We start from the raw sequence: 57,671 nt of genomic DNA, 5'->3' as shown, positions 1-57,671 counted from the left end.
TCTCGCCATTGATGTCACCTGCAACTGCATCACGTACTACACTTTCCAGATCAGAGATATCTACCTCAGCCGCACTGCTGTCATCATCAGCCTGTGAAGACGAACTGCTGTCAGCTGCCGCGCTGGAAAGGTTCGGGTCAGCGTAGTTGACTGCGCTGCTGTCGCTTTCAGCCGCCGATGACTCAGGGGTATCTACAGACCTCTGCGAATTTGTATTAACATCGCTCTGCGACTCTGTTTCACTGCCGCTCTCGCCGTTTGCCGCACTTTCAGCAGCCGATGTCGGCTCGGTCTGTACAGGCAATGCCGCGCTCTCGGTAGGCTGTACCTGCTCGGACTGTTCCTCTGTTTCAGCCACACTTTCTTCTGCCGCCTGACTTGCAGCAGGCTGTGCTGCTACCGCGCTGTTTGTCTTGTTTTCGCCGCCCTTTTTGCCGAAGAGCCTCATACCTATCAGTATAGCTGCGATAACAACTATCAGTATACATATCGTTATGACTGCCGTAATGATGAACAGGCGCTTTCTCGCAGCATTCTCATCGTCCTCAGTGTCATAGTCATATCCGTCATCATCGGGATAATCGTCATCATCATAATCATCGAAGCCGCTGCCCGAAAAGACATCATCAGCGCCCGCATCAGCGATCACAGTGCCATTTTCATCATCATCGGTGTCAGGCAGCTTGAAGCGCTTGGTCTTGTCGTCATCACCGGAAGTGCTGAACACTTTGGTCATGCCGTCATCAGCCTCAGAAGATGTCATATTGCCTTCCTCATCTATAAGAAGATTATGGCAGTACTTGCACAGCACCGCCTCGCCCGACAGCTCTTTGCCGCAGTACGGACATTTTTTTGTTTTCATTATATAACCATTCCCCTCAATTAGATACTCAAAAAACAGCCCCCGCAGAGGCATATAATAATGATAGCACAAATCTCCGCAAAAATCAACTGTTTTTAACAAAAAAATCTTAATTTTTTAACAGAACGTCATATCACACAAATTTAAGTTTATTTTCGAGCGATTTTCGCAAAAGAGTACAACAAAATACACTTATCCGCGCGCATACGGGCGCGCGGGAAAGCATGTATGTACGGACAGATATCCGCGCTGTAGGTTTATCAGCTTTTTCTGCGCCTTATCTGTATGCCGCCGAGATTTGAGCCGAGCGATTCGCTGATATTCCTGTTATCGCGCTTGTTCTGCTGTTTTTTCTTATCCTTGCCGCCGCGCTTTCTTTCGGGCTTGGGTGCTGCGGGCTTTGAGGGGTCGAGCATGGTCAGCGAAACTCTGCCGCGTTCCATATCTACATCAAGCACCCACACCTTTACCACATCACCGACTTTTACGACCTCCAGCGGGTGTTTGATGAACTTGTCGCTTATCTGCGAGATATGCACAAGACCGTCCTCATGCACACCGATATCAACAAATGCGCCGAAGTCGATGACATTTCTTACAGTGCCCATCAGTTCCATGCCCGGTGTGAGGTCTTTGAGTTCCATGACATCGCCGCTTCTCATAAGGGGAGGAGGCAGTTCGTCACGGGGGTCACGACCCGGCTTTTCCAGTTCCTTGACGATATCTGTCAGTGTGGGCAGACCTGTGTCAAGCTCTTTAGCCAGCGCTGAAAGGTCAATATTTTTCATGGCTTCGGTGAGTTTTTCGGTGTTGCCGACTTCACTTTCATCTATTCCGCACTTATCCAGCAGAGCCTTAGCCGCCGCATAGCTTTCAGGGTGAATGCCTGTATTATCGAAGGGATTCTTAGCTTCGGGCACACGCAGGAAGCCTGCACACTGCTCGTAAGCCTTAGCGCCCAGCTTCTTTACCTTGAGAAGCTGTTTCCTGTCGGTGAAAGCGCCGTTCTCTTCACGGTAGAGCACGATATTCTTAGCAACTGCCGAGTTTATGCCTGCTATATATGAAAGCAGTGAATATGACGCGGTATTGACATCAACGCCCACCGAGTTAACGCAGTCCTCGACAACTCCCTTGAGGGCATCGTCCATGCGTGCCTTAGGCATATCATGCTGATACTGACCGACACCTATCGCCTTAGGGTCGATCTTTACCAGTTCTGCCAGAGGGTCCTGCAAACGCCTTGCGATGGACACCGCAGACCTCAGCGAAACATCGTAATCGGGGAACTCTTCCGCCGCCAGCTTAGAAGCCGAGTAGACCGATGCGCCCGCTTCGGATACCACCATGTAGCTGACACCGCCCTCCATGCCGCGTATCATATCTGCGGTGAACTCTTCGGTTTCGCGGGAAGCTGTGCCGTTGCCTATCGCTATGGTGGTGACATTGTACTTCTTTATCATGCCGCTGAGCTGTTTTTTAGCTTCTTCCCTGCGGCGTTCGCTCTGGGTAAGATAAACGATGGTGGTATCCAGCACCTTGCCTGTTTCATCGACCACTGCGCACTTACAGCCGTGAGCATATCCCGGGTCAAGACCGAGAGTGACGGTATTCTTGACAGGAGGTGCCATGAGAAGCTGACGCAGGTTCGAGGAGAACACCTTTATAGCACCTTCCTGCGCGTTCTGCGAAAGTTCAGCCCTTATCTCGCGCTCAACACTGGGGGCGATAAGTCTTGTGAAGCTGTCCTCACACGCCGCCGCGACCAGTTTGCCGCAGGCAGAGTCATTCTGCACATACTGCGCCTTGCATATCTCTTCGCCCATACCTTCGGGGACGCTTATGCTGACTTTCAGCGCGCCCTCCTTCTCACCTCTGTCCAGTGCCAGTACACGGTGACCTGCGGTCTTCTCCACGCCCTCGCTGTACTCGAAGTAATTCTTGTACACCACATCTGCGTCTTCAGCGGCGGCAGAAGAAGATATCTTGCCCGACTTGTTATAGGCTTCACGCAGTTTCTTTCTCAGTTCTGCGTTATCGGAAACATCTTCCGCGATTATATCCATAGCGCCCTGTACAGCGGCGGCGGCATCTTCAACGCCCTTTTCTTCGCTGATGAAAGCCTCAGCTTCGGCGTTGGGGTCGGTATTTTCAGCCTGAGCCATGATAAGTTCAGCCAGCGGTTCAAGACCCTTCTCCCTCGCAACCGAAGCGCGGGTCTTTCTCTTTGGCTTGTAGGGTCTGTATATATCTTCTACCTCCACCAGTGTAACAGCTTTTTCGATGGCGGCGGCTATATCATCTGTCATCTTGCCCTGTTCGGTGATGGTGTTTGAAACTTCTTCCTTACGCTTTTCGAGATTGCGCAGATAGGTCAGTCTGTCGAACAGTTCACGAATTACCTGGTCGTCCAGCGAACCTGTTTCTTCTTTACGGTAACGCGCAACGAAAGGTATAGTCATGCCCTCGTCCAGCAGTGCAACGGTATTGTCTACCTGTTCCTGTCTTATGCTGAATTCCTGCGCGAGCATTTTGTTTATTTCCATTATCTTACTCTCCTTTTACTGTTTTTACAAGCAGATATTATCCTTATGAAGTTTTATTATAACATATCTTCACGAATTTTGCAAGCAAAAAAAGCACTCCCATCGGGCGGAAAATTTCGTCAAATCAGGCAAAAACAGTGCTTTCCCAAAACGCAAGACGCCCCCTGCCGTTGCCGACAGGGAGCACCTTGCAATACGTTATTTTAGGAGGACAATCTTTAATTCAATTTTTTGATGCCCTTTACATGGGCTGCCACCTTTGAAAGGTCGGTGACATTGATCTTGCCGTCGCCGTTGATATCTGCATCGATATCCTCGCCCAGCGGCTTTATGCCCTTGATATGGGCTGCCAGCTTGGAAACATCGGAAACGTTCAGCTTGCCGTCGCCGTTCATATCGCCCTTTTCCTTCGCTGCGGGAGGTTCGGTGGTGTCAGCATCGCCTGTGGTGACATCATCGGTGTCGTCAGGTTCATCGGGGACAACGGGAATATCAGGCTCAGGTTCAGGTTCGGGCTGACGGTCGATAGCTACGAAAGCTATGTCGCTCTTCTTGGCGAGTTTTTCAGCATATGAACCCTCATAACCGTAAATGGTGAATATCGGCTTGATATCCGGCTGGTTGAAATCGAACGCCCTTGTACCGAAGCCTATCTTTTCCGAAAGCAGAGTCAGTTCGGTCAGAGTGGGGCATTCAGCAAAAGCGTATGAACCCACTGCGGAAACATTCTCAGGAAGAGTCACAGCATGCAGGCTGCCCGCTCTGTAGAATGCGTAATAAGCAATGGTCGTAAGGCTCTTCGGGAAGTTTATCTCGGTCAGTGCGGAGCATTCCGAAAAAGCGTAAACACTGATGGTATCAACGCCCTCCATCAAAGTGAGGCTCTTCAAACTGCTGCACTTGTTGAACGCATACATGGGTATCTCTTTGATACTGCCTGGTATGGTCACTTCTTCAAGAGCCGAACAGCAGGTGAATGCCATATCGCCTATTTTTTCAACACTGTCGGGTATCTCGACAGTCTTCATGCTGGTGCAGGAGTTGAACGCTTCATCACCGATGGTGGTGACGCTGTATGGTATAGTCATATCGTGCAGACCCGAAGCAAAGTAGAAAGCGCGCTTGCCGATGGTCTTTACAGTATCGGGTATCCTGACACCCGTGACCATGCTGTTGCCTGCAAAAGCATTCTCGCAGATGAGAGTCGCGCCGTAGGGTATATCAACATGACCCGAAGCATTCTTGCCGTCGATGACCATGTTGTTGACCATTACAACAGGGTACTCAGCCACTTTCTTTTCAAGCCACTTTGTACCGAAGAAAGCATCGCCGCCGATATATGAAACGCTCTTGGGTATGGTGATATTTTCGAGGTTGTCACAGCTCTTGAAAGCGTCATAGTCGATGGTTGTGACACTGCCGGGTATATTGACGCTCTTAAGACCGTGACAGCAGCCGAATGCGAAAGAACCTATGGTGGTCAGGCTGTTAGGCATGCTTACTTCGGTGATATCGGTACATCTTTCAAAAACGCTGTCGCCTATGACCTTGACACCGTTCGGTATAACGACCTTGCCTTTGCACTTCTGACCGTTTATAACAACGCCGTTAAGCACAACGAGGGGGTTTTTAGCCTGCTGAGCGGTCATCCATTTTGTACCGTCAAACACCTTGCCGCCGAAATCGGTGACATTAGATGGTATGTTTATCTTATCGAGTGCGGAGCAGTAGATGAACGCGCCGTAGTCGATGCCTGTGACACTTGACGGTATGTCAACGCTTGTAAGTGACGAGCAGTAGCAGAAAGCATAACTGCCGATGAAAGTGACAGTGTCAGGTATGCTGATGCTCCTGAGGCTGTAGCAGTACGAGAAAGCGTTGGACTCGATACTGGTGACACCTGCGGGTATGGTGACGCTGGTTATGTCGGTATTACTGCTGAAAGCATACATGCCTATACTTGTGACAGGTACGCCGTCTATCTCGGAGGGTATGACAACATTGGCAGAACTGCCTTTGTACTTTGTTATCATAACACTCGTCCTGCTTGAACGGATATAATCGAAATCTGAATTTTCATCTGCACTTGCAGATACGCAAGACCTGACAGCAGATGCAGTTTCGGGCAGTGCCGCACCGCCGAAAACGAATACCAATGCGAGAATACCTGATATTATCCTTTTGTTCATAAATCTTCCTCCTCTTAATAATTTGATGACCACGAAACTTTTCGTATTGCATTTTTAATATATATATCAAGAACAGCTTTCAAACAAGGCATTATCCAAATAACTTCTTTGTTAATTCTTTTGATATATATATAACTTACATATATTGCTTTCTATGTGTAAATTATACACCCTTTCTTAATATTTGTCAATAGGTTTAGAATTAAAATTTTCTTCACAAAATTTTATTTTTTGACTAATAACTTTTTGCTAACATTTTGCCATTACTTACATAAAGGGGGGGAGAGTCATGACCGAACCCAAACAGCTGTTTGAAGAGATATACGATGCCACCCGCGAGAGCGCTTTCCGATACATCACGGCGAAGTGCCTTTCCATCAGCGACATCGATGACATATATCAGACCACTTTTATAAATGTGTACAACGCCATAGTGAAGCGCGGTGCGCCCATTGAAGAGCCTGAAGCCTTCGTGATACTGATAGCAAAGCGCACACTTGCGAAGTACTACCCGCTGGCAAAGCGTCTGCGGGCGCAGATATCGCTGAGCCGCGATGAGGAAGAGGGAGGGCAGGCAGACCTCCCCGATGACACAGATATCGAGGATATAGCCGCAGACCGTCAGCTGATAGAGCGCATAAACAAAGAGATAGGCAAAAAGCCGCCTGTCACGCAGATGATAATATTCATGTACTACTACCGAAGTATGACCATCAGAGATATCGCAGAGGTCATGGAGATGAGCGAGAGCGCGGTAAAGGGACACATCTACCGAACGACAGAACATCTCAGACGACTTTACAGAAAGGAGAACGGGCAATGACCGAAAAGGAACTCATCAGAAAAGCCGTCGGGCTGACGGCTGATGACAAAATACTTGGTCTGACCGCTGACGAGATACTTTCGGGCGGCAAGGCAAAGCTAAGACGCAGACACATCGGTGCGGCGGCGGCGGCTGTGGCGGCGGCGGTCATAGCTGTGGGTTCTGTCAGCTGGCTGACACGCTCACGCCTGCCCGAACCTGCCCCGCATGAAGAAAGTGCGGTCATCACATCGGAGGAAAGTTCGGATCCGGAGATAGAGCGGGAAGAAATTTATAGTGTGCCTGCCGAAACAACAGCCCCCGACAAGGACAGCCACGCGGTAACAGAGGAAAGCACAAGCAAGGCGGCAGCTGCACCGCCCGACAGTCCGTCCGTTGTACGGGAAAGTTCAGCGGGAGTATCGGGCAGGGCTGAAAGTTCATCGAGAGTGACTTCACATGCGGTGACGGAAGCACCGAAGACTGACGAGCCGTCTGCGGACATACCGTCGGGCGATACATCAAAAAGGACTGATGTATCTTCGGGCAGAGATGAAACATCAAGAAGGAGCGATACTTCAAGCAAAGCCGATACTTCAAGCAAAGCAGACACTTCAAGCAGAAATGACACTTCAAGCAAGGCTGAAAGTTCAAGTACTGCGGACAAGGACAGTTCACGCGAAGCATCATCACATGCTGAAAATTCAATGGCTGAGAGTTCACAGTCCGATAAAACAGACGAAGCATCACCTGCGCCTGACTTTGAAGCTGAAAAACTTAAACTTAAAGCCATTCTTGAAAACAGCGGCGCAGAGATACTCGGATATGACAGCGGCACTTTCGACGGATATATTGCGGTAAAGACAGATCCGAATGACGGCAGTATCGCGCTGATAGACAGTTTCGCCGCACAGGAGGATATCCCGAAAGAAATGATACTGCTGATACCGAAGACAGAAAGCGCTGACGGCACTGTCTGCGATATATGCGAGATATACAGACTGCTGTACGCCAAACTCGAAAATATCGGATACCAGGCTTACCTGAGAACAGAGGGCTTGACGACTCTCAGAGAATACCTCAGCAAGGGGGAACTTTCGGCGGGAGTGATATATGTAACGATACCGCAGGACGCTAAAGAAGAGGTTGAAGAGTTCATGGAGAAAGAGCGCATAAACAGGTCACAAGTGATATTAACATTTTTGTGAGTGCGCTGAAAAAAGGAGAAAAGCCCGCTGTTTTCTGCCGACTGTAAGCTGTCGGGCGGCGGGAAGAAAACAATTCAGGACAAGTGCTGACGTTCTGAGATATGGAACGCTCAGGGGTCAGCCGCAAAAACGGAATGGGGGTAGTTTTTATGTTGAAAAAATTATTTGCATTTATCACAGCACTGGTACTCGCCGCAGGCGGTCTGAGCGCTTATGCAGAAGCAAATGAGGACGAAGTTTTATTGCCTCCGCCTCACGAGAAGTGGGTGAGCGACTATGATGAGGTCGAGGCAGGAGTACTTAAATACATCAAGGACAACGGGCTTGATGCGAGGGTAGTGCCGCCTGAGGAAAAAAGTGTCTATGACCGACTTGATTCGGTGACGGTACAGGGTGACGAAAAGACAGTCAAGCGCATAATGGACTACAGCACGCTGCAGGGATATATCTTTAAAAGCGGTTCAGGCGTGGTAACAGGTCATTATTATACAGACGAAGGCAGCGAACCATCGCCCGAACCGAAGCCCCTCGCCCATGTGGACGGATTTGAGGTGCTCAACAGTTTCGGCAGCTACACATGGAACGAAAAGCTGAACAAACAAAGCTGCATCAGCGATGCACCCGACAAGGACGCAGTCTATGTAAAGGGCTGGTTCGGCACCGACTTCAACAGCTGTATCACTTATTCGGCGGGCAGTTTATGCAGGCTGAACAACGAAGACATCTGCAAGCGGCTGAAAGACTGGTACAGAGATTACAGCCTGACCGATGATATGCGCGAAAAATTCGCACCCGGTACGGTATGCGATATCGCCATACTGCGAAACTGCGAGGTAAATTTCTTTGATGAAAGCGGCGAACAGATAACCATATTGCTCAGCTATATCATGACTGACAACTATGGCACAGTCCCCGCAGTCAGGTTCTCTTTCGATGACAGCAGTCACAGATATTCGGACTATCGCTATGAGATAGTTGGCGATGACTGCCCGCTTCTGGAGATATTCGAGGGCATCGAGAGCTTTCTGGGCGATCTTGACAAAGCTGTTGACTACGACTTCCTTACAGGCGACATAAACGGCGATGATGCGCTGAACGTATCGGATATCTCGCGTCTTGCGGCACAGATAAAGGGCATAAAGCCTGTAGGTGCTGAAAAGATGAAGTTCGCGGACACAAATGCTGACGGCAAGATAAATGTCACCGATATGACAACGCTGGCGGCTAAGGTCAAGGGCATTGGCGGCGGCATCAGGGACAACGAACTTATCTGCAGCATGTTGACGAAATACGCCCAAAAGAAAGGCATCGTGGTGAAGATAGAACCTCGCGGCATGGGAACCGAACTTTCCGAACACAGCCGGCAGGTGGTCGTACACTTAAACGCTGACGACCCCGACAATGCAGAAAAGCGCAGACTGCTGGAAGAGTTCATGAGCCGCAAGATGATAGACCGAAGCAGTGTATTCTTCTATGAAGAGGCGGAAGAACCGATGTTCACGGTGATAAAGTCAAACGCTGAGAAAAACCTTGACGACACCGACATAGAAAAATGGCTGGACAGCTATGGTGACAGGCAGGCGGCTTACGGCTACACCTCCCGCGCGGTATCGCCCGAATACTACAGCAGCGGAAGCCTTTGCAAGGCACTCGATGACTCTGCTGACAACAGGCTGAGGGCATGGTATGAGAATTTTAAAGCCCCCGCAGAAACAGTCAGCGGTTTTGCGGAAGATGACGGCTCGGCGGTGGAGAAGCTGTATTTCTTTGACAGCAGCAGGAAGCAGGTCACTATCGAACGTTCGGGCAGCATAATAAAGATAGACGGCAAAGCCTACGCTGCGGCAAGCCTGACAGACTGTCCCGCAGCTGAGATATTCGCAGAGCTGAGAAGCTGCATAAACGAGTTTGACAGCGGCATCACCGATGAAAGATACACCATTATCCCCCTTGAAGAGGGCGAAACAGCGTCAGGTATTTTCGATGCACCCCTCAGTGCTTACGAAAATCGCTGTGTATACATATGGTTCAAGTCGCCCGAAACTGTGTCGGGCAGCTTTGTAAGGCTAAACAGCCCCGCCGACTGGAGAAATTACTCAGACTTTGCAAAGCAGCGTGAGATCCCTGCGGCGGCAGACTACAAGCTGTCGGACAAGCTGCCCGACAGCGGCATTTCGGCGGAGATATATTTCCGCGAGAGCAGCGGCAAGCCGATCTGTCTGCGCACGCAGCAGCGCCTTGACAAAAACGGCAACATCTGTTTTGTATTCAATGACGGCAAGGAACTTTACATGGCATCTGACCTGCCGATGCTTGACCTTGAAAACATCGTTCTCAAGGCTGAGGGATATCTTGATGGGCTTAAGGCAGAGTGATATTTCAAAAGGCATAAAAAGCGGACAGCATCAGCTGTCCGCTTTTATCGTTTGTCAGTCTTTAATGCAGATCTCTGCAATGGCGTTGGCGTACATATTGAGGTTATACCTGAAAGTTTCCATAGTGATATGCTCGTCATCGCCGTGCATGTGGTTGTCTTCATCGGGGAACTCAGCACCGAAAGCCACTGCACCCTCAGTGTTGTGAACGTAGGTTATGCCGCCCTCAGCGATGCAGTAGCCCTTTTCACCCTTGACACGCTCATACACCCGCAGGAGTGTCTGCACGAAGTCGCTGTTCTCGTCAACATAGTGAGGTTCCATGCCCTCGCAGGTATCTATCGCGAAGCCCGCATCTTTCAGCGCTTTGGTGATAATACCGCTTATCTCCGCATAAGTCCTGTCTATGGGGAAGCGTATATCGATGCCGCCGCAAAGTCTGCCGTTTTCGGTCTTTAAGATCGTGAGTGCGCAGGTCATTCTGCCCGACACCTTATCTTCAAAGCCCAGCCCGCATGCAGTGCCGTCATACCCGCCATGCGGGAACAGCTTTTTCAGCCCGCCCAGCAGAGCGTTTCCGCCGTTATAGCCGTTCAGGAACTTAGTGATGGCGTTATCGCCGTTCTCGGGGCGCGAGCCGTGTGCAGAACGACCTGTGACCAGCTTGTTTTCGCCGTTTTTGAAAGATATCTCCATTCTGTCGGGTATGGCGTTTATAGCCATGCCTGCACTGATGCTTTCTATCTCAGAGTCCTCAAAAGGTGCTGAGAAAGTCAGGTGTACCATGCCCTTTTCGCAGTTCAGAACAGGGAAAGAGCCGTCGGGAGTGAATACGTTCGGCGGGAATTTCTCGCATTTTTCGTAGTATTCCATATCGGTACAGCCGTTTTCCTCGTTGCCGCCGAAGATAACACGGAAATTCTTCATGGGCAGACCCATTTCTCTTATTGCCTTTACCGCCCAGATGACAGCGGTGGCAGGTCCTTTATCATCGATAGTGCCCCTGCCGTACAGCACACCGTCATCGACAGTCAGCCTGAACGGGTCATACTTCCAATTACTGCTGACAGGCACAGTATCGAGGTGTGCAAGTATTCCCAGCACAGGTTCTTCGCCGTCAATAAAGTCGCCGCGCACCGCGTAGTTACCGAAGTTTTTTGTAGCCATGCCCAGCGCCGCGAGTTTACTTTCGCCCCACGCCAGCGCTTTTGCAGAGCCTTCGCCAAAAGGCTTTACCTCTGCATTTTCATCGGCAATGCTGTTGATGGAGATCACTTCATCAAGGTCAGCCAGTATCTCCTGCATGTGCTCGTCAAAATACGCCGCAAATTTAGCGGCAAGTTCGTTCTTGTCCATATTGTTTGCCTTTCTATCCTATCGGTCTGTGAAGCCTTGTCGCGGCATACAGCCGCAGTTATCTTATCTCCCACGCATGACCCTTAGGGTGCTTGGCGGGAGGTCTTTTATTGGTGAGGGTCAGAAGCATTATCTGCGATGGGTTATTTATGCGGAGTTTCCCCAGACCCGAAGTGACTGCCATGACAGTATCGCCCGACTTGTATACGCCTTTTGTATATTTCGGGAAGAACTTCCTTTCGGTGGACAGCACGCCGCCTATCACGGGAAGTCTTACTATGCCGCCATGCAGGTGACCCGAAAATACGAAGTCAGCGCCCCACTCGGCATAAGCATCCAAGAACAGCGGGTTATGGGCGATGAGCAGTGAGCATACTTTTTCATCACGTCTGCCGATATACCTTGCTATGGTATCGCCGTCAGGCACAGGCAGGTCATGGAAAGAGCCGTCCTTGTTGATGAAATATTTCAGCGGCAGCTGAAGCCCGTAGACATTCAGCCTTTCGCCGCCCTCACATATGACAGCTATCTCATTCCTGAGAGCATGTACGCCCAGACTTTTCAGCTTATGGAAAAGAGCGTCCATAAGTTCGGGGTCGTAGGGTTCATGGTTGCCTGCGGCGTAGTATGTCGGGGCGATATCATTGAGTGCCTGCATCAGCTTCACCTTGCCGCCCAGTTCAGTTTCGGTGCGGCTGTAAAGGTCGCCCGCAAGAATGATATAGTCAGGCTGAGCCGCCCTGACAGAATCCAGCAGGAAGCAGTAATCCTTACCGAACTTTTTGCGGTGCAGGTCAGCCAGCAGAAGAATTTTTTTGCCGTCAAAAACATCGGGCAGTTTTCTGCTATAGATGGTTTCCTCATCAACTATCAGCTGTCTGTTGCCCAGCAGGGCATTAACACCTGCCAGCAGCGTGCCCGCCGCCAGCAATGCAGTTTTCCATTTCATATTTTACCTCGATATCCGATATTTATCACTGATGTGTTATCTGTATGTGTCGGCGCATTTCAATGCCGTCAAAGCTGTCGAGCTAATATCACGGGGGCATGGGAACGTCCTCTTTCCGTCGTTCTCTTTGTTCGCCCAACTTGTTTTGTTTGTCGCGTTTGGACTGCTTCCACGATTGAGGGCTCTGCCCTCAAACTCCCGCCACCCTGTATACCAAATCTTTGATTTGGTATATGCGAAGAGGGTGGACGGAAAGCTCAACTCGCGCATAGCTTTGTGTTCTTACTCGGCTTTGTTGGGCGGCACAGCATTCTCGCGTCCATGCCAATAATTATGAATTATGAATTATGAATTGTTTAAGTCTGTCCATCGCCCACTGAGCATGTTTATACCCATGCTCGTAAAGCCTTTTCAGCTTATCCCTGTCACCCTCGATGCGTTCCACACCAAAAGTCGTCTTCGGCGTGAAAACAAACAGCTTCCCCGCACGCGATAATGCCATTATGTCCTCAACACATTTGTTGTAACGTGCCGCCCTTGTCGCCATAGCCCGCGCAAATTCAGGGTGTTTCGCATATCGCTTAATGCACAGCTTTGTCATGGAGTCAGTCTGTTTGCGGTAGCTTCGCGGGCGAGTAAGTATGACGATATTCTTATCGCACCCCATCTCCATAGCACGCCGATACGGTATCGGATCAGCAATACCGCCGTCAAGATATTTCTCACCGTTTATCTCTATCTCAGGGAAAAGCATCGGCAAAGCACAGCTTGCCCTCAGCTTTTGCCATGTTTTATCTTTTTCATCAACAGGCAGATATTCAGCCCTGCCTGTGCGGACATTCGTCACGACTGCATAAAATTCGCCCTTATACTGCCCGAAAGTTTCATAATCAAACGGCAGAAGTTTATTGGGGATCGTATCGTAATCATAATCAAGATTATAGTAACTGCGGTTTTTGGGGTCTATAAGATGTTTCAAGCCCATATATTCGGGGGTAGGCATGAACTCGGTGGCAAGGCGGTAATTTCTGCCGCGCTGTTTTGAAGCATAGCTGACACCGAATGCCGAACCTGCTGACACGCCGAATATCTTATCAGCCATTATGCCGTTTTCAAGCAGTGCATCAAGTATCCCGCAGGAATAGACTGTCCTGCTTGCGCCGCCCTCTAAAGTAAGTCCCAGCATTTTATCACCTCACCGAACTTTCCGCCGCCGACTCGATAACTGCGGCAGTTTCTATCTTATACTTTCTGCCCATATCCCTGAAAACGGCTGTAAGTTCGTCCATAGTATTCTGTGTAGCATTATCGTCTTCGATAAGGGCGACGACTTCCCTGTTCATTTTATTCATCGAGAAGATATCCTTTATCTCTTCGAGGGTTATCTCACTGCCCTTATACAGGAAAGTACTGCCCGACACTTTGATATTCTCATAAACGGTGGGGTCGGAAGAAGCAGTCGATACAGAAGAAGAGGACACTGCCGCAGAAGAACTTACGCTCTTATCATCATCTGCCGAGATAAGTGTCTTATCGACACCGCCTTTATTTTCGGGCTTGCCGATGCCGTCGAACAGACCTAGCAATTCAGCCAGCAGCAGTGCGACGATCGCTATCAATATCAGCATAACGATAGTAGCCATTCTTGCATTTTTCCTCTTTTTGAGGTTACGTTTCTGCAATTCGGCATCTTCGCGGAACATTCTTTCGACTTCTTTTTCGATGCTCATAGCGGTTTTCCTCCAGTCTAAGCAAGGCAGTTTTTGAGCAGCTGCACATCACCACTTTATTATAGCACATTATTCTTTAAAAGTAAAGTGAGGAAGAGAATTGATTGACTTTAGTTCAGCGGTATGATATAATAAAAAAAGAGATCGGCTCAACAATTCACAATTCATAATATGACTATCCCTTTAGCACAACGGCTGAAAATGCGGTAAACAAAAGGATAATTGATCGCTGTTTTTTGTTGTGTGTCAGCGGGATAACCATGATCCATAATTATTGGCAGGAGCGTGAGAATGCTGTTATAGCCAAAAACACATTTCTTGTGCAGGGCGGTAGGCGTGACCCGAACAGCAAAGACCATATAACTTTAAGGAGGATAAACCCATGTTCAACAATACAAAAAATTATTCAGTAGGCGTTATCGGTGCTATGAAAGCCGAGATAGATGCCCTCAAGCCCAGACTCGAAAACGGCGGCACTGCCACCGTCAGCGGGGTCGAGTTCGTCTATGGCGAACTTTTCGGCATGAATGTCGTGGCGGCTGTGTGCGGTATCGGCAAAGTTTTCGCCGCTATATGTGCTGAGGCTATGATAGTCACTTTCAAGCCCGATGTCATCATAAATGCGGGTGTCGGCGGTTCGCTGACCGACAAGCTGGATATCGGAGATGCGGGCATCGCAACAGCTGTTGTTCAGCACGATATGGACACCACTCCTCTGGGCGACCCTAAGGGGCTGATATCGGGTATAAACAAAGTATACTTCGACTGCGCCGATGAATGCGTTTCACTGCTGACAGAAGCCGCCGCCGAACACGGCATCAACTGTGCCAAGGGCGTTATAGCTTCGGGCGACTGCTTTGTTAACAGCGCCGCAAAGCGCGATGAACTCAGGAACGATTTCAGCGCCATAGTCTGCGAGATGGAGAGCGGCGCGATAGGTCATGTCTGCTATGTCAACGGCACACCGTTCGGCGTGCTGAGGACTATCTCCGACAACGGTGATGACGAGTCCCACAACGACTACGCAGTTTCGCTGAAAAAAGCCGCCGCCGCCGAACTTGATATTTTGGAAAGTTTCCTCAGAAAGCTGGGCGAAAAACACGCCTGACAAAACATATCCCCGAAGCGCTTGTGCGGTGCTTCGGGGATCTTTTCTATCGATTTGAAGTGCGGTCAGCCGTTGACGGGCTTGATCGACCGCTTTGACCCGCACACAGTTGCGGTGTTTACTTTGTCTGCGTCATTATTTGCTTGCTTTTCTGTTTTTCAGCTTTTCCACCACTGTGTCTTTCAGGAAAAATCCCGCTATGCCCAATACTGCCGCCGAACCTATCAGACATATCACAGGTACTATATTGCCATCAATGGCATTACTGCCCAGCAAGGTAGACATCAGTATCGCAGGCAGTCGGCAGGGCATGACATAAAGGAAGAAATCCCTCCGCTTGACAGGAGTCAGCGGTACAAGGTAGGATATGACATCTTTCGGTATGCCAGGTATAAGGTAAAGTATCACCAGCACTTTTATAAGACCCTTTTCGTCCTGCAAAAACTTGAATTTCTTCATCACCTTTTCGTCAACAAATGCTTCCACCAGCGGTCTGCCGAAACGGCTGACCATAAGGAAAATGACCAGCGTCCCCAGCAGTATCCCTCCAAAACTCAGAAGACACCCCACGAACCACCCGAACAGCACTCCCCCGATTATCTGCACAGGCGGTATCACCGCGATAATTACCTGCACCGCCTGTATCAGCACGAAAATGCCCATCGCTTCAATTCCCGAATAGCGTGTTTCCAGCGTTTCTTTCAGCTTCTCCATACCTGCTTCGGTGCGAAGTTCCTTGATAAGGGGCATGCAGGCGACAGTGATTCCCGCCAGCAGAAGCAGTATTATGACCACCGTAACTATCTGCACTGTCCGCTTGTTTCGGCGGCGATGTCGTTCACGCAGTTCATCGGCTTTAGTTTCTATCTCTTCTTTTATATGTTCTATTTCTTCAGTAAGTTTGTGTTCTTTCATTTTGTGTCACCGTTTCTATCTGATATGTCAGCAACTCTCAGTTATTGACTTGCACCCCTGCTATTTTCTGCGCAGTATCTTCTTTCTGAACCAGCCGATGTACACTTCTATCACCAGTGCAAGGAACTTATCGTAGACCAGAAAACATATCTCAGCTTCAAGCCACAACAGCGGCAAAGCATATTTCCCGAAAAACTCCGTACCCTCCAGCATATCCATTGCGGGGAACAACAGCTTGAAAAGGTTGTAATAAATTACTATCGCCGCGTTGAATACCGCCAGCTTCACCAGCCATACAAATAACTTTTTCTTCTGCTTTGACAGCCAGAACTGCAAGATCGGGTAGTAGCCCATGAATAATATGAACAGCAGTGAAGCCTCAAAATTCGGGGTGATGAACAGGCACAGCAGACTTACCGCGCAGTAGGTCGCTATCGCCCATCGGCTGTCAGTTTCAACTATCATGACCACCATCAGCACACCTGCAAACACAGGTATGGTGTAACTCAGTCCGGGCAGGAACGAACTGCAAAACATCAGCAGCAGGCAGACTGCCGCACAAATGCCGCCCAGCGCCACGCGGAATGCCGTCGTGCCGCAGGTGCGTTTTTTTGTTTTCTCGGCGTTGGGCAAATGGGCACACTCTCCTCTTGATAATATCGACATCGCCGCCGCTGTTATTCAGCACACTTAATCCCTGTAAGGTCGGCTTTTGTCAGATATATGATAACATATCAATGTGTATTTTCTGTGATATGGCACACCCCGCGAAAACAAAATGCTCCCGCGATGTCATACGCACAAAAAAACGGACAGGACTGCTCGTCCTGCCCGTTACGGTATCTGTTATGCTTCGTAGTTCTCGTCTGCTGCGGGCTTTGAACTGCTCGCAGTGTCATCGGTGATGGTGATAACATTGTTGTCATCTGCCTGACTTTCATCGCTGTTCTCAGCTTCACTGCTCTCATCAGCGGTAACAGGTGTGCCAACTGCACCCGGCAGATAGTTCTCATATACCATGATAGCATCTTCGGTAGCTATCAGGTCGCCGTCAGACTTGGTGGTTATGCAGATATACTCCTTGCCGTTGTACTTGACAACAGTTGACAGGCAGAACATCGACTCGTCAGTGAAGCCTGTCTTGCCGCCCTCCAGTTCCGCATCTTCCGCGCCGTCCTGATCGGCATCTATGAAGTAACCGCCGAAACGGCTGTGCAGTATGCTGTCAAGCTCTATGCCATCTTCAAATTCCTGTGTGGGCTTAGTTGTCCACTTCTCAGCGAACATCACCTTGCGGCACACATCATTCTGCAAACATGCCCTTGTGATGACTGCCATATCCTGCGCGGTAGTGTAGTGCTGTTTGTCGTGCAGACCGCTGGCATTTACGAAGTTGGTATCTGTAAGACCCAGTTCAGCCGCCTTGTCGTTCATCAGCTTTACGAAATCCTTCTCACTGCCTGCGATGGCGTTTGCCAGACCCAGTGTGCCGTCAGCGCCGCTGGGGAGGATAGCCGCATACAGCAGGTCTTCCATAGTAGCTTCATCGCCTGCCACATAGCCTGCGCGGGAAGCATTCTCATCTATCAGCGGGTCGATATCCTTATCGGTGAACTTATATTTTGCATTCATATCATCGATATTCTCGACTGCCACCAGCAGAGTCATCAGCTTGGTCAGCGATGCGGGATATATCTTCTTGTCGTACTTAAGACCTGCGATAAGTTCGTTGCTGTCAGCGTCCATCAGCACAGCGGTGCTGAAAGTAGCGTCCTTAAGATTTATGACCTGATAGTCAGAAGAGATAGCGGGTATCATCGAAGGCTTTATCTCAGGCACCTCGACAGGCACCTCTTCCTCAGCGGTGGTGTCCTCTTCTGGAGTCGTTTCCTCCATACTGTAGCCTTCGGGGATACGTGCAGTTACGCTCTCGTTCGCCTTGATGGACTTTCTGCCTGTTACCACCATCAGCGCACAGCTGACCGCCAGAATTATTATCATGACCAGCACCGCGACTATTGCAGCGCCGCCCTTACGGTTGGTGTTCTTCATTTCTCCTTACCATTCCTTTCAAATCATATATCAGCCTGTTGCAGGTCTTCTTCGTTTTCAGTGTGTTTTTCAGCCATGATAGTGTCATAGCAGTATGAAAGTATATCCTTGCGGGTGACGATGCCTATAAATATCCCCCTGTCATCGATGACGGGCACGAAGTTCTGATCCATGCTGAGCAGTATCAGTTCTTCGACCGTTGCCGAAACGTTCACGGGGCGCATCTTCACCTTAGCGGGTATCTTTTCCAGCGGATAGTTCTCCATCTCGCGGATATCATACATGCCCCGCTCGACCATGAACCTGAGAAAATCGCCCTCAGATACAGTCTTGACGAACCTGCCCTCCCTGTTGATGACAGGTACGGCGGAATAGCCGTGATTTTTCATCTTTTCGAGGGTCTGCCTTGCAGTGCAGTCATCATAGATATATTCGATACACGCCTTAGGGTGCAGTAATTTCAAGATATTCATCATTCAATCCTCAGAGGTCGTACCCATAAGTATATACCAGCGAAGTCAGTTCTTCATAGGATATTTTTTTCAGCTTTTCCTCATCAAAGCCCGCCTCCGTCAGTTCATCAGCCGTTACGTTCGCCGTGACGAATATAGCCTGACAGTAACCCAGCTTCTGTTCGGGCGACATGCCGTCAAAGTCTGCCAGCTTTGAGATGAACGAAGTGTCAAACACCGTTCTGTCCAGTTCATGGCTCTCGCCGTCGGTAGCTGTCAGTTCACCGCCTGCGCCGTACATTATCTCTTTTACAGTTCTTGTTTCGGTCATGCCTTCGTCACCGTTCTCCTGCTCGACCATATACCTTGTGGTATATCTCACAGGCACACCTGTGACCTTATCAAAGTAGAAATCCATGACCGTTATGTATGTGCCGCCCGTGTAGGTGTATTCCTCCACCTCAAGGTCAGCCGCTTCGTTCGGGTCAACATTGGTATCAGTGGCAGGAAGACGCTCTTCCACCACCGTTTCTATGAGCGTTTCGGGCTTGCCCTGCGTCCGCCTGCGATAGATGCCGCAGACATTGTCAAAGTCATAAGCCTCGCCGTTGACCGAGATACAGCCGCTCTCGCCTATCTCATTTGTCTGTACCTCATAGTAGTCGTCACCATCGACAACTCTGTAGATATCGGTATCGAAGCCCTCAGGGTCGGTATAGGTGAGCCGCAGCACATACTGCGAACTTTGCAGCATGTCATAAGCCTGCATGATGAACTGACCATCGACAGCAGTCAATGCAGGTTCGCCGCTGTCCTCGCCCGAAGTCGTCTGAGCGTCCTCAGCGCTGCTCTCCTCGACCGCAGAACTTGTTATATTCTTCTTTTTATCCGCCGCCTTGCTGCTGTCTTTATTTGTCTTGTCACCGCAGGAAGCACAGCACAGCACCAGCGCCGCAGCTGTCACAGCAGCCGCCGTTCTATATGCTTTCATCTTCTATCATTGTTCCTTTCGTGGACTATTCACAGGCACAGCCTGTCCGCAGCTGTACATCATTTATTATACACCCCGTTCACGTTGATGTCAAGTGAAATTTTAAGACAAAACCGCCCCTGATTTTAGTTAATAAGCATAGTACAGCCCTGTACGCGGCTATCGGTACGAAATATCGGATAAAAAAGCAAACTGATGTAAATACGGCTGTCCGTCCGCCTGCCGATGCAGCACAGCTTTTGCAGACTTTATCCTCGCATGCGTTCGTATACACTCGCATGCGTTCGCATACAGGCGCACATCAAAGCTATGCCAAGCCATGCGAAACATGCCAATAAAAAGACAAAGACAGATACAGACTGTCTTGTCGGTCGGTCTTGTCATGTCTGTCGGTCTATAGCGCACAGCTTTTGTTTTCTTTGCCGGCATGACGGCTGAAAATTCTTCTATCGCATTAATTTCGCCTTATCAGCGATATGTATCTCGCGGCAATAAGTGCTTTATTTTGACAGAATTATTGTGCGAAACGCCGAAAAGCTCATGAAACGCCGATTTTTTCAAAAAAAGTGAAAAAAGCACTTGCTTTTTTTCTGAAATTGAGTTATTATATTAAAGCACCCTTTCGAGGGGGTGGGCAAAGAGGTGAATTTTGTGGAAGAAAAGACTGTTGATGCGCTGATAGAGAGCCTTCCGAAAAAGGATAGGTATGACATCGGTGATCTGGTGGATCTTGTGACTGTACTGCGTGATAAGGACAAGGGCTGTCCCTGGGACAAGGTGCAGACTCACAGCACGATCAAGAAAGATCTGCTGGAAGAGGTCTATGAAGTCATGGAAGCTATCGATTTTGACTCACCTGCCATGCTGCGGGAAGAGTTGGGCGATGTGCTTTTGCAGGTGATATTCCATGTGGTGCTTGAGCAGGAGCGTGAGCATTTCGTGCTGGAAGATGTCATCACCGAACTTTGCCAAAAGCTGATAACCCGTCACCCGCATGTTTTCGGCAATGTGAATGCCGACACGGTGGACAAGGTGCTGACCAACTGGGATTCCATCAAGAAGGAAACTAAGGGTCAGGAAACATATACGGACACGCTGAAGAGCGTGCCGAAGAACTTCCCTGCGCTGATGCGTGCGCAGAAGCTGGGCAAGCGTGCATCGAGAGCAGGCGTTGACTTTGTGAAGAGCGAGGAAGACGGTACTGAACTTGACATGTATGCAGCGATAAGGTCGGCGCTTGGCAAGGTACAGGCGGCTGACGAAAAGGGCGAGGAAGTTTCAGCCGAGATAGGCAGTCTGCTGATGCTGTGCGCAAATCTGGCACGCAGGCTTGACTGTGACGCTGAGGAATGTCTGGCTGACAGCTGCAACAGCTTCGTAAAGAGGTTTGAGGAGCTGGAGCAGAAGAGCGGCGAGATATCGCAGCACACTGCGGGTGAACTTTACTCGTATTAAGATCGGAAATTAATGAATAAGCAATTATTCGTTAAATTGGCTTTGCAGTCTGACGTAAAAGCCATGTATAAAATTTTTGGAGGTTTTTTAAAATGAACAAGGCAGAACTTATCAATGTTATCGCTGAAAAGGGCGGTTATTCAAAGAAGGAAGCTGACAAGGCACTGGCAGCTGTACTGGATTCCATCACTGATGCACTGGAGAAGGGTGAGAAGGTAACTCTCGTTGGCTTCGGTACTTTCGAGGTAAGAGATAGAGCTGCAAAGGTAGCTATGAACCCTGTTACTAAGGCTCCTGTTGATGTTCCCGCAAGAAAGGTACCCGCATTCAAGGCAGGCAGCGCTCTTAAGGCAGCAGTTGACAAGAAGTAATATATAACTGAGATTCAGGCGGGCAGATATCTGTCCGCCTTTATTGTTGATGAGCGGAGGAACTATGAGATTAGACAAATACCTGAAAGTTACAAGGCTGATAAAGCGCCGCACTGTAGCAAACGAAGCCTGCGATGAGGGCAGGATAATCGTCAACGGCAAGGCGGCGAGGGCTTCTTACGATGTCAAGGTGGGGGATATCATCGAGATAGGATTAGGTCAGCGCCCCATCAAGGTAAAGGTGATGAACGTTACCGAATACGCCACCAAAGAGAATGCCGCAGACAATTACGAGGTAATATCATGACACAAGCCCGACTTCATATGAGGTCGGGCTTTTTATGCGGCTGTATCTGCATGACCTTGCCGTGATGGTAGTTCTCTTCTTTGGAGTGGTCGCCCTCCCGCCCACCCGCGAAGTTTTGTGCCTTGACTATTGACATGCTTATCCGTTGAACTGCTGACCATGCCGCGAAAGTTCGCCGTTCTGACTAAGCAACTGCACCACGACCGCCGAAGACGCTGTCGCTGTTCGGCTGGCACACGCGGGCAATTCGTCGCCCGCACATGGGGAGTGCTGTTCGCGGGAATTGAGTACGCGCTTTTCTTTGCGAATTGCCCGCTTTTGGGTCTGCACTCCCTACGTGTAGGGCGGGGGCGTTCGCGACTGTGTAGGCGTTACTCCCGCCGTGTTTACCGCTCTTTGGGTTGGAAGATCGCTGTTTTTGCGCCGCTTGTGGGCTTTCGCTTTGTTTTTCTCTTATTGTTTGATGTGCATTTTGGTTTTGCACTTCGGTGATTGAGGGCTCTGCCCTCAAACTCCCGCAAGCCTGCTGGCGCGAGGCTTGACCGCGCGCTTTTTCTCGCCCATCGCTTTGTGGTGCTTTTCTCACTTTGTCAGCGTCATGGTTCGCTCTCTTTTCCGCTGAACCGACTCACTTTCGCCCCTGCCAATAATTATGAATTATGAATTATGAATTATGAATTAAAATAAGCCTTGACTTTTCGGAGCAAGCGTATTATAATGAACAAAAATAAGGAAGGCAGGTGACTTTATGCACGATATCTGGAACCCCTGGCATGGCTGTGTCAAAAAAAGTGAGGGCTGTCAGAATTGCTATATGTATTTTCTCGATAAGCAAAGAGGTCTTGACGGCTCAAAAATTTTCCGCACAAAAGCAGGTTTCGATTACCCCCTCCACAAGGACAGGAAAGGAAGTTATAAGGTGAAATGCGGCGAGCAGATAAGGGTCTGCATGACTTCCGATTTCTTCCTTCCCGAAGCCGATAAGTGGCGCGATGAAGCGTGGGAGATAATGCGGCGGCGCAGTGATGTCATATTTTTCCTGCTGACAAAGCGCCCCGAAAGAGTCGCTGACTGTCTGCCCGATGGCTGGGGCGACGGCTGGGAAAATATTTTCTTCAATGTGTCGGCAGAAAATCAGCGCCGCGCTGACGAGCGCATACCCATTCTGCTGAGTCTGCCTTTCAAGCACAAGGGGGTCATGTGTGCGCCGTTCATCGGGCAGGTCAGCCTGCGGAAATACCTCGAAGCGGGGCAGATAGAACAGGTCTTGTGCGATGGCGAAAACTATGACGGCGCACGTCCCTGTCGGTATGAATGGGTCAAGCTGTTACACGATGAGTGCGAAGAGTTCGGGGTGAAATTCGTCTTTTGCGGTACAGGCAGGCGCTTCATAAAGGACGGCAGACTGTACTCCATCGAGGGGAGCGGTCTGCAAAGCGAACAGGCGCACAAATCGGGGCTGAGTGTGGCGGGCAAGCCGATATTTTTCGACCTGCGGGACGGTTTCGGTCTGCCGATAGATGAAAAGTACCGTTACAAGCCGAAATTCCGTGAGCGCTGTGAGAAATGCGGCATGCGCCCCTCCTGCAACGGCTGTTCCGACTGCGGCAAGTGCGAAAAGCCTGACGGCAAGGACTTTCAGAACAGGTAGGGGGCTTATCATGCTTATAAAGAACGGTCTTGTGCTGACCGAAAGCGGCTTTGAAAAGCTGACGATACTCACTGACGGCGGGAAAATTTCGGGCATTCTGCCCGCTGATGCTATGGTGAAATATTCGGGCGAGGTGCTTGATGCGGCGGGTAATTATGTTCTGCCCGCTTTGACAGATGTGCATTTTCACGGCTGTGCGGGGCACGACTTCTGCGAGGGCACAGCGGAAGCGTTCTCAAAAATAGCCGGGTACGAATTTTCGCAGGGGGTGGGGACTATCTGCCCTGCCACCATGACACTTCCCGATGAAACGCTGACCGCCATACTGAAAAGCGCGGCGGCTTACGCGAAAGTTCAGCCGAAAAACGACGCGGCAAAACTGGTGGGCGTTCACCTCGAAGGTCCTTTCATCAGCCGCGCAAAAGCGGGCGCGCAGAATGCCGCCCACATTCAGCCTCCATCTGCGGAAAAGCTGAAAGGTTGGCAGGCGGCGGCTGAGGGTCTTATAAGACTTGTCACCATCGCCCCCGAAATCGAGGGTGCGGCAGAGTGCATTCGCGCCTGTGCGGGCAATATGCGTTTCTCGCTGGGTCACACCCAATGCGGCTATGACGAAGCGGCGGCGGCGTTTGAAGCGGGTGCTGACCATGTGACCCATCTTTACAACGCCATGCCGCCGTTCACCCACCGTTCCCCCGCGCTGATAGGTGCGGCGGCAGACAGGTCATTTGACGGGAAGAGGGTCTATGCTGAGGTCATCTGTGACGGCGTACACCTGTCAAAAAGCGCGGTGCGGGCGGTGTTTTCGCTGTTCGGGGCTGACGGCGTGGTGCTTATCAGCGACAGCATGGAAGCCACAGGCATGCCCGACGGCGAATATCAGCTGGGCGGGCAGAAAGTCATAAAAAGGGGCAGTCACGCCACCCTTGAAGACGGAACTCTTGCGGGCAGTGTGACAAGCCTGTACGGCTGTCTGCTGAAAGCGGTGGAGTACGGCATACCCCTTGAAACAGCGGCAAAAGCGGCGACTGTCAACCCATGCCGCTCGGTGGGCATAGACGGCTTTTACGGCAGTATCGAAGTCGGCAAGGCGGCAAGGTTTCTCCTGCTTGACATATCCGACCTCAGCATACGCAAAGTGATATGAAAAAACTCCGTACCTGCGTTGGTACGGAGTTTTTGCTATCTGTTGTCTATCATTATTTTTCAGGCTCGCTCTCATGGAACTCTGTCCATTTAACATCTGATGCCTGCCACCATTCTGTTTCAGCCGATGGGTACTGACCTATCAGACCGCTTTCATCATCGCGCACCTGCACAAAGAAGTCATAGCCGCCCAGATAGCCCACATAGACTCTCCGTGTGACATCAACGCCATATGACGACATGTATTCGTTGACGCGCTTCTCGCCCTCTTTGTCATATGCGGCATCAGGGTCTATCAGCAGACCGTCAGCAGTGTTCAGCGCACCGAAAATACCGCTCTCAAAGCACTCTTCGATCGGTGTGCCCTCTGCTTCTTTTTCGGCTAAAAACTCAGCCACAGCGTTGTAAGCTGTCTTTGCTTCGCCGTTAAGGGTCTTTAAGTTACTGATCTTTTTTTTGAGCGCTGCCAAAGCGTCAGACTCATAAGCGCTTTGCGAACTCTGTGACCTTACGGGGTAATACCCCACCACCCTGCCGTCGGGGTTCTCAGCCGATACTGTCAGTTCGCCTGCGGTGTCGATGTCTACATGCACGATAACGCCTTCATAATTCCATTTAAGCTCTTCATTTATCAGTTTATCGCCCTTTTCAGCCGAAGCCCTGCGCGAAACAGTCAGACCCTCAGCAGAATACGCCTGCGGGAAGCCGCCGCCTGTCACGGTGGTTATCATGTCAGTGCCGTTTTCGCACTCCATATCGGCTATGTACTCTGCCGCGCTGTTGTAGGCGGTCCATGCGATGGAATTCAGTGATTTAAGGTCAAAGTTCGCAGGCTCAGACTCAAATTCAAAGAACTCTGTCCATTTTACCTCAGATGCCTGCGCCTCAGTCGCCTTTGCGGGGTACTGACCTATCAGACCGCTCTTTTCATCGCGCACCTGCACAAAGAAGTCTTCATCATCGATACGCCCCACATAGACAGTCAGTGCGCCGTCAAAGTACCGTGCAAGTTCTCTGTTGACAATTCTCTCAAACTCGTTTTCGTGACTGCCGCCAAAAGCTATCGGCAGACCGTCAGCAGTGTTAAGCACACCGAAAGCACCGCTCTCAAAGCACTCATTGAACGGTATGCCCTGTGTTTCATTGTCAAATAAAAGATCAGCCGTCATGTTGAAAGCCTTCTTAGCCGCCTCGTTGAGGTCATCAAGTCCGACCTCAGGAGCATTCTGCACATCGAACGGTCTGAATTTTGTCCACTCAGCGCTGTCATTTGCCTGTATATTGTCGGGGTACTGACCGATAAGACCGTACTTGCCGCGCACCTGTATGAACGGCATTTCTTCGCCATCGTCGGTGAAATAGCCCATGTATACCTCAGCATCGGGCAGATCTGCAAGAACTTCTGTCAGCAGTTTGTCGCCCACAGCATCAGCGCCGTCAGCGATCTTAAAACCGCCCTCAGCCCGCGCTTTCGGGAAAAAGCTGTCGAGTTTGTCAAGTTCGCCGTTGAGCTCGCAGTTTTCACGTATCATGTCCATCGCCATGTAAGCGTCCTTTGCGGCGGTGTTGACTTCATCAGCCTTGCCCTCGTCAGATACCAGATACTCTGTCCAGACCACATTTTTCTCATCTTCTGCCGTTATGGGCGACGGGTACTGACCGATACAGCCGTTGTCATCGCGCACCTGCACGAAAACATCACGGTCTGTCAGCCTGCCCACATATACGGTCACTTCGCCGCAGCCCACCGCTGTCAGGTCGGTGTTTATCTGTGCTTCACCGTATATGCTGTACTGCCTGTCTTCGCCCAGCTTAAGACCCTCAGGCTTGTTAAGACCGCCCAGCATACCGTCAGCGAATATCTGTTCGGGCAGTATGCCGTTTTCTTCGCTGTCTGCAAAGTAGCACATCACGCTGTTGTAAGCAGTCTTCGCGATAGAGTTCATGTTCTTTATCTGCTCGTCACCGAAAGCAGATTTTTCAGAGTTTACCTGCGTCCCCACCGATCTCTCGGCGCGTTCGGCAGACTTGTCGATACTGCCGCAGGCTGACAGCAGGCACACCAGCGCCGCTGTGAATGCAATGATCTTCCTGTTCATTTTTATGCCTCCGTTTCTGCCCCGTCACCACAGCCCCATGCCGTTGTGACAGGCATATGTTTTACCTGCGGGGATATCTTCCCCGCTACTGATATGATACACTAAAGGGCAGATTTTGTCAATATACACTTTGACGTTTTCGGCATCATTTTCCCCCCGCAGACGACCTCACGAAGCGGCACTTTTGCCTTTTATCAGGCTAAAATATCATCGTCATTTTTCACATAATATCCACGCGCAGTTTATTCAAACAACTGTTTTTTCATTTAATTTGGACTTATTTCATTAAAAGTTGTACAAAAACGTACAACTTTTTGGGTCAAAAAGGGTGTTAGTGAAAGGCTTTGTTCTGACTATTGCGGCGTATCGGCGGTAAAGCCAAAAATATTGACTGCCCCCTCCTCAAGCAGGAAGAGCGAAAGCAGATACATTCCCCCGCCCAGCACCACCGCCGCCGCAGTGCATAAGCGGTCGGGGACGGGAAATCGTGCAAGCACATCGCGGCTCAGCCTTGCAGTGACGGCACACATCACCCCCGCGTAGACAGGCTTTATGTAGGTGCGGCGCAGGCTGATGCGGCATTGTGACAGCGCCAGCGTTTCGTGTACAGCGGCGGCACAGACATAAACACAGCTGACAAGTTCCGCGATGGCGGCACCGCTCAGTCCCAGAAATGGTATCAGCGCCAAATTCAGCACCAGCTTTATCACGCCGCTGACCAGCATCATCACTGTCACCTTTGAGGGCTTGCCCATCGCCTGCACCACAGTGAAACAGGGCAGTGCTATGCCGAAGAATATCACAGAAACGCCCAGTATCGCAAGCGGCACCTCAGCGGCAAGGCATTCGGGCTTTCTGCCTGCGAACAGAAAGCGTAGTATATCCCCCGAAAGCGCGGTCATGCCAAGCCCGCAGGGTATGGCGGCGGCGGCAGATATGGTGAGCAGCCTGCGCAGGTCGCGGGAAGCTGAAAGGCTGTCGCCGCGCGCAAGGCTCTCGGTAAGGGGCGGCAAAGCGCTCTTGCCCAGCATGGCGGTGAGGGTGGGCACAAGCCCGTAAAGCATGACCGCAAGCCCCTCATACGAACCGTAGAGGAAATTCGGCAGTTCATCGGGTGATATGCCCGAAAAGGCAGCGAATTTTTCGGGGGTGCGTGCTATGGCGAGGCTCAGGCATGGTGAGATGGTGAGCATATCCAGCATGCCCGTCAGGGTGGTGACCACTGCGGCTAAAGCTATCGAACCCGAAAGGCTCAGCAGTGCCCTTGCATGACGGCGGCGGCTGTCGCACACAGGGTCTTCCGCGAGCATTTTTGCGGTGACACCGTCCCCGCGTATGCGCATGACGATAAGCAGTCCCCCGCAGGCGATGGCTGATGCCAGTGTCGAACCGAGCACCGCCCCCGCCGCGATGAAAGGCAGTGCGGCACTGTCTGCATCGGCAAGAGTTCCGCACTTTATGCCGAACACCGTTCCGTCAGCGGCAAAACTGTCAGCCGCCGTCTTTTTAACAAATAATGCCAGCCCCAGTCCCAGTATCAGCTTAAAGAGCGTTTCGGCTATCTCCGAAAAGGCGGTGGGGAACATGTTGCCAAGACCCTCGTGGTAGCCGCGCTCGGTATTCATGATACTGCAAAAGATCACCGATGGCGCAAGGCAGACCAGCGCCGCGCGGACTTCCCTGCCCACTGCCCCGCACCCCGCCAGCAGCATCACACACCCTGCTGCGGCAATGCCTGTCAGCGAATAGACAGCCATCGCCACCCGCCGCTGACGGCGCAGATTGGAATACCTGCCCAGCGCGGAATTTTCGGCGGCAAGCCTTGCCATAGCTGAGGGTATGCCCGACACCGCCAGCGCGAATATCGGTGTGAAAACCGAGAACGCCGCCGAGAAATAGCCCATTCCCGTACCGCCCAGCAGGTTTGCCAGCGGCACTTTGTACACAAGCCCCAGCGCTTTTGTTATGACCACCATGCTCACCAGTATGGCACTCCCCCTGAGAAAGCCTTGTTTTTTCATCTCTTACGCCCCCTTTATATGCTGTTCATTTATATGCAAAGACCAAAACGCTTATGCGTGCGGCATGATATGTGAGCGTTCATTGTATACTGCCGCACAGTTTTCTTGACAAACGATACATAATGGTTTATAATTCGATGTGTCGGGAATGCACACCGCAAAAAAATTTTTGACTATCCCTTTAGCACACCAACTAAAAATGCGGTAAACAAAAATATACGCCAAGAACCTTAAGTTCTGTATAGCCGCTGTTTTTGTGGTGTGTCAGCGGGATAACCGAAAAAAATTTTTTTTGTCTGCAAGTATTTGGCGTTCTGAAACGTATTATAGATGGAAGTTCATTTTGCAGATGAACGTGTATTCCCACAAATAACAAAGGAGAGGATCATTTTCTATGAAAAACAAGGAAACTATCAGGCGGCTGGCGGGGCTTACTTCTGCGCTGGCAGTGCTGGCAGGCACACTGATGCCTGCTGTGGCAGATGAACTGCCGAACAGGACGGACTATTCGACCGAAAAAAAGGTGAATGTCATCGTTAAGCTGAAAGGCGACCCCATACTCGGTAACTGCGGCAGCATGGGCACCGATTACCTCGATACTCAGGCGGCAGAAAACCGCAGGATACAGCTTGAAAACGAGCGCATGAATGTCTTTGCGGCGGTGCAGATGCTTTACCCCGATGCAGAGATGGAATTTGCCTACGACTCGGTGTTCAACGGCTTTTCGTGTACTGTGCCCGAAAGCCTTACCGATGACATCGGACGCATGTACAACGTTGAAGATGTGGTGGAATCGGGCATGACGCTGGTGCCTCAGCTTGATGTTGCAAACCCTGAGGGCGGTCTTGACACATTTCTCGAAGATACAGAGCTGACGGGCGAGGGCAAGGTCATCGCGGTCATAGACACCGAACTCAACCTCGACCACGAGATGTTTGCGCCGCTGGCTGATGACATCGAAACCAAACTCAGCTACGAAGATGTGGTAAATGTCATCAACACAAAAGGTCTTAGCCACGACATAGACCCTGAAAAGGCATTCAGAAACAGCAAAGTGCCTTTTGCGGTCAACTATGCCGATGAGGAAAAAATGTACTCGGTACAGACCAACAGCTACATGCTGTATCACGGTACGCACGTTTCGGGCATTGCGGCAGGCAACAGGGTCGAGCATGACGGCAAGACGCTGCACGGCGCCGCACCCGATGCACAGCTGATATTCTTCAAATCGGCACGCAACGGTGAAAAGCCCAGTATATACGAATCAGCTGTCATCGCGGGCGTTGAAGATGCGGTTAAGCTGGGCGCAGATGTTATAAACATGAGTTTCGGTTCAGCTACACAGTCACCGAAAGAATACGATATATATAACGAGGTATTTGATACCGCAGTTGATGCTGGCGTTATGATAGTGGCATCTGCGGGCAATTCGGGTACAGCAAAACACATGCCCGAAAACCCCGATACCTGCACCATCGGCTCACCTGCGCTGATGGACAGCGCATTCAGCGTTGCGGCAGGCTATGCCTATCTTGATGCCGTGACCAAGATGGAACTGCCCGACGGCACAAAGCTGCCTTATACGAGATTATCATATTCAGATGACAGTCTGACAGGCGAATATGATTACGAATACTGCGGCATGGCAAAGGATTTTGACTACCGCAACTACACTGACGAACTCAAAGGCAAACTGATAATCCTAGACTTTGAAGGCTGTACAGAACCCGAACGCGCGTGCTATTATGCGTCTGCGGCGGGTGCAGCGGGCATCATCTTTCCGGGCACGGTCGAAGAAGCCTTAAAATTCAACCTTACTTCTCACATAATACACTATCTCATTGTTGACCGCGAATATACCGATACCCTGAAAAATGCCGAGAAAAAGCATATAAACTTTGATGTTCCGATAGAATATCTCGGTACAGAAACAGGTCTGTGCGAGTTCACATCATCGGGCATACCCGAAAATTTTGAGATAAAGCCCGAAATAGCAGGCTACGGCGCGCTTACATCAGCATCGAACCGCGCAAACGACGCTTATGAGTATATGCAGGGCACTTCTATGTCGTCACCATATGTGGCAGGCTGTGCGGCACTTACTTCATGCTGGCTGGACAAGAACGGCATATCTCTCAGCGGTGCTGAAAAGATACAGATGATGAAAAATGTCATGATGAACAGCGCCACTCCCCTTAAGATAGAAGATGTTTACCAGTCCCCCAGAAAACAGGGCGCAGGCATGGTGAACATGGCAAATCTTGAAGACACAAAAGTCATACTGACAGGCAGTGACGGCAAGGCTTGCATAAGTCAGGGCGAGATAGACGGCAACAGCTTCAGCTTTGATGTGACGATGAAGAACATATCTGATGATACCGTGTTCTTCACAAATGCTTCCGCCGAATTCACCACCGATAAGATAGACGAAGAAGATGGCATACACATCGGCTACGCACCCGAAAAGGTCATCACCACCGCCGATATGCCCGATGATATGCTGGCGATAGAGGCGGGCGAAGAAAGAAAGTTCACCATAACCGTAGATATTGACGAAGAGTATGCCGCCGCTAAGGACGAAGTCTTCAAAAACGGCTGGTTCGTTGACGGCTATGTCAGCCTTTCGGGTTCGGTGCAGTGCTGTGATATCTCCATACCTATAGTAGGTTTTCGCGGCGACTGGTACAGTTTGCCGATGGTCAGCTGTGAACTTAATGCCGACCCCTCAAACGGCAAACACAGTTACATGTTCTCGGATATATTAGGCACTCCTGTACCGTCATGTATATCGCTGGCAGAACTTATCAGGGCACAGCTGATGTTGAATGAAGACTACTCCGAGAACACCGATGAAGTCCTTTCAGCATGTACAGATGCCTGCCGTGATGCTGCCCGCTATGAGTACTGCTATTCTCCCAACTGGGACGGTATGGCTGATGATATGAATTACCGCTACGGCGTACTGCGCGATGCACAAGTCAGCTATATAGATGTCATCGACAAGGACGGCAATGTGGTGGTACATACCCCAGACTCGATCATCGCAAACGCCTCAAATAATGATATCGGCTATATTGTAGAAGTCCCGATAGATGACGGCGAGTACACGGCAAAATACGAAACAAAGCTGTGTACCGAAAACGCAGGCGAAAGAAAACAGTCTTACGAATTCGGCTTTTGTGTTGACAGCACAGACCCAAAGATAAGCGATGTGAAGCTGACCGAGAAAAACGGCAGGAAGATACTCAGCTTTAAGGCAAGCGATGAAAGGCTTGACGGTATATACATAATAGGCAACGGCAAGGGCGGCGTACCCGGCGCTTTAGATGACAAAAAGCCCACCGCGAGATTGCTGACCGATGCTATGTACATATTCAATCCTTTGCCCTCCTATACGATCCTTGAAACTCAAAAAGACGATAAATTCACAAAGTCAACACCCGCTTACCTCGATGACTATATAGAAGCAAACGCAAACAACGGCAGTGATATATGCAAAGACTTCTTCGATGTTGCTGCCGCATCTTGTGACGAGAACGGAGAGATGGTATTCGAGTACGATGTCACCGACCTCACCGACTACACGATAACCGTTGCCGACCGCGCTTTCAACATGGCTAAATATTCCCCCGATGCACCTTTCGTGCATTCTGTAGCCGACAATATCACTGTGAAGACAGGCGACAAGCTGATGCCTGCCGATATCCCTGAGATCGAATGCGCAGGCAAGATAACCGAACAGGGCTGGGAGATGCTGCTGCCTGAGGGCGAATGGAAGCCCATCGACAGCAAGACAAAGGCAGATGCTTGGTGCAACAATGCGCTGATACGCTATTATGCGGTCAGCGGCGGCAACAAGAGCACAAGCAACAACATGCGCGTAAAGGTAGAAGATGCCTACCGCATGGATATGGAAGTCTGCGTGGACGATGAACTGAATTACAGCGCCGCTGTAACAGCTCAGCACCACACATTCCACTTAGGCTATGCAGAAAAGGAGTTCAGGATAGAACTGACATCTGAGGGCTATATCCCGCGCACGATAACTTTCAAGCCTGATGATGAACTGACAACAGACCTGTACCTCTGCAAAAAAGGCGATGTAAACGGCGACGGCGTGATAAATGTCACCGATGTATCAAAGGCGGCGGCACACATAAAGGCCGTAAAGAAGATCGGCAGTTACGAACAGAAAGTCGCTGATGTGAACGGGAACGGTTCGCTGAATGTCACCGACATATCGATGCTGGCGGCTAAGGTCAAGGGTGTAAAGAACTTCTGATAAAATTCCCCCAATTCATATATTACTTGCCCCGAAGCGTAAAAAACGCTTCGGGGCATTGTTTTGGGGTAATATATATGGTATAATATATCAGAAAAAATTTAGTGCTCATCACGCTGACCACCTTATAGCAATCCGCCTTAAAATTCAGACAAAATCCAGTCACAAAACCCATAAATCCCAGCTTTTGCGACTGGATTTTGTGAATTTAAAAAGTTGGATTGCTATAGATCCCGTAGGACCAATGTTTTTGTGGTGTGTCAGCGGGATAACCATGTAAAAAAATTTTACACACCTGCCCAACCTTTTACCTTTTTCAGCCACTATATATATGAAAACGCTTCCGGAGGGCTTTCATTATGGATAAGAAAACAGCAGACAACAAAATATTCGAGTACCGCGACAGGATATTCGGCTTTGCACTTGAAAAAGTCAGGAACATAGACATGGCGCAGGAACTTGCATCTGATATACTTTTTGAGGTGTACAGGTCTTTTCTGAAACACGAGAATATCGTCAACCTTGATGGCTATGTATACAGGATAGCCCGAAATGTCTGGGCAAGATTCGTGCATAAGCTGGAAACGGGCAGGCAGTTTGAAGATATTTCAAATATGGAGATAGCCGTCCCCGAAGACAACAGTGAGGAAGAACTTGCGATGCAGCAGCTTTTAAGGCGTGAGATAGGCTATCTTTCACAGCGGCAGAGAACTGTCATTTATATGCACTATTATGACAAACTCACCGTTGCCGATATCGCAAAGCGTCTGGGAATATCAGCGGGTACTGTAAAATGGCATTTGTCTGATGCCAGAGTAAAACTGAAAGAGGGCATTAAAATGAACATTGAGAAAAATTTAGACATTAACCCGATATATTTTACCGATATGGGGCACAGCGGCTATACGGGCAGTAAGGGCGACACAGCAGATATTTTCGATTCGGCACTGAAAATGAACATAGCCTGGGCTTGCTACAACGAGCCAAAAACACTTGAAGAGATATCCCGCGCAGTGGGCGTACCAACGGTCTATGTGGGCGACCAGCTTTTGTCACTGGTGAATTTCGGTTTCATCGATAAGCTGGATAACTCAAATGACCCGAAGTACCGCACCAACATGATCCTTGAAGACCTGCGGCAGTCATCAGCGGGCGACGAAGAACGCGACAAACTGCTTGACGATGCGGCGGCATTGCTGGCAGATAAATACATACGCAAGATATTTGCAGACTTCGATGCTTCACCCGACCACTGGGGCATGACCTGTGACGGCAACGATGTGAATTTTCTGAAATACAGCCTTGTAATGCTCGCCATAACAAAGCTGAGGATAAACAGCGGCAATGTTTACAAATATGCAGTGGAAAGACCCGACGGCGGCTGTTTCGTGTCTTATGCTTCGCTGACCGACCGCAGTTTCAAGCCTGCCGAAGATAAAAACTGGAGCTGCGGCGACATGACACGCGACAACTTGAACGGCGACCCCAAGACCGACTGTGTCAGCCTTTCGGTGGACTGCCGCTATGCTGACAGAAAAGGCAGATGGCGCGATAATCTTGACACCGACTGGGACAGCCTGACAAAGTTCGTAAACATCGGCAAGGACAGTCTTTCGCCCGAAGAATACAAGCGTCTTACAGATAAAGGCTATATTTACGAGGACAGAGTTCAGCCTGTGATAGTAAGGGCAGATGCCTGCGACATGGAGAACATAGTGTGCAACTATCTTGATGACAAGCTGACCGTCCCCGAAGAGATAAGGGAACTTTGTACCGAAACTGACCGCATATTCAGGGAATACAACCTGAAAAATCACCCTAAGCACATGCACCCTCTGCTTAATGAGTGGTACACTAACGTTCTTGGCGCTATGATGATGCTTCCACGCATCATCGAAAAACTGCTTGAACAGGGTCAGCTGGCACCGCTGACAGATATACAGAAAAATAGCGTGTTCTCGGTGCTGTTTCTTGTAAAATAGTTCGGTCATACGGACGGTATAAAAAGCGGCAGACTTTCGCAGTCTGCCGCTTTCGCTGTCTGTTTAAAATATATATCCTGCCGCGCATTTTTCAGCGCCTTTCGGGTAGGGATAGCCCAGCTTTTCGGCAAGTTCGCGGGCTAGCCTTGCGAAGAGGAGGTGGGTGGCTTCCAATGCACTCACACAGTCGGGGTAATAATAGCGGGCAAAGCATTCTTCCAGATCTTCGACCACGTATGGGTCAGCCCAGCGGTCAAGAAACCTGCCGTCATGCCAGACATCGCAGTTATATATGCACATGTGGTACTGCTCGATGATCTTCAGCAGACGCTCTTTGAGATAACCGTTTATGCACATCACTGCCGACCACATCTCGCCGCGTTTCAGTTTTTTGTATGCCCATATGTTGTGGAAGTAGAAATCATTGACCAGGTTCACAAACTCATCAGCCGACATTACCTCGCGGCTGACTTTCGTTGAAACATAGCGAGGTATCCATATGGTGTAGTCTTCCTTGTCGCACAGAAGTTCATACCCGCGATCCATGACCCATTCGGCTACACCGTCAGTAAGGGCTTTGCCAAACTGTTCGGGAGTAAAAATGATCATATCCACATCGCGGTCAGCCCCGTAGATGCACCTGCGCTCTGCACCTCCGCCCAGTGTGGGTTCAATGAAAGATATGCCGACTTCCCCCAGCTTAGCGGGATATTCTCCCGAATACCAGCTTTCGGGAACAGTTGTCACAATGATAAGGTCAAGGTCTGAAAACTGATCGGCGGGGCTGTCTTTGCGCGTGTAAGAACCTATAGCTATCACAGCGCGGATATCTTCATCTTTTTCGGCAAGTTCACAGAGTTTGTTCTTTATATCGGCATAGCGGTCGGGCATTTTGGGGTCACTCCTTTTTTGATATATAGCGATCCGCCTTAAAATTCAGACAAAATCCGGTCACAAAACCCATAGATCCCAGCTTTTGCGACCGGATTTTGTGAATTTAAAATGTGGTTATCCCGCTGACACACCACAAAAAAGCGGCTATACAGAACTTAAGGTTCTTGGCGTATATTTTCCCCCCGCCGCAGGCGGGGGGAAAATATACAACGCTCAATTATCCTTTTGTTTACCGCATTTTTAGTTGGTGTGCTAAAGGGATAGTCATAATTTAAAAAGTTGGATTGCTATAGGTATATTATAACGCGGCAGAAAAGATATGTCAACAACTTGACAAACAATGGCTTATTAATGTACAATGTTTATAGTGAGGTGATAAAATGTCAAAAAAAGCAATATACATTCACGGCATGGGCGGCAGTGCCGATGAAGCGGAGTTCTACAGGGATATATTCGCGGGGTACGATGTGGTCGGCATGGAGTACACAAGCGGCGACCCGATGTCAGCGGAAGAAGAATTTCCCGCGCTGTTTGAGAGTCTTTGCGGCGACAGCAGTGAAGTCATACTTATCGCCAACAGCATCGGGGCATTCTTTGCCATGCACGCGCTGAAAAACAAACATATAGACAGGGCGTTTTTCATATCCCCTGTTGCTGATATGGAAAGGCTGATACTCGGCATGATGGCGGCGGCGAATGTCAGCGAGGAAGAACTGTGTCGGAAAGGCGAGATACCTCTGCAAAACGGCGAAGTGCTGTCATGGAGATACCTCTGCTATGTACGCGAACACCCCATCGTTCGGGCTTTTCCTATCGATATCATATGCGGTGATGAGGATATCCTCACGCCCCTGCCTGTGATGAAAGATCTTGCAGAAAAGCTGGGCGCTTCACTGACAGTGATGACAGGCGGCGAACACTGGTTCCACACCGATGAACAGATGGATTTTCTCAAAAATTCGATAAAAGCAATGCTGTGATCGGAAAGACCTGTCTTCAACGGACAGGTCTTTTTTTGTGAGCGCTTGATGCCATGATATTTATACCGTTTACTATATATCTACCGAGAGTAGATTGACTTGCAGTCGCATCTCGGTTATAATATACTATAGCGATCCAACTGTTTAAATTCACAAGATCCGGTCGCAAAAGCTCGGATCTATGGATTTTGTCTGAATTTTAAGGCGTATTGCTATAAACGCAGAAGAACAGATCTGCTGCGGCAATGCGTTTAGTATGGTTCACAGAGAGGTGATAATATGGATCAGGTAAAAACAGGCGCACTTATACGAAAACTGCGCGTCGGAAAAGGTCTGACACAGAAACAGCTGGCTGATATGATAAATGTCAGCGACAAGGCGGTGTCAAAGTGGGAGTGCGGGGGCGGCTGTCCCGATATCTCTCTGCTCTCGGCGCTGGCAGAGATATTTGACACAGATATACAAGTCCTGCTGAACGGCAGGGCTGACAAAAATGATAAGGAGAACGGCGATATGAAAAAACTGAGATCTTACATCTGCAAGCAGTGCGGCAATATCATAACTGCATCGGCAGAAGCATCTGTCACCTGCTGCGGCAGCAGGCTGTCGCCCATGACACCGAAAAAGGCAGGCGAGGGCGAACAGCTGAAAGTCACTGACGCGGGCGGCGAATGGTACATAACTTCCGACCACGAGATGACAAAGGAACACCATATATCTTTCGTATCATATTTAAATGACAGCACCATGATGATGTTCAGGCAGTACCCCGAATGGGGCATAGATATCCACATTCCGATGTACCGAAGCGGCAGACTGGTGTGGTACTGCACCGAATGCGGTCTGCTTTATCAGGATATCCGCCCCGCCCGCAGATGACAGGCAACAGCAGGTTGCTTGACGGTCTGCCCGCTGTATGCTATACTTTTGGTATGAAAGACATGCGCGTGATACCGCGCGGCGTTTATAACGAAAAGGAGAGATGACAGATGCAGACCCAAGAAATGATACGCGAACTTCGTACAAAAGCAGGACTTTCGCAGGAAGACCTTGCAAACAAGGTATATGTCACAAGGCAGGCTGTTTCAAGGTGGGAGAAAGGCGAAACTGTGCCAAGCACCGACACACTCAAACTGTTGTCAGCGCTGTTTGATGTTTCGATAAACACAATTTTAGGTTCACCGCGCCAGCTTATCTGCCAGTGCTGCGGAATGCCGCTGGATGACAGCATGGTCAGCCGCGAAACTGACGGTTCTGCCAATGACGACTACTGCAAATGGTGCTATGCTGACGGCAGGTTCATGTACAGCAACATGGAAGACCTCATCGAGGTATGCGTAAAAAACATGGTCAGCGCCGAACATTCCGAAGAAGAGGTAAGGACATATCTGAAAAGCGCCCTGCCGAAGCTGGACTACTGGAAGAGATACGAAGAACTCTCCGATAACGGCGAGTTCGAGAAATTCAAGCAAAAGCTGGCAGAAGAGATAAATGAACTGGGCATCGAGGGCATGCCGAAAGTCGATAAGCTGACAGCGCTGCTCGGCAGTTATATAAACCTCGAATATCCCCTGCCAAACGGCGGAACGGTAAAATTTCTTGATGACAGCGCTACATATCTCGGCACACAGCTTGAATGCGAATTTGGCGGCGACAGATATTTCGGCGTGGCGGCGAACATGGAGTTCATACTGGTATGCACCTACGGCAAAGACCTTGAAGCCCCCGAACTGGTAATATACAAAAAGAGATAAGAAAAAGGCAGGGTGTATGCCCTGCCTTTATTATGTTCATTTGCCCACATCTATCATGACATACTCAGACTTCGTGCCTGTCTTGAACTGTATCTCCCAGTCGGAAATGCCCGATGTCACGATGAAATCTGTGCCGTTTCGCTTTTCGTAGCCGTAGGTGCGGTCGTTTATGCCGAACCATTCGCCCACGTAGGTTATGGGTATCAGCTGACCGCCGTGTGTGTGACCCGATACCACCAAGTCAGCCGTAGATGCCGCTTCGTTGTCGTAGTCGTTTGGTTCGTGGTCAAGGACTATTATGTACTTGCTTGTGTCGATGCCCTCCAGCAACTCGCCCATATCCTTGCGCTCGCCCAGCGAGTAGTCCTTTCTGCCTGCCACATAGAAGCTGTCGTCCACCAGTTCGTATTCATCTGCGAGAATGTGTATGCCGTTGTCGCGAAGTGCCTGTTCAAGTTCGGCGGCTGTGAAATCGCGGCTGTTGAAGTAGCCCTCATCGTGGTTGCCGTAGGAGTACCACACGCCGTATTTGACGTTCATCTTGCCCATAGCTTCGCAGGCGCGAAGCATATCTGCCTTTTTGGTGGAGTCATCTACAAAATCACCCGGCAGAAGAACGATATCGGGGTGCTGTGCCTCGATATTCTTCATCTGTTCGGCAAAGCCCTCGCCGTCAAAGGTCGTGCCGAGATGGCTGTCTGCAAACATGGCGACTTTCAGCGAAACAGGCTTTTCAGTCTTAAGGCTGTAGTCGGTTCGCCATACGTTGTGAAGCAGATACCAGCCCACCGCCAGATATATCACCGATGTGACCAGTGCCAGCCAGCCCTGCCAGTAAACAGCGTATTCCTTGCCGCTTATGCGTGTGACTATCTTCATCACCCCGCCGAAAAACAGGAAGAACAAGACTTCATGCAAAAACACCACCACCGCGTTTGTCGCTGACATAGTCACCGTGACCACACCGAAGCATACCGCTATCGCCAGAAACGCCAGCAGATGTCTCAGCCATTTCTTATCCCCCGCCAAAGACTGTATGCCGCCAAATCTCTCCACCGAGAAGACCATGTACACCATGCCCGCCACCGCCGCCGCGATGACTGCCGCCAGAATTATCAGCCACATATACTGCTCCCCCTTTTTCATTTTATCAGCTCCGATACTTCCGCCACTATAACCAAGCAGACGGTCATCTTTCACGCATCAATTATATATATTTATTTCTGCATTCAGCGCTCACTGACGCTCTGCTCAGCATTGACTGCGTCGAATGCGTGTGGCTGTGCGCGCTGAATGTCCTGAAATTTATTTCGTTTACTATAATAACACAAAGCGCCGCAAATGTCCAATAAAAATAATGAATAGTGCGCTATGCCCAAAAAGCATCAGCCCACGGTGTTTACAAGCCTGCCGATGCCCTCTATCTCACACTCGATGACATCACCGCTTTTAAGGTAGACAGGCGGTTTCATGCCCAGCGCAACTCCTCCGGGTGTACCTGTTGAGATGACAGTGCCCGCTTCGAGAGTCATGCCCTGCGAAAGTTCGGCAACAGCGTCAAGCACAGGCTGTATCATAAGCGAAGTATTGCTGTTCTGTCGAAGTTCGCCATTGACCTTGCAGGTTATTCTGAGCGACTGTATATCGGCTATCTCATCGGCAGTGACGATGCAGGGACCTATCGGTGTGTAACCATCAAGGCTTTTACCGCGAAACCACTGTTTGTGTCTGAATTGCAGGTTTCTGGCGCTCACATCGTTTATGACTGTATAGCCGAATATAGCAGACACCGCATCTTCCCTGCTGATATCCTTCACACTTTTGCCCAGTATCACGCCGAGTTCTGCTTCGTAGTCAAGGCTGTCCACAAAATGATAACTCGGTATCACATCGCCGCAACCGCTTGCGCGGCTTACACGCTTTGAGAAATACACAGTTGCTTCCTTATGCTGGAAATCCTCAACATGGGTAGTTTCCTCGATATGTTCCTTGTAATTTACACCAAGACAGATGACATCACGCTTCGGCTGTATCGGCGCACAGAGTTTGACTTTCTCAAGCGGGATACGCTCAGCATCATCGGGTATCTCAAGCCTGCCAAGCTGTTCGGGCGACATTTTCGCGATAAGTTCATTCATGTCACCGACATCGGCACCCATATCTTTCAGCCTGCACAGCATGCCCGTTTTGTCCATACAGCAGATACGCTCTGCGCCGTTTTCTTCTATAACATACAGTTTCATTTTTTACCTCCGATAATGATGGCTATATAAGCCGTTTTTTGACGTTAACAGTATAATTATATCATGAAAAGCATCGACTGTCAAACAGTGCGGCTGTGACATCGGCAGAAGTTCAGATAAAAAAAGGAACTCCCGACCACAATAGGTCGAGAGTTTAAAATACAGACAATATCATTCGTCAATATGACTATCCCTTTAGCACACCACCCAAAAATACCCTTATAACAAGGAAATACTGAGTTGATGTTATCTTTCCCCCCGCCGCAGGCGGGGGGAAAGATAAACGCCAACTATATTCAGTTCCCAATATAACATCGTTTATTTTGGTGTGTCAGCGGGATAACCACATTCGTCAATTAATCCAAAAATCTCATATAACTTGTTACTTCAGCAGAAAACGGAAATAATAACACTATTACTAAAGCAATAATTTTCTTATAATGATTTTTTTATCCTGACATAAATTATCTCCTGATGTAATTCCTTAATCCGCCTTTGCGTTTTTTGTGAACACAAACCTTTCTCTGTCCTCAAAAACAGGCGAAAGTTCATTGTAGACATCTGTATATTCCTCTATCAGACCATCGTTTATCGGCAGACTGTGCAGGTTGTTCTGGATATGCAGTTCGTCCTGTGCATTTTCATTGAGCATAAATTCCAGCAGCCTCAATGCTGCCTTGTCCTCGTTCTTATCCAGCTTGTTTGCACACCACACATTGTCGTATCTGCACATTATCCTGTCCACATCGCAGGTGCATACCTTGTAGCGTGCAGGCAGGTCGTTTTGTACGCGGAAATAATTGTCGGTAAAAGTCGCATAGTAGACAGCCTCGCCGCCCACGAAAAGGCTTTCGGCATCTTCCGAGAATGCGCTGTTTTTAGCACCCAGCATCTCCTTGAACACATCATTGTCAAAGGTGTAATCATCTGCATCTTCCGCCGATGACTCCATAGCTGATACATTCTTTATTTTGCCATCTTTGCTGCTGTCTAGCGAAGTGTTCCTGAAAACTACAGGCACATTGTAGCCAAGCGGCAGATAATCATAACTGCCGTAGCACTTTTCTGCCTTTTCAAGCTGTGAACAAGCCTTTCCGAATTCTGAAAGATAGACCTCTTTCAGGCCGAGCGGCACACCCGCCGACAGACTGCCCGCATACTCATACAGGTTAGGCTGTTTCTTATCCGAACTCAGCTTTTTCAGATATTCGTCTTCTTCAAATCCCTCGATCTTTATGGTAACATCGGGGAAACTGGTACTGAAATCCTGAATGATAGCTTCATACGCCGCCTGTTCAGCCAGATCAGCCGCTTCATCACCGCTCTTACAGTACCACATCGTAATGTTTCCGGGCGGCAGAGTGTTCGCCTGCTTTTCGGCATCATACTGACTGTAGCTGTAATAAGCGCCCGCACCCAGCACAGCGGCAGCCGCCGCGATGCCCGCAAAGCGCTTCTGTTTGCGCCGCCTGCGCTCGATGTGTACAGGCAGTATCTTTTTGCCCTTGTTCAGTGCATCTGTGAACTCCTTGACCGTCTTAAACCTCATCGAAACTTCCACCGCCATAGCTTTCATGATAGTGTTGCTGAGATTTATCGGTATCTTCGGGTCAAGTTCGTGTGGATATTTCAGGCTGTCCTTTACCTTTCGGTTGGTGGATTCCTCAGGCTTTATGCCTGTCAGTATATAGTAAAGCGTAGCGCCCAGTGCATACAGGTCAGTCCAGGGACCCTGTTTGTTTATTTTCTCATACTGTTCAGGTGGCGCAAAACCGGGTTTCAGCACTATGGTCATCTGCTTGTTTTCGTCCATCGCAAAACGCGCTGTACCGAAATCTATCAGCTTTATGCCGCCGTCCTTACACATGAAGATGTTGTCGGGGCTGATATCTCTGTGTATTATGCCCTCTGCATGAAGTTTTGTCAGTGCATCGCATATAGCATTTGTGACATCTATGCTTTTTTCCACGCCGACTTTTCCTGTACTGCGGAGATAGTCACTGAGCGTAATGCCGTCAAGAAATTCCATAACGATATAGGCAGTGCTGTTCTCTTCAAAGAATTCAAACACGTTTACGATGTTCTTTTCGGAGTTGAATTTCGCCATATTGCGGGCTTCATTGAGAAAACGCTCTTTGCCGAATTCATATTCTCTGTCTTTCTTACGGGCATACATTATGACTTCTTTGGTACCGGGAGTACGGTTTACTATGCCGCTGGGGTAGTATTCCTTTACTGCAATGACAGTATCCAGCTTCATATCCCACGCCTTGTAGGAAACACCAAATCCGCCTGCGCCCAGCACTTCACCGATAACATATCTTGAATTGAGCGTCATGCCCGCAAAAAGATGGTCGGGCTGTTTTGGTACATCGCCCTCGTTGAAGCCGCAGTGCGGGCATTTGCCGATACCGTCATGCACACCGAAGCAGTTAACGCAGAGTTTTCTGCCGTCAGCAGTTTCAACGCATTTCAGCCTATCGACCTGCGAGAAGTCTTCATTCACCTCGCCGTTATCTTCTTCGTGCATGCGTTCAGCTTCCGAAAGACTTGTTTCGCCGTCATCATACATTTCCAGCGTTATCGAACTGCTGTTGTCACCGCCGCTTTCATCGTTTTCTGAAATGTCGTACATAGCGACCGTTCTGTCATCATCAGCTTCGCCATACATAGCGACAGTCCTGCCGTCATCAGCTTCATCATACATAGCAACAGTCCTGTCATCAGCATCGCTGCCTTTTACCGCCGACTCACCGCCGCCCTGCTGACTGTTGCTGACATACCGTATCTTTGCCGCTCTGCCTATCTTGGCATTCTCCTTGCCATAGCAGTCAGGACAACAGCTGTACTTCTCCCTGTCATAAAAATGATTTTCTATCTTGTCACACCTTGTCAGTTTCATTTATCATACCCCGATCCCGATCAATATAAAAGTGGTATTATCTATCGCCCTGTCCTTAATTTTGCATACACTGCCCAGCATATTATCAGCGGCAGATTCAAGTCCGCCGCCCGACCTGACGATCTCGCAAAAACTCTCAGGTCTTATGGCTTTATACAGCCCGTCAGATGTCAGCAGCACAACATCTGTGTGCTCTATCTGACGTTCGCCCGTACAGCAAAGGCTCAGCCCGTTTACGCCCAGAAAACTGGTCAGAGCATGCCCGCGCTGAGCCTCTCGCCTGTATGTTTCTTCGGTTATCCTGCCCTCCGCCAGCATTTTGTTCAGCTTGGCGAAATAATTGTGATCCTCAGTCAGCTGTTCTGCCCCGTCTTTACCATAAAGATAAAGCCTGCTGTCACCCAGCGAGAACCAACTCAGCTTTCCACTGTTATCGACAAAGGCAGCCAGCAGCGTAGTGCCGCCGCGCCTGCGGTAAATGCGACCTATCTTTTTGTCCAGATCGGCAGCTTCTTTTGACATAAACCCGATAAAATCAGAGCAGACGGAATGCTCGAACCGAAAACAGAGTTCTTCCACAGCTACCCGTGAGATAGTTCCTCCGTTTTCGCATCCGCCCATTCCGTCACACACTACTGCGAATATTCCATTTTCTTTGACTATTACAGCCGCTCTGTCCTGCTGTTCTGTCCGCGTACCCTTAAATGAACGTATAGTGTATTCCATCGCTTATCCCGTGATACAAACAGCTATGGCAGAATTGTTATCCATATCTGTCCCCTCTGCATTCTTGTGAGCACGTTCAGCCATCGCGCTGAGCCACTGCAAAGCATTGTCGCTCTTTTTAAGCAGCTTGCACATATCCTTTTCAACTATCGGCTCCCAGAAACCGTCTGAGCAGAGCAGGAAGGCATCGCCCGCCTGTATCTCCACCCAGTCTGATAACTCGTATCTCGGACTGTCCCATTCAACGCCCATAACTCTCAGCAGTCTGTTTCTGTCAGGGTGGTTCCTGATATGCTTTTCTTTGATCTCGCCTGCCAGTACCAACATCTGCGGTACACTGTGGTCACTTGTGCGGGTCAGCAGCTTGTTTTTACGGAAATGATAGCAGCGCGAATCACCGATATGACCGCAGCGCGCCCTGTTGCCGTCTATGGTCAGCACAACGGCTGTTGTCTTCATCTCCAGTTTTGAACCTACTCTGCTCTGCTCTGTCATCAGCGCCTCCTGAGCCTTATCCAGTGAATCGACCCAGAAAGCATCTGCATCAACAGCATCAGCAAAACTTTTTTTCAGATGACCGACAACGAACTGCGATGCTAAGTCACCCTTGCCGTGTCCGCCCAGCCCGTCACAAAGGATAAAGCAGTAAACGCCGTTTTTTTCAGCGACATCTATGCTGTCCTCGTTGACGGGACGGCTGCCTATGTGAGTGTGCGTTGAATAGTTCAGACTCATATTTTTTACCTCTTATTCTAAGATAGTCATTTTTATCGAGTCCGAAAACTCAGGCTCAGCTGTCGAACCCAGCGCTTCTGCGAAAGAGAACGGGACATCCAGCTTATAGGTCAGCTTGACGTAAAGTTGTTTATTACCACCGAGATGATAAGCTGCCTTGTCCTCGTCAGAAGGCTTACCAATGAACTTTCCGCCATCGTATCCGCCCTCAAAACTCAGCTCTTTGATGCCCTCTTTTTCCAGCACTTCAAGAAATATAGCTTCTTTTTCACTGTCACTCTTACCGTCCAGCGATGGTACGGTATATGTTATGTTATCATTCTTAAGTGCACTTGTGATAAGACTGCTGTTCTCAACATCTTCGTAATCAAGCCCGAAGAACTCAGCAACGAATATCTTTTCGACCTCGTATTTCAGAGTATCGTTCGACATGTGTTCATTTGTATAGGGCACTTTTGATTCGAGCGTGCCTGAACCTAATTTCTCTGAGAAAAAATCCAGAAAATCCTTATACTCAGCCACAGTCGCACCAGTCAGCTGTTCAACACAACTTCCAATATTATTTAAGTACTGATTACGCGCAGAGAAAGTTATGGCAGTCTGGTTAAGTGAATGCTTGACACGGTTCTGCATCGTTGTGAACCTTGCTATCGCCATGAATGTAAACATGACCAGCACGAAAAACACCAGCGATATAGAGGCTTCGATAGTTAGCGAACCATTCTCTTTTTTCATTATATCACCTCTATATCCATTAATATCCATTCATCTGCACGTTATTGAATTTTGAATTATCGAATATCTGACCCTCAGCCAGTGTTGGCATCAGTGGTGTGAAATTCGCCTCGATCTTTGTGTTGACATACGTATAGCAGTCCTTAAGCCTGAAGCCTGAATCTGTTATGAAGTCCTGATATTCGCCACCTGTTCCCTTATCCGCCTTGTGCATGCCCTCCATCTGTATCAGGTCAGCGATTCGCACAGCTTTCATGTCTGCGGGATAGAAGAACAGAATCACATTGATCGTAGTTTCGTAGTCAAGACGTACTATCCACTTACCATCATCTGTATGCTCGATCATCTTTGAATCAAGATCTAATCCGGAACCCTCTTCAAGCATACCCTTGAACTTACCTTCGGGCAGTTCGGGTTTATCCTTATACTTTCTGTACTGTTTGCCTGTATCCTTATCTGTTTCCATTGTCCAGACAAATCTGTTGTTCTTCTTACGCTCGTTACGAGTGTTTGATGACAGGTCATCTACCATCGCCGACTTGATAATACTGAAAAGCTCCTCTCGCTTCTTCTTATTCTTGAATTCCTTAGCCAGTGTCACGATCATGATATCATCCTTGAACAGAGGCACTTTGTACTTATTCAGCATGAACATCAGGTCTACCTTACTATCAAAATAGTCAACAAGGAACGGCATTAAGAAACCTACATAAGGTATTGCTTTCAGATTTCTGAGAGCGTAATGGTTATCTATCATCGAATAGTTCAGAAGAACACGCAGACCGAGTATTGCATAGAAAGTATTTCGCTGGTTTGAGATCTCACAGTTATCACCGATCATGATATATTCCATCTGTGCCGCTTTGAACATTGATGCCTCCTGGCAGTCATCACCTGTTGCACCATTATAATCGCAGCCCGGATTGAATGAATACTCCGCAATTTCCGTCGTCGTCTGCCTGCTGTGGAAATGTTCCTGGATATAATATCCTAAATAGATCTGGTCAAGCAGATAAATGAAAAATGAGTTTGCACCATCGTGAAACAGACCTATGACAGCAATTATGTCGATCACAAAGTCGATCAACGCTTCAACAAAACCTATTATGCCCTGTACAAAGTCCCAGAGAGAGAAAATAATACCGATAATGTTAAGTGTAACGACATTCTTCATGAATGAATCTATCGCACCGAACGCTTTGCCTGATGCATTCATCAGAGCGGCGATGCTCGTACCGGGCTGAAGCTGACCAAATACATCGATCACCGAATCGATCTGATTGTATCCGTTCTGTACATAGAAACTATCACTGGCATCGCTTAGCTGGATACCAAGACTGTTCCCGCTTCCGCCCAGATTTTCCTGCGCATATTCCAAAGCCGTATTTCTGGTAGCGTTGTGGGTATTAACGTCCCTTAATCCGTTTATATAGCTATGGCTGGGGAAGATACTGCTCTTCTCACCGAGATTGCCTAAACCTGCACCTCCGACATGGCTGTCAAGTCCGCAATCAGCAGGACTGAGTTTCTTGAATGCTTTCAGAAGCATTTTTATAAGGTCAAGTATACCCTTATCCAATTCACCCTCAGCCACTGCTGTACCGCCCAGAAATGCCAGCAGAATCATTATCTGAGGCTGATCAAGGTAGTATGACTTATTTTCATCGGAGGGGAACCATTCCTCTTCTATGAAATCGTCATCACCGTTCATAATTTTACTGAATGCTTTATCAAGTTCGCTCTCACTTAGATTATTGCTGGTGTCTACGCCTTCCTCAGATTCGGTGTAGGTGTCAGAACCTGAATCATCTGAACTGCCTTCGCTCTTGTTCTTTTCAGCTTCGTCCATAAGTTTTTCGATTTTTTCCTGCATGTTCTCTGTGTCATCTGATGAAAGGTCATCAGGCATTACAGCCGACATATCAAACTTATGTATAGGCACTCTTTCGCCGCTGTAATTCTGAGCAGTTGAACAAGCAGCCACGAATTCATTGTAATCATCAGGTGTACTTAGGACAGGTGAATCATAAGCGGGCGCCTTCGTATATTTGGTGATCCATTCGTCCAGTTTACCGCTGACAACAACTTCACTTATAAACTTTTCAGCTATATTAGAGCCAAGTTTCATGTAGTTTTTATCCGCTTTTGCTTTTGCATAAGCCTCCTTACGCTTCTGCGCAAGTTCCCTCTGCTCTGACTTCAGCTTTAAGATCGTCTGCTCACTTTCATTTTCAAGCGCCTCTCTGTATTCCTCTTCTTTCATTGCTGCTTCGCGGCCTTTATTATTGAGATCATCTATATCCATCGCCTGCTGTGCAGCCTGCATGGTATAAACGTTCTCAACAATGTTGGAAAGATCGGTGGTGACAGCCTTCAGTTTTGTGATGTAATCATTATACGAATCATAAAGCGTAGTATGTCCATAGTCTGTCATAGTATTGTGCGCTTCAAAAGCTGCGCGTATCTTCTTAAGATTTTCGTATTTCGCTGCTCTTGTCTGTATCTCGCTTATGGCATCTCCAAGATTGCTTATGACAGTACTGTATCCGCTCTGTGTATCAAGATCAAAATCTGAAAATGCACCATTTGTGATACATTCATTGCACTTATTGAAGAACACGCCGATAAGGTCACTGCAAGCGACCTCTCCGCTCAGTCCTAAAAAGCCTTCATCGCTGCCGCTGATGGTGACCTTGACATTATCTCTCGACTCAATAAGCGAATCATGTTCAGCAACCTTAGCGCTGTCGCTTGACCAGTTGCTCTGCGACTCGATATCTTTTATCTGTTCAACATAATTCAGATAAGTGTTTGCAGTTGACTGATAACTGCTCATGCAGCTCTTCAGTCTGGAGTACAGGTTGTTTGCTGTATTCGTCTGGGCATTCATATCTGCATCGGTGTAGTTCTTGATGATATCATAGGTCGCCTGATCTATATTCCAGTCAGTGACCTCACTCTTCTTATTCTGGAATTCATCATATTTGCCGGAGAATGTGCTGATATTAGAAGTCAGTGATTCCTCAGCTGAAAATACTGCTTTAGCATTATTCATTATGCTGCTGGCATCCTTCATCTGCTTTGATGCGGCATTTACAACAGACAGTTTTTTGGCTACGCCGCCGAGCTTACTTTCGAGCAGATCGAAAATCATTTTAAATGAAAAATCTGACAAGATATCGGCAGGCATCCTGTATTTGCCATACTGTTTTATCTGGTATTTCAGTATCTCAGGGTCAGCCAGCGAATACATGCCCTCTACTGTACAACAATCCATAGGCAGGTTGAACAGTTTGTTGAGCTTTGTTGTATCTATGCCGCCTGCACTGGTCGCACTTTCAACATAATACTGGAATGACTCATCGAGCATCTGCTTGCCCTCTGCGTCACTGGCACTGTAAAATGAATACAGGTCATAATTTTCTTCAAGGAAGTCCATATAGTCTGCAAGTATGGCAAGCTGTCCCAGATAAGTCAGCTCATCGAGCTGCTGCTTGGCGCTCTGATATCTTGCACCCTCGATAATAATCGATAAAACAGAATAGATCGGAAGCAGCAGAAGTGTCAGCATTATACTTATTGTTCCGCTTACTCTGCGATGCTTTGGAAAAAATTCCAGAAACATTTTATTCTCCTCCTTCTTCTTTTCCGAATATAAACTCGGACAGATTATTTCTTGCATCTACAAAATTTTTGAATGTTTCTATAGTCTTTTTTAGAAGTTCATTGTCCTGTGAAGTAAAATTTTCAAAGATAACATCAAAAAACTTATTGTAACTCTGTGCACCGAGCACATCTACACACTGCGCTTTGCCTACATATTTTCTTTTTAAAAGACCATCTTCAACACCCAGAAGACCTGCAAAAGGTATATAGTAGCTTTCTTCTATGGTAACTATTACTTCATTCTGGAACATTGCCGAGCCGCTCTTCGCTATCTTTATCTCAGGTTCGGTCACTGTATGTGAGAGCAGCACCCTGCCTCTTTCAAGGTTTTTCTTTGCCAGTTCTCTGCCCACACCTTTTGCTTCATCTACTCGTCCCGAACCTTCACCTGTAAGGTAATACATACCTTCAAAAATGCCTTTCTCGCCAAGTTCGCCTTCTTCGATGAAACCTGTTACAGGGTCTTTTCGCCTGTCGGGATATGTGCGCGCCACCTGTATCGCGGTGAGGTTTGCCGCACTTTGCAGATGCGACTCCTGATAGAATATAAAACCGAGCATCATAATGACAGTCAGCACCACCAGAGTTATCGTCACAACAAATGTCGCTTCGATCATGGTGTTTCCGTCTTCACTTTTAAGATGAGTGTAAATTCTTTTCATATCTATCTACCCCACATAAAAAAGTTTGATATTTACCCAGCCGTCTTCTGCTGTACGAACATATACCGAACCGTTGCTGCTAAAGTACATAACATCTTCAAATATCGGTTCTATTATCATTTCCTGCGACTTGTTTATAAAGCCCCACTTGCCGTTCTTTTTGACCGCCGCAAAGCCATTCGAGAAACTTCTTGCTTCTTCATATTCGGGATCTATTACAACAAGTCCATCATTTCTGACAAAGCCCCACTTGCCGTCTTTTTTGAACGCCGCCGCACTGTCAAGGAACAGATCTGCATCGTCACATTGAAAGTCCATCTTGGTGCGTTCTTTAGAGTTGACCAGTGTGTACTTGCTGTCGCCGCTGAATTTCACGAACATTCTGTCGCTTATCGAACATCTTTCACCATGTTTCAGTATCACATCATCGATGTTGTCGAATACCGTTTCGGCGTTGTTATCCATTATTATCTTCTTGCCGCCTTTTTCGGCATAGATAAGGTCATTTGAAAAACAACCGAGAAAATCATACGGCTCGGATGTGACAGACTTTCCTGTCTTGTCAAACAGTTCGTACTTGCCTGTTTTGGTGTTCTTTAGAACTATAAATCCCGAAGAAAACGGTCCGCAGGATTCATACTCGTTTTTTTCACCCACATAGCCGTTTCGCGAACCGCCTACCACCATGCCCGAATATACTTCATCGCTCTTATCCATAGTTATCAGATCGTTGCCGTAATTCTTGCAGAAGTATACATAGTAGCCGCCGTCCTCAGTCACTACGCTTGCCAGCGGCGACATGTCTATCGCTGAAATCGTATCACTGATAGTTCCGTTATCATAGAGATATGTGAACTCTGTATACTCTTTTGTCTTTGTCTTTGGACTTTTATCACCGAATCCGTTGTCTTCGTATATCACATTTCCTTTGGAATCACGCTCTTCGACTTCCATACTCATATGGCGTTTAGCCTGCATACATGTGCCAAAACTCTCGATGGAGTCGTAAGGCACATTTGTGGTAGAATACATGCGCCTTATCTTTTCATAGCAATCTTCTATCGTTTTGGTGCTGACTTCATTTTCTTTGGCTTGCTTTATATAGACTGCACAGTTTGAATAATCCGCTATGCCGTCATAGTAGCTTATCAGCGTATCATAACAATCTGCATTTTTGGGATAATCCCTTATGACAGATGCCAGCACATTGTTTCTGCCGTTCAGCGTGGAATACTCGCCGTTTTCATAGCCTTTCTCGTAAAGGTCTGCTATCTTTATCCGCAGATCCTCACTGTCTATCAGCTTGCAGGCTTTGTAGTATTCATCTATCGCCTTGTCACAAAGTTCCTGCGATTCATACTTTTTACCCTGTTCTATCGCGAGTTTATACTCTTTCTCGGTAGGGTCGATATTCGCTTTTATTACGCTTACAACTGCTATCACATCAAGTGCGATTATCGCAAGCGCATACAGCATTCCTTTTCTTTTCATTTTACACCTCAGCAAAGACCTAAAATACAAACCACAACAAATGCCGCATAAATGAACGGTGCCATCGGCAATGTGGATTTGATAGTTTTCTTTCTAGCAGCCATCAGCCCCAGTGCTGTCACACTGTTTATGATGAGCGATATAAGAAGCGTCATATAAAGTCCCGTTGAACCTGCCATAACGCCCAGTACACCAAACAGCTTTACATCGCCGTAGCCGATGCCGCCCTTTGAGATTATCGCGACTACAAAAAGCATCACAAAACCCAGCAGAAAACCTATCAGGTCATTTTTCAGCGTAAACAGTATCTCATCGCGGTCGAAAATAAACTCCAGCACATAGATGATGCCTCTGCTGACCGCACCGCATGCTATAAGCGCATTCGGTATCTTGCGGCGCTTGAAGTCTGTCAGTGCCGCCGCACCTGTGATGCCGCACATTATCGCCATTTTCGCAAAGAAAAGCGGTCGCGGATGTGATGACTCGACCGTGTAGGTATACATAAGATAATTTGATACAAGCGTTATTATAAAAAATATCGGAAGTATCAGCATTATCTGACTGCGCGTGTAAAAACCTGTCAGTTCTTCTTTTACGGTCTTCTCGTCTTCTGTCTTATCTTTCTTTTCTTTCTGAGGTTCTTCTTCTGCGTCATTTTCCTCAGGAACTTCTTTATTATCCTCTTCTTCGTCAGGATCTTCGGTATCGGGCAGTACGATATTCTCCTCCGCCAGCGAAGCGTGCGCATCACCGTTCATTACAAAATATCCTGTTTTCAACAAATAGAGGTAAAGACATACTGTCGTCAGAAGGGCTGAACCTGCAGAAACAATATATATCATGAGAATCCATTTCTCCTTATCTACGTAATAACAGGCAGACAGACAAGCTGCCTGCCCGTTTGCATAAAATGCTTGTGGCTCGGGTATTATGCTATGTTGTTAAACAGAGCAACGAAGTTCTTGCCTTCATCAGCCTTATCGGTAGTGAAGTCTGTATCGTTAGGATTGCCGTTAAGTGTTCCTGTGATCTTATCCCAGAGATTGTTGAAGATCTTAGCAATATTATCCTTGAATACTACTGCCAGAGCAATAACAACTACCAGGATCAGAACAACAGCGATGATTTCCATACCGCTCTCGTCGTTCTTGACCTCGTTGATACGATCTCTTACCTTTCTGCCGGCGCTCTTAACTGCGGAACCTCCGTGGATAAAAGCGTATGTGCAAGCATGGTTGAACTTGTTCATGTTATCACACCTCCCTTAAAATAATATTTATTTAATATGGCATAAGCCGCAAAGCTACATGCTCATATTTGACAAAATAGGTACCATTATCATTACAAGTACACCTATGAATATCAGACCTATCGGGAACATCAGCTTGTTTGAAGCCTTTTCGCCCTGCTGAAGCACCATCTGCTTCTTTTCATTCAGCAGCAGGTCAGCCTGTTTTATAAGTGTATCTGCAAGATGTGTGCCGTCCGATTCGATAGCCTGAGTTATCGTTGTAGAGAACTTGCGTATCTCTTTGGTCGAGCAGCGGTTGGCAAATCTGAACAGCGCATCTATCTCACTGACACCGTTGTTCATGTCATCGACCACCCCGCGCATCTGCACATATAATGGTTCATCTGATGATATAGCGACCTGCTTCCAAGCCTCACGCAGGAACATGCCGCCGTTTACCAGCAATGCTATGGTAGAAACTGCATTCGGGAAATCCCTCATGTAAGTTTCATTCATTTTTTCTATCTTCGAGCCGAAGCTGTTCAGATAGTACTTGTATATCGCTGCACCTGACACTACAGCCAGCAGCACGAACAGTGCGCCCTCACTGCCGCCCATGACACATGCAAGGAACAGCATGCTGTATACCAGCAGCAGCACATATGTATAGGTCTGCGCGTAAAGGACACGCACATAAAAGTCAGCATATCTCCTGCCGAAAAGTATGCAAGCCTGATCCTTTATCATGTGAACGCTGTCAGAATTGAAATTCATCTTGAGCAGGTCGATCATTGCAAATCCTATACCGTAATACTGCGCCCCTGCGAACTGCTTTTTATCTATGGCATCAACATAGTCCGAATAATTGTCCGACTTCATCATGCACAATGCCATCACTATCGATACTGCTATCAGCAGCAGGAGCATTATTATAGATAATCCCATGTTTATACCTCGATACTTGTGATCTTTCTGCCGAGCAAATATGATATTACTACTATCACCAGCCCGACCGTTATGCCTAACGCACCCGTGGGCGTCCTGAAATTGTAAGCGAAGTCAGGGCTCATGGACTTCATCATACCTACCAGTATGAAAGGCATTGCCAGCATGATGTTCAACTCATTTCTGGTCGCTGCGATCTTTGTTTCGATCTCCATCTCGATATTTATCTTGCTGTAAAGTATCTCATAGGAATCTCTTATTACCTTACTGAAATCGCCGCCTTTGCGATGCGAGAGTTCAAAGACCTGTGCAAAACTCTCTATCTCCTTGATGCCGCTGCGCTTGCCGAAATCTATCAGCGAGGCAGAGATATCTATAAAGTTTTTCTGACCGTCAAGTATCAGCGTAAGTTCCTGAACTATTATGGAGTCTTCGCCGTACTGTAACACAAGGTCTTCCTTTGCGGCTTCAAACGCCTTTATCGCATTGCTGCCCGAAGCGACCGATGCCGCCAGAGCGTCCAGCAGATCCATGAACTGCCTGCGTATATCGTTCCTGCGCTTTATCTTAAAAGAAGATTCAAGCAGCGGTATGATGAATTTAACAGCACCGAACCCGACTGCTGTGCAGATAACAATGTTCAGCACATGGGTTATGGGGCGAGGATTGCCGTCAGCATCGCTGCCCAGACCGCCGTACATCAGATACGCCACTGCAACGCCTGCGATAAACGACACCACCGTAAACAGCAGCTTCTGCTGTTTGCTCATATAGTATTCGCGGTAATTTATCACCTGCGTGTTCAGCAGAGATGTGCAGTACTCAGGTCCTTTTTCTTTCTTCTTTTTCTTTGGTTTTATCTCTTTTGGCTCTTCTTTGACTTTTTCCTTAGTTTTCTTTTTCAATAACGCCATCTTATCCGTCCTTAATATGATACATCTGCTCAGAAATACCGCATATCACGGCACAGCTGAAAAGGGAGCAGATCAGATCTCTTCCTTGATACCGCTGAGTTTCAGCTTAAAGTCGTTTATCAGCTTATTCTCCGTCCTGCGCAGACTGCCCGATACCTTTTCGAGTCTGCTGTTCTCGTCTTCTTCAAAGACATACAGCGGATTCAGCTTGATCTGCCCGTTCTCGTAGCCGACAACTTCCGTTATCTCCATTGTCTTTCTCGAATGATCTCTCAGTCTTGACAGATGGACGATTATATCCAGTGCAGATGCTACCTGCTGTCTTATGGCGTCCAGCGGGAGTCCGCCTGCGCCCTGGAGCACCATCGTTTCAAGTCTGCTCAGCATATCGTGGGTGGAGTTCGCGTGACCTGTCGAAAGAGAACCGTCATGACCCGTGTTCATCGCCTGAAGCATGTCCAGCGCCTCAGCACCTCTGACCTCACCTACGACTATCCTTTCGGGACGCATACGAAGTGATGATTTTATCAGGTCGCGCATGGTTATCTCACCAACGCCTGAGGAGTTTGCATTTCTTGTTTCAAGTCTTACTATATTCTCAACGCCGACTATCTGCAACTCGGCTGAGTCTTCTATGGTGATTATACGCTCATCTTTTGGTATGTAGTTTGAGAGCGCATTCAGGAATGTCGTCTTACCCGAACCTGTACCGCCGCAGATGAATATATTGTACTTCGCCTTTACCAGCAGTTCCAGTTTATGGGCTATCTCGGCAGTCAGCGAACCGTACTGTATCAGCTTCTCGATGGTCATTGGTGTTGACGAGAACTTTCTTATGGTTATCGTGGGACCTGTCAGTGCGATAGGCGGCAGAACCACGTTTACACGGGAACCGTCCGCGCTGTTTTTAGGCTTCGGCAGTGGTCTGCCGAATTCATCTACACCCGGATCCTCGATGATCCTTGTATCGACGATAGGGTTTGACAGGCTGACTTCTCTGCCCGCAGTACCAACTATCCTCTGTATGATATCTTCAAGCCTTTTGTCGCTCTCAAAGGAGGCATTCAGCTTTTGAAGTTTACCGCTTTTTTCTATGAAGATATTTTCGCGTCCGTTTATCATGATCTCAGTTACCGTTTCATCATGAAGTATCTCGTCCAGCACGCCAAGACCTCTTATCGAACTGAACACCGCGTTTTCGATAGATTTTTTCTGTTTCGGGTAAAAGTACTCGTTCTGAGTCTTTTGATTAACTATTTTAGTTATCAGATCTTTGAGTTGTTCGTCATTATAATCGGTCAGTGTGACATTGTTTGCGATATACTGACGAACTTCCTCAACTATCTTATCTTCCATTTTATCCATTTCTTGCTTGCATCTCCCAATACTGTCTTGCAGAGAGGTTCCTTACCAGTTCACCTGCACTGTGATGACCGTAAGAATACGGCAGTGTCACATATTCCCTTACTGCATCGCTCTTTATCTTCTTGCCGTTCTCGGTAAAGCAAGTATACAGCATATACATGTTCGACACATTATCGTTGTGTTTGAGTCTGAGATAAGTCGTTACCGCATCCCACACTACTGCCGCCTTTTTGTTTGAAAAAGTCGAACCGTCAGATACGACGAACAGTGTGTTTGAAAATTCTGCAAGGAACGAATTGGTATCATTCCAGTCATTTTCGGCATCTATTATCACATAGTTATAATCGCCTGACTCAACTATGCTTTTTATCATTGTCTGTATATTCTCGGCTGTTGCATCAGACCAGTCCAGCGCCTTGAGGCAGGAATGGTAGAAATACACGCCCGACGGATCATGTCTTACGAAACTTTTCAGCTGTGTGCTGAGGTTGCTCTTCTCATCTATGACAGCGCCTATACAGTCAGTCATGGTGTAGTTGCCGTCGTCCTCGAACAGCAATTCGGGCATGCCGAAAACATGCAGGTCTAGATACAGCACTTTCAGCTTCTGCGATGCAAGGTATACCGCATACGCAGCCGCCGCAGTAGAACAGCCGTTTCCGCCCGAACCTGAAATGAAAGTCACCGTTCTGGACACGCCTGCCGAAGAATTGTCGTTTATTATCATACCCGACTGTTCGGAATATATCTTCATTATCACCTGATCGAGATGATCCACGCGCTGATATTTGCACACCGCCATACAGTCATCTATCATGCTGATGCCCTTTGACTCGACCATTACGATGACAGATCTTGTGGACAGTTCTTTCAGCCTGTCCTTTGACATATCGTATATACCGTCAGAGATCAGCACAACATCCACAGGCTTTGACTGCAATGAAGAGATCGCCTTGTCAATGTTTGAGAACGAATAGATCTCTATCTGGGGATAAAATTCCCCGAAGGCATTGATAAATCTTTCGATATAGTTCTTGTCATTATCGATCAATGCTATTTTTATGTTCATTTTATCATCTTTCCTCACTAACCTGTATCACAACAGCAGAAACATTATCGGTCTCGCCCGCTGCCCTGCCGTTTTTTACGATCTTTTTCAGCGCTTTTGAAAGCCTGTCTTTCTTGAATGCTTTTTCACGCCCAAGTATATCAGCAAGTTCATCTTCGCTGAGTTTATCCCTGAAACCGTCACTGCATATCAGAAATTTCGTGTCATTTTCTATTGAGCCTGTGTAAAATGCAGGTCTTATATGATCTTTAAGACCAAGACACTTAGTAAGTGTATGTCTTCTATCATCGTTCTGTGCTTCTTCGGGCGTTATCATGCCCTTTTCGACCTCACGCTGGGTCACAGTATGGTCAACGGTAAGCTGTTTTATCTCACTGCTTATGCTGTATGCTCTGGTATCGCCTATATGGAGGATATAATAGTAATTTCCCCTCACCATAACACATGTGAAAGTACTGCCCAGCCTTGTATCATTGGCATTTGCGAAAGCTGTTATAAAAGAATTCACCG

The 57,671-nt window shown here is 48.4% G+C and carries 46 protein-coding genes (1 of these 46 running past the window's edge); 14 read left to right on the top strand and 32 right to left on the bottom strand.

Annotated elements, in window-relative coordinates; genetic code table 11:
- The 3 genes from CUS_RS03190 to CUS_RS18470 form a co-directional block, all read right to left on the bottom strand.
- Nucleotides 1-862, bottom strand: partial view of a hypothetical protein gene (locus CUS_RS03190; RefSeq protein WP_004167403.1) — the 5' portion only. The gene continues 134 nt to the left of window position 1, outside the view; the window shows 862 of its 996 coding nt (coding positions 1-862); the start codon lies at nt 860-862; its stop codon lies off the left edge, out of view.
- A 260-nt stretch (nt 863-1,122) separates the two neighbouring features.
- Entirely contained in the window at nt 1,123-3,408 is a 2,286-nt protein-coding gene (locus CUS_RS03185) for a Tex family protein (protein ID WP_004167407.1), read from the bottom strand.
- A gap of 218 nt (nt 3,409-3,626) precedes the next feature.
- Entirely contained in the window at nt 3,627-5,597 is a 1,971-nt protein-coding gene (locus CUS_RS18470; protein ID WP_002847476.1) for a leucine-rich repeat protein, read from the bottom strand.
- A 289-nt stretch (nt 5,598-5,886) separates the two neighbouring features.
- On the opposite strand from CUS_RS18470, the gene CUS_RS03175 reads away from it, so the two are divergent.
- The 3 genes from CUS_RS03175 to CUS_RS03165 all read left to right on the top strand — a co-directional run bounded on the left by CUS_RS03175 (nt 5,887) and on the right by CUS_RS03165 (nt 9,982).
- The gene (locus tag CUS_RS03175; RefSeq protein ID WP_004167414.1) at nt 5,887-6,420 is read left to right on the top strand and encodes an RNA polymerase sigma factor; all 534 of its coding nucleotides are present in this window, start codon (nt 5,887-5,889) and stop codon (nt 6,418-6,420) included.
- Nucleotides 6,417-7,607 carry a hypothetical protein gene (locus CUS_RS03170; RefSeq protein ID WP_004167447.1) on the top strand — a complete coding sequence of 397 codons (1,191 nt, stop codon included), beginning with the start codon at nt 6,417-6,419 and terminating at the stop codon, nt 7,605-7,607. Before CUS_RS03175 ends, CUS_RS03170 begins: the two co-directional genes overlap by 4 nt.
- A gap of 149 nt (nt 7,608-7,756) precedes the next feature.
- On the top strand, nt 7,757-9,982 hold the full coding sequence (locus CUS_RS03165) for a dockerin type I repeat-containing protein (RefSeq protein WP_037276310.1): 2,226 nt from the start codon (nt 7,757-7,759) through the stop codon (nt 9,980-9,982).
- Between the two features lie 54 nt (nt 9,983-10,036).
- Here CUS_RS03165 and CUS_RS03160 read toward each other — a convergent pair whose 3' ends face one another.
- The 4 genes from CUS_RS03160 to CUS_RS03145 all read right to left on the bottom strand — a co-directional run bounded on the left by CUS_RS03160 (nt 10,037) and on the right by CUS_RS03145 (nt 14,017).
- Entirely contained in the window at nt 10,037-11,338 is a 1,302-nt protein-coding gene (locus tag CUS_RS03160; RefSeq protein ID WP_004167442.1) for a M20/M25/M40 family metallo-hydrolase, read from the bottom strand.
- 58 nt (nt 11,339-11,396) lie between these two features.
- Nucleotides 11,397-12,287, bottom strand: coding sequence for a metallophosphoesterase (locus tag CUS_RS03155; protein WP_004167449.1), 891 nt, complete (start codon nt 12,285-12,287; stop codon nt 11,397-11,399).
- Nucleotides 12,288-12,618: 331 nt separating this feature from the next.
- The gene (locus CUS_RS03150; protein WP_004167440.1) at nt 12,619-13,473 is read right to left on the bottom strand and encodes a patatin-like phospholipase family protein; all 855 of its coding nucleotides are present in this window, start codon (nt 13,471-13,473) and stop codon (nt 12,619-12,621) included.
- A 4-nt stretch (nt 13,474-13,477) separates the two neighbouring features.
- The gene (locus CUS_RS03145; protein ID WP_004167435.1) at nt 13,478-14,017 is read right to left on the bottom strand and encodes a hypothetical protein; all 540 of its coding nucleotides are present in this window, start codon (nt 14,015-14,017) and stop codon (nt 13,478-13,480) included.
- A gap of 382 nt (nt 14,018-14,399) precedes the next feature.
- Here CUS_RS03145 and CUS_RS03140 point away from each other — a divergent pair, with 382 nt between their 5' ends.
- Nucleotides 14,400-15,125 (top strand): 5'-methylthioadenosine/adenosylhomocysteine nucleosidase, encoded by a 726-nt coding sequence (locus tag CUS_RS03140; RefSeq protein WP_004167458.1) that lies wholly within the window; start codon nt 14,400-14,402, stop codon nt 15,123-15,125.
- Nucleotides 15,126-15,260: 135 nt separating this feature from the next.
- On the opposite strand, the gene CUS_RS03135 is transcribed toward CUS_RS03140, so the two are convergent.
- From CUS_RS03135 to CUS_RS03115, 5 genes are all read right to left on the bottom strand, one after another.
- Nucleotides 15,261-16,040, bottom strand: coding sequence for a TVP38/TMEM64 family protein (locus tag CUS_RS03135; protein ID WP_004167450.1), 780 nt, complete (start codon nt 16,038-16,040; stop codon nt 15,261-15,263).
- Nucleotides 16,041-16,100: 60 nt separating this feature from the next.
- Entirely contained in the window at nt 16,101-16,673 is a 573-nt protein-coding gene (locus tag CUS_RS03130) for a hypothetical protein (RefSeq protein WP_002847477.1), read from the bottom strand.
- A 213-nt stretch (nt 16,674-16,886) separates the two neighbouring features.
- Nucleotides 16,887-18,092, bottom strand: a complete 1,206-nt coding sequence (locus CUS_RS03125) for a D-alanyl-D-alanine carboxypeptidase family protein (RefSeq protein WP_004167444.1) — start codon at nt 18,090-18,092, stop codon at nt 16,887-16,889.
- 23 nt (nt 18,093-18,115) lie between these two features.
- A complete protein-coding gene (locus CUS_RS03120; protein ID WP_004167430.1) occupies nt 18,116-18,568 on the bottom strand; it encodes a CBS domain-containing protein in 453 nt (150 codons plus the stop codon).
- Between the two features lie 7 nt (nt 18,569-18,575).
- Nucleotides 18,576-19,535: a hypothetical protein gene (locus CUS_RS03115; protein WP_004167437.1), complete on the bottom strand. Its 960-nt coding sequence runs from the start codon at nt 19,533-19,535 to the stop codon at nt 18,576-18,578.
- Between the two features lie 651 nt (nt 19,536-20,186).
- Between CUS_RS03115 and mazG the strand changes: the two genes are divergently transcribed.
- From mazG to CUS_RS03100, 3 genes are all read left to right on the top strand, one after another.
- Nucleotides 20,187-20,990 carry a nucleoside triphosphate pyrophosphohydrolase gene (gene mazG / locus CUS_RS03110; RefSeq protein WP_002847478.1) on the top strand — a complete coding sequence of 268 codons (804 nt, stop codon included), beginning with the start codon at nt 20,187-20,189 and terminating at the stop codon, nt 20,988-20,990.
- Between the two features lie 92 nt (nt 20,991-21,082).
- Nucleotides 21,083-21,361 (top strand): HU family DNA-binding protein, encoded by a 279-nt coding sequence (locus CUS_RS03105; RefSeq protein WP_004167415.1) that lies wholly within the window; start codon nt 21,083-21,085, stop codon nt 21,359-21,361.
- Between the two features lie 64 nt (nt 21,362-21,425).
- Entirely contained in the window at nt 21,426-21,668 is a 243-nt protein-coding gene (locus tag CUS_RS03100; RefSeq protein WP_004167427.1) for an RNA-binding S4 domain-containing protein, read from the top strand.
- A gap of 13 nt (nt 21,669-21,681) precedes the next feature.
- On the opposite strand, the gene CUS_RS20620 is transcribed toward CUS_RS03100, so the two are convergent.
- Nucleotides 21,682-21,804, bottom strand: coding sequence for a hypothetical protein (locus tag CUS_RS20620; RefSeq protein ID WP_004167410.1), 123 nt, complete (start codon nt 21,802-21,804; stop codon nt 21,682-21,684).
- A 612-nt stretch (nt 21,805-22,416) separates the two neighbouring features.
- Here CUS_RS20620 and CUS_RS03090 point away from each other — a divergent pair.
- Nucleotides 22,417-23,319, top strand: a complete 903-nt coding sequence (locus tag CUS_RS03090) for a DUF5131 family protein (RefSeq protein ID WP_004167445.1) — start codon at nt 22,417-22,419, stop codon at nt 23,317-23,319.
- A gap of 10 nt (nt 23,320-23,329) precedes the next feature.
- Nucleotides 23,330-24,466, top strand: coding sequence for an N-acetylglucosamine-6-phosphate deacetylase (gene nagA / locus CUS_RS03085; RefSeq protein ID WP_004167426.1), 1,137 nt, complete (start codon nt 23,330-23,332; stop codon nt 24,464-24,466).
- A 52-nt stretch (nt 24,467-24,518) separates the two neighbouring features.
- Here the strand turns inward: nagA and CUS_RS03080 are convergent, their stop codons facing one another.
- Nucleotides 24,519-26,564, bottom strand: a complete 2,046-nt coding sequence (locus tag CUS_RS03080) for a hypothetical protein (protein ID WP_004167454.1) — start codon at nt 26,562-26,564, stop codon at nt 24,519-24,521.
- A gap of 353 nt (nt 26,565-26,917) precedes the next feature.
- On the bottom strand, nt 26,918-28,585 hold the full coding sequence (locus CUS_RS03075; RefSeq protein ID WP_004167424.1) for a polysaccharide biosynthesis C-terminal domain-containing protein: 1,668 nt from the start codon (nt 28,583-28,585) through the stop codon (nt 26,918-26,920).
- A 394-nt stretch (nt 28,586-28,979) separates the two neighbouring features.
- On the opposite strand from CUS_RS03075, the gene CUS_RS03070 reads away from it, so the two are divergent.
- The gene (locus CUS_RS03070; protein WP_004167401.1) at nt 28,980-32,867 is read left to right on the top strand and encodes a S8 family serine peptidase; all 3,888 of its coding nucleotides are present in this window, start codon (nt 28,980-28,982) and stop codon (nt 32,865-32,867) included.
- Between the two features lie 359 nt (nt 32,868-33,226).
- On the top strand, nt 33,227-34,849 hold the full coding sequence (locus CUS_RS03065) for an RNA polymerase sigma factor (protein ID WP_004167434.1): 1,623 nt from the start codon (nt 33,227-33,229) through the stop codon (nt 34,847-34,849).
- A gap of 63 nt (nt 34,850-34,912) precedes the next feature.
- On the opposite strand, the gene CUS_RS03060 is transcribed toward CUS_RS03065, so the two are convergent.
- A complete protein-coding gene (locus CUS_RS03060; RefSeq protein ID WP_004167443.1) occupies nt 34,913-35,740 on the bottom strand; it encodes an aminoglycoside 6-adenylyltransferase in 828 nt (275 codons plus the stop codon).
- 383 nt (nt 35,741-36,123) lie between these two features.
- Here CUS_RS03060 and CUS_RS03055 point away from each other — a divergent pair, with 383 nt between their 5' ends.
- The 3 genes from CUS_RS03055 (at nt 36,124) to CUS_RS03045 (ending at nt 38,477) form a co-directional block, all read left to right on the top strand.
- Nucleotides 36,124-36,723 carry an alpha/beta hydrolase gene (locus CUS_RS03055; RefSeq protein WP_004167453.1) on the top strand — a complete coding sequence of 200 codons (600 nt, stop codon included), beginning with the start codon at nt 36,124-36,126 and terminating at the stop codon, nt 36,721-36,723.
- 279 nt (nt 36,724-37,002) lie between these two features.
- Nucleotides 37,003-37,602 carry a helix-turn-helix domain-containing protein gene (locus tag CUS_RS03050; protein ID WP_004167422.1) on the top strand — a complete coding sequence of 200 codons (600 nt, stop codon included), beginning with the start codon at nt 37,003-37,005 and terminating at the stop codon, nt 37,600-37,602.
- Between the two features lie 110 nt (nt 37,603-37,712).
- Nucleotides 37,713-38,477 carry a zinc ribbon domain-containing protein gene (locus CUS_RS03045; RefSeq protein ID WP_004167404.1) on the top strand — a complete coding sequence of 255 codons (765 nt, stop codon included), beginning with the start codon at nt 37,713-37,715 and terminating at the stop codon, nt 38,475-38,477.
- A gap of 36 nt (nt 38,478-38,513) precedes the next feature.
- On the opposite strand, the gene CUS_RS03040 is transcribed toward CUS_RS03045, so the two are convergent.
- From CUS_RS03040 to CUS_RS02965, 16 genes are all read right to left on the bottom strand, one after another.
- On the bottom strand, nt 38,514-39,602 hold the full coding sequence (locus CUS_RS03040) for a metallophosphoesterase (RefSeq protein ID WP_100084521.1): 1,089 nt from the start codon (nt 39,600-39,602) through the stop codon (nt 38,514-38,516).
- Between the two features lie 260 nt (nt 39,603-39,862).
- Nucleotides 39,863-40,720 carry a fumarylacetoacetate hydrolase family protein gene (locus tag CUS_RS03035; RefSeq protein WP_004167397.1) on the bottom strand — a complete coding sequence of 286 codons (858 nt, stop codon included), beginning with the start codon at nt 40,718-40,720 and terminating at the stop codon, nt 39,863-39,865.
- A gap of 484 nt (nt 40,721-41,204) precedes the next feature.
- Nucleotides 41,205-43,622 (bottom strand): protein kinase domain-containing protein, encoded by a 2,418-nt coding sequence (locus CUS_RS18465; RefSeq protein ID WP_004167398.1) that lies wholly within the window; start codon nt 43,620-43,622, stop codon nt 41,205-41,207.
- A gap of 3 nt (nt 43,623-43,625) precedes the next feature.
- Nucleotides 43,626-44,348, bottom strand: coding sequence for a PP2C family protein-serine/threonine phosphatase (locus tag CUS_RS03025; RefSeq protein WP_004167436.1), 723 nt, complete (start codon nt 44,346-44,348; stop codon nt 43,626-43,628).
- 3 nt (nt 44,349-44,351) lie between these two features.
- Nucleotides 44,352-45,083 carry a PP2C family protein-serine/threonine phosphatase gene (locus CUS_RS03020; protein WP_004167441.1) on the bottom strand — a complete coding sequence of 244 codons (732 nt, stop codon included), beginning with the start codon at nt 45,081-45,083 and terminating at the stop codon, nt 44,352-44,354.
- A gap of 12 nt (nt 45,084-45,095) precedes the next feature.
- Nucleotides 45,096-45,818, bottom strand: coding sequence for a hypothetical protein (locus CUS_RS03015; protein WP_004167400.1), 723 nt, complete (start codon nt 45,816-45,818; stop codon nt 45,096-45,098).
- A gap of 19 nt (nt 45,819-45,837) precedes the next feature.
- Nucleotides 45,838-49,443 (bottom strand): hypothetical protein, encoded by a 3,606-nt coding sequence (locus CUS_RS03010; protein ID WP_004167432.1) that lies wholly within the window; start codon nt 49,441-49,443, stop codon nt 45,838-45,840.
- Nucleotide 49,444: 1 nt separating this feature from the next.
- Entirely contained in the window at nt 49,445-50,146 is a 702-nt protein-coding gene (locus tag CUS_RS03005; RefSeq protein ID WP_004167408.1) for a TadE/TadG family type IV pilus assembly protein, read from the bottom strand.
- Nucleotides 50,147-50,152: 6 nt separating this feature from the next.
- Nucleotides 50,153-51,637 carry a WG repeat-containing protein gene (locus CUS_RS03000; protein WP_002847479.1) on the bottom strand — a complete coding sequence of 495 codons (1,485 nt, stop codon included), beginning with the start codon at nt 51,635-51,637 and terminating at the stop codon, nt 50,153-50,155.
- Nucleotides 51,638-51,645: 8 nt separating this feature from the next.
- Nucleotides 51,646-52,395, bottom strand: coding sequence for a prepilin peptidase (locus CUS_RS18460; protein WP_157769493.1), 750 nt, complete (start codon nt 52,393-52,395; stop codon nt 51,646-51,648).
- Between the two features lie 170 nt (nt 52,396-52,565).
- On the bottom strand, nt 52,566-52,886 hold the full coding sequence (locus tag CUS_RS02990) for a Flp1 family type IVb pilin (RefSeq protein ID WP_004167438.1): 321 nt from the start codon (nt 52,884-52,886) through the stop codon (nt 52,566-52,568).
- A 54-nt stretch (nt 52,887-52,940) separates the two neighbouring features.
- Nucleotides 52,941-53,813 (bottom strand): type II secretion system F family protein, encoded by an 873-nt coding sequence (locus CUS_RS02985; protein WP_004167402.1) that lies wholly within the window; start codon nt 53,811-53,813, stop codon nt 52,941-52,943.
- A gap of 2 nt (nt 53,814-53,815) precedes the next feature.
- Complete coding sequence (locus tag CUS_RS02980) at nt 53,816-54,727, bottom strand: type II secretion system F family protein (protein WP_004167452.1); 912 nt, start codon at nt 54,725-54,727, stop codon at nt 53,816-53,818.
- Nucleotides 54,728-54,799: 72 nt separating this feature from the next.
- Nucleotides 54,800-56,092 (bottom strand): CpaF family protein, encoded by a 1,293-nt coding sequence (locus tag CUS_RS02975; RefSeq protein WP_004167456.1) that lies wholly within the window; start codon nt 56,090-56,092, stop codon nt 54,800-54,802.
- Nucleotides 56,085-57,161: a hypothetical protein gene (locus tag CUS_RS02970; RefSeq protein ID WP_037276303.1), complete on the bottom strand. Its 1,077-nt coding sequence runs from the start codon at nt 57,159-57,161 to the stop codon at nt 56,085-56,087. The genes CUS_RS02975 and CUS_RS02970 overlap by 8 nt, the downstream gene beginning before the upstream one ends.
- A 4-nt stretch (nt 57,162-57,165) precedes the next feature.
- On the bottom strand, nt 57,166-57,671 hold a 506-nt coding region (locus CUS_RS02965; protein ID WP_172634518.1), incomplete at its 5' end, for a PP2C family protein-serine/threonine phosphatase.

This window comes from Hominimerdicola alba 8 (genome assembly GCF_000178155.2).
GTDB classification, from domain to species: domain Bacteria; phylum Bacillota; class Clostridia; order Oscillospirales; family Ruminococcaceae; genus Hominimerdicola; species Hominimerdicola alba_C.
The sequence above is the reverse complement of the archived record's forward strand: the minus strand, read 5'-3'. Positions and strand labels throughout refer to the sequence as shown.

Excerpts from the sequence above, each read along its gene's own strand:
- CUS_RS03185 (WP_004167407.1), bottom strand. The coding sequence starts at position 3,408 with ATGGAAATAAACAAAATGCTCGCGCAGGAATTCAGCATAAGACAGGAA.
- CUS_RS18470 (WP_002847476.1), bottom strand. The coding sequence starts at position 5,597 with ATGAACAAAAGGATAATATCAGGTATTCTCGCATTGGTATTCGTTTTC.
- CUS_RS03175 (WP_004167414.1), top strand. The coding sequence starts at position 5,887 with ATGACCGAACCCAAACAGCTGTTTGAAGAGATATACGATGCCACCCGC.
- CUS_RS03170 (WP_004167447.1), top strand. The coding sequence starts at position 6,417 with ATGACCGAAAAGGAACTCATCAGAAAAGCCGTCGGGCTGACGGCTGAT.
- CUS_RS03165 (WP_037276310.1), top strand. The coding sequence starts at position 7,757 with ATGTTGAAAAAATTATTTGCATTTATCACAGCACTGGTACTCGCCGCA.
- CUS_RS03160 (WP_004167442.1), bottom strand. The coding sequence starts at position 11,338 with ATGGACAAGAACGAACTTGCCGCTAAATTTGCGGCGTATTTTGACGAG.
- CUS_RS03155 (WP_004167449.1), bottom strand. The coding sequence starts at position 12,287 with ATGAAATGGAAAACTGCATTGCTGGCGGCGGGCACGCTGCTGGCAGGT.
- CUS_RS03150 (WP_004167440.1), bottom strand. The coding sequence starts at position 13,473 with ATGCTGGGACTTACTTTAGAGGGCGGCGCAAGCAGGACAGTCTATTCC.
- CUS_RS03145 (WP_004167435.1), bottom strand. The coding sequence starts at position 14,017 with ATGAGCATCGAAAAAGAAGTCGAAAGAATGTTCCGCGAAGATGCCGAA.
- CUS_RS03140 (WP_004167458.1), top strand. The coding sequence starts at position 14,400 with ATGTTCAACAATACAAAAAATTATTCAGTAGGCGTTATCGGTGCTATG.
- CUS_RS03135 (WP_004167450.1), bottom strand. The coding sequence starts at position 16,040 with ATGAAAGAACACAAACTTACTGAAGAAATAGAACATATAAAAGAAGAG.
- CUS_RS03125 (WP_004167444.1), bottom strand. The coding sequence starts at position 18,092 with ATGAAGAACACCAACCGTAAGGGCGGCGCTGCAATAGTCGCGGTGCTG.
- CUS_RS03120 (WP_004167430.1), bottom strand. The coding sequence starts at position 18,568 with ATGATGAATATCTTGAAATTACTGCACCCTAAGGCGTGTATCGAATAT.
- CUS_RS03115 (WP_004167437.1), bottom strand. The coding sequence starts at position 19,535 with ATGAAAGCATATAGAACGGCGGCTGCTGTGACAGCTGCGGCGCTGGTG.
- CUS_RS03105 (WP_004167415.1), top strand. The coding sequence starts at position 21,083 with ATGAACAAGGCAGAACTTATCAATGTTATCGCTGAAAAGGGCGGTTAT.
- CUS_RS03100 (WP_004167427.1), top strand. The coding sequence starts at position 21,426 with ATGAGATTAGACAAATACCTGAAAGTTACAAGGCTGATAAAGCGCCGC.
- CUS_RS20620 (WP_004167410.1), bottom strand. The coding sequence starts at position 21,804 with ATGTCAATAGTCAAGGCACAAAACTTCGCGGGTGGGCGGGAGGGCGAC.
- CUS_RS03090 (WP_004167445.1), top strand. The coding sequence starts at position 22,417 with ATGCACGATATCTGGAACCCCTGGCATGGCTGTGTCAAAAAAAGTGAG.
- nagA (WP_004167426.1), top strand. The coding sequence starts at position 23,330 with ATGCTTATAAAGAACGGTCTTGTGCTGACCGAAAGCGGCTTTGAAAAG.
- CUS_RS03080 (WP_004167454.1), bottom strand. The coding sequence starts at position 26,564 with ATGAACAGGAAGATCATTGCATTCACAGCGGCGCTGGTGTGCCTGCTG.
- CUS_RS03075 (WP_004167424.1), bottom strand. The coding sequence starts at position 28,585 with ATGAAAAAACAAGGCTTTCTCAGGGGGAGTGCCATACTGGTGAGCATG.
- CUS_RS03070 (WP_004167401.1), top strand. The coding sequence starts at position 28,980 with ATGAAAAACAAGGAAACTATCAGGCGGCTGGCGGGGCTTACTTCTGCG.
- CUS_RS03065 (WP_004167434.1), top strand. The coding sequence starts at position 33,227 with ATGGATAAGAAAACAGCAGACAACAAAATATTCGAGTACCGCGACAGG.
- CUS_RS03060 (WP_004167443.1), bottom strand. The coding sequence starts at position 35,740 with ATGCCCGACCGCTATGCCGATATAAAGAACAAACTCTGTGAACTTGCC.
- CUS_RS03055 (WP_004167453.1), top strand. The coding sequence starts at position 36,124 with ATGTCAAAAAAAGCAATATACATTCACGGCATGGGCGGCAGTGCCGAT.
- CUS_RS03050 (WP_004167422.1), top strand. The coding sequence starts at position 37,003 with ATGGATCAGGTAAAAACAGGCGCACTTATACGAAAACTGCGCGTCGGA.
- CUS_RS03045 (WP_004167404.1), top strand. The coding sequence starts at position 37,713 with ATGCAGACCCAAGAAATGATACGCGAACTTCGTACAAAAGCAGGACTT.
- CUS_RS03040 (WP_100084521.1), bottom strand. The coding sequence starts at position 39,602 with ATGTGGCTGATAATTCTGGCGGCAGTCATCGCGGCGGCGGTGGCGGGC.
- CUS_RS03035 (WP_004167397.1), bottom strand. The coding sequence starts at position 40,720 with ATGAAACTGTATGTTATAGAAGAAAACGGCGCAGAGCGTATCTGCTGT.
- CUS_RS18465 (WP_004167398.1), bottom strand. The coding sequence starts at position 43,622 with ATGAAACTGACAAGGTGTGACAAGATAGAAAATCATTTTTATGACAGG.
- CUS_RS03025 (WP_004167436.1), bottom strand. The coding sequence starts at position 44,348 with ATGGAATACACTATACGTTCATTTAAGGGTACGCGGACAGAACAGCAG.
- CUS_RS03020 (WP_004167441.1), bottom strand. The coding sequence starts at position 45,083 with ATGAGTCTGAACTATTCAACGCACACTCACATAGGCAGCCGTCCCGTC.
- CUS_RS03015 (WP_004167400.1), bottom strand. The coding sequence starts at position 45,818 with ATGAAAAAAGAGAATGGTTCGCTAACTATCGAAGCCTCTATATCGCTG.
- CUS_RS03010 (WP_004167432.1), bottom strand. The coding sequence starts at position 49,443 with ATGTTTCTGGAATTTTTTCCAAAGCATCGCAGAGTAAGCGGAACAATA.
- CUS_RS03005 (WP_004167408.1), bottom strand. The coding sequence starts at position 50,146 with ATGAAAAGAATTTACACTCATCTTAAAAGTGAAGACGGAAACACCATG.
- CUS_RS03000 (WP_002847479.1), bottom strand. The coding sequence starts at position 51,637 with ATGAAAAGAAAAGGAATGCTGTATGCGCTTGCGATAATCGCACTTGAT.
- CUS_RS18460 (WP_157769493.1), bottom strand. The coding sequence starts at position 52,395 with ATGAACGGTGATGCGCACGCTTCGCTGGCGGAGGAGAATATCGTACTG.
- CUS_RS02990 (WP_004167438.1), bottom strand. The coding sequence starts at position 52,886 with ATGAACAAGTTCAACCATGCTTGCACATACGCTTTTATCCACGGAGGT.
- CUS_RS02985 (WP_004167402.1), bottom strand. The coding sequence starts at position 53,813 with ATGGGATTATCTATAATAATGCTCCTGCTGCTGATAGCAGTATCGATA.
- CUS_RS02980 (WP_004167452.1), bottom strand. The coding sequence starts at position 54,727 with ATGGCGTTATTGAAAAAGAAAACTAAGGAAAAAGTCAAAGAAGAGCCA.
- CUS_RS02975 (WP_004167456.1), bottom strand. The coding sequence starts at position 56,092 with ATGGATAAAATGGAAGATAAGATAGTTGAGGAAGTTCGTCAGTATATC.
- CUS_RS02970 (WP_037276303.1), bottom strand. The coding sequence starts at position 57,161 with ATGAACATAAAAATAGCATTGATCGATAATGACAAGAACTATATCGAA.